This window comes from Lysinibacillus sp. UGB7 (genome assembly GCF_049058285.1).
Classification (GTDB): Bacteria; Bacillota; Bacilli; order Bacillales_A; family Planococcaceae; genus Lysinibacillus; species Lysinibacillus sphaericus_B.
Window position 1 is genome coordinate 1 of record NZ_JBMGUV010000041.1, and the last position, 44,047, is coordinate 44,047.

Genomic DNA, 44,047 nt, shown 5'->3' on the forward strand with positions numbered 1-44,047 from the left:
AAACCTGTTGCTTGATACATTGCATACAGAGCTTATCCAGTCTATGGCTCGTGGTGAAGCACCTAATCGAATGATCAGTTCAATTGCTAAAAAAATGAATACTTCACGTTCCAACGCTGCTCGTCTAGTTATGACTGAATCAGCGTTTTTTAGTGCTTCGGCACAGAAGGACGCTTATAAGGAGTTGGATGTTTTAAAATATGAAATTATCGCAACCTTAGATTTCAAAACAAGTTCTATATGCCAGTCGATGGATGGTAAGGTTTTTAACTATGATGATTTTATGCCAGGTGTGACAGCAAATCCGTTTCATCCAAGATGTCGTACAACTACAGCACCGTACTTTGAGGATGATTATAGCGAAAGAATTGCTCGTGATTTAGACGGTAAAACGTATACTGTTCCAAGCAATATGAAGTATGAAGAATGGTATCAGACACAGGTTGATAAACACGGAAAAGATAAAATAGCTAATCAAAAGAGAAAAGTTGCAAATAGAGACAAAGATAAAAAAGAATATGCGGAGTTTAAACATATATTAGGAACTAAAGGTCCAAATTCGTTGGATGCGTTTCAAGATATAAAGTATAATGATGACAATGAGTGGTATCACCTTAAAGGTTTTAAAATGGCAGTTGAAAAGGGTGACATACACGTACTGTCTGGATATGATATCTATAAGAATGCAGCTAATGAAGTTCGAACAAACTTGGTTGGTCTAACTACATCTGACGGGATAGCAATTACAAGTTATAAATCACATTTTGTAGATAGAATTATTGGGCAAATTGATGCAGGTACAGCTAGTAAAGGTAAACGGACAGGTGTGCGTATAGATGATGCTAAAGATGCCATTATAAACCCCGCTCAGATTAAAGATAGTAGAAACAATTCTCGCCAGTATATTAACGAAAAGTGTATTGTAACTATTAATGTGGTAACTGGAAACTTGATTCAAACTACACCGAAAAAAAAGGAGTGATATTGTGATTAATATGACGAAAGATGATGAAGAGTTTTTACGAAAATGGTTGCCTAATATAGACGAGTTACGTAAAGGGAAGATTAATGATTTACTGATGGAGATAAATGACATTACGCTTGAAGGTTTAGACGAAAATGATAATGCAACAGATTTATATTACAAAGCTCAAAAAGTATATGACTCCATATTTTTATTAAATTAGCACTTAACCAAACATAAATGGTTGAGTGCTTTTATTATGCAATTTTTTATCTTGCGTCTTTTTAAAGGCTAGACGTAATAAATAAGCGAAACCTTTGCGTGAGGTGTGACACGTCAAAAAACATTAAAAAGGATGATGGAAATGGACCTAAAAGAATTACTTGGAGAAGAACTTTATAAGCAAGTTAGTGAAAAGCTAGGCGAAAACAAGGTGGCTGTAGTGTCTGATGGTAATTGGTTCCCTAAGTCGAAATTCGACGAAGTAAACGGAGAGAAAAAATTGCTTGAAGAACAACTAGTTGATCGAGACACACAATTGAAAGAGCTTGGAAAAAACGCCGAGGCAACAGAAGGGTTACAAGCTGAGATTACTAAGCTACAAAACGAAAATAAACAGGCAACTGAAAAACATGCTGCTGATGTTGAACAACTAAAAATCAATAGCGCTGTAGATTTAGCTTTAAGTACAGCAAAGGCTCGTAATTTAACTGCCGCAAAAGCGCTTTTAGACCTCGATGGCGTTGTAATCGATAAAGATGGTAATGTCGTCGGTTTAGAAGATAAGGTAAAAGGCCTTGTTGAAAGTGAAACAACAAAGTTCATGTTTGAATCAACTGAAACAGTAATTACAGGCACGACACCAGGTGGTCAACCGGGTGGTGGAGGTAGTCCAGTAGATACCTCTAAAATGACATACACTCAAATGGTTGCTTACCAACAAGCGAATCCAGAAACAAAACTTTAATTAAAGGATGGTAAAAACACATGACAAAATTTGATGCTAAATCGTTTAATCCTCAAGCGTTTGGTCAATATGTAGATCGTATTCCAAACTTGAAACGCAATGAATTATTAAAATCAAAGGCATTGAAAGCTAGTTCTGAAATTCGCGGTTTGTTCAATTCGCAGACGACAACAGCTTACGGCCGTATTCCTATGTTCGGTAATTTAGATGGTGCCGCGCTTAACTACGATGGCCAAACAGACATCACAGCTACAAGCACTGAAACATTTGAACGTGGAGTAGTTGTTTATGGCCGTGCGAAAGCGTGGATTGAAAAAGACTTCTCAGAAGATATTACAGGTGGCGTTGACTTTATGGACAACGTTGCACAACAAGTAGCGCAATATTGGGAAGAAATCGACCAAGATGTGTTGCTATCAATTTTAAGTGGTATTTTCGCAATGACAGGGGTTAAAAACCTTGATTTTGTTACTAATCACACTTACGACATTACTTCTAAAACTGGCGACGATTCACAAGGGAATCCATTAAGCAAAGTAGGTCCAGCAACACTTAATAATGCTATGCAACAAGCGTGTGGTCAAAACAAATCGAAATTCGCAATTGTTATTATGCACTCAGCAGTAGCAACGAACTTGGAAAACTTACGACTATTCAAATACTTACAATACACAGATGGTGACGGTATTCAACGCGATTTAACAATCGGTACTTGGAACGGACGTATTGTATTAGTAGATGACTCAATGCCGATCGAAGAAGTACCAGAGGATGGTGGCAATCCAGCATATACAAAATATACAACGTACGTTCTTGGCGAAGGTGCTTTCGATTATGAAGATATTGGCGCTAAAGTACCTTATGAAATGGCTCGTGATGCAAAAACGAATGGTGGTCAAGATACACTGTATAGCCGTCAACGTAAAGTATTGGCACCATACGGTATTTCATACGAAAAGAAATCGCAAGCAACATTATCACCAACTAACTCAGAATTTGCAGACGGTCAAAACTGGTCTTTAGTACACAATGACGGTGCTGGTGCAGCACGAAAAGCAATCGATCACAAGGCTATTCCAATTGCTCGTGTTATTTCACAAGGCTAAAAGGGTGGTGTAGACCATGCTAGAAGATGTTAAAGTGCGATTAAAGTCGTTAGGGGTAACAGTATCTAACGAGCCAAGCAATCCAGACGAAATAATGCTGGAATTTTGCATTATTAAAGTGACCAATCACATTAACAACCAAACAAATTTATCTGAAATTCCTCAAGGACTCCACGAAATCGCAGTGGATATGGTCGTTGGGGAATTTTTAAATGCTAAAAAGTCAATGGGGTCACTTGATGTAGAAACGCTCAATTTAGAGGCAGTAGTTAAACAGATACAAGAAGGAGACACCAATACAGTCTTTGCTATTGAAGCCAACAGCACTCCTGAAGCTCAGTTTAATGCCTTTATTGCATATCTCCAACACAACGAAGTAGACTTTGCGCGTTATCGGGTGATGTTATGGTAAGTGCACGTAGAAAGGCTATTGAGTCGTTGTACAAGGGGATGTGTACTGTGAAGGTATGGCAAGAGGTTGAAGATTCAATCACACATGCAACTACACATAAAGAAGTGATGTTGTTCACTAATCAAAAGTGTAAGCTATCGTTTGAAAAGCAAACGTCAACTACTCCAACTGGTGGTCCAGCATTGATTGCTCAGACAACTAAATTATTTATTGCACCTGAGCTTGATATACCAGCAGGATCTAAAATAATTGTGACTCAACATAGTAAAACGACAGAATATGCTCGTAGTGGTGAGCCTGCAATTTACACGGACCATCAAGAGATACAACTTGAGTTATTTGAGAGGTATTCTTAATGGGTAGAGGTGGACGTGTTGATTTAAGACAGTTGAAAGCTTTCGAGAGGAAGTTAGCAAAGTTAGCCGAAGCAGATTACAAAAAGTTCTGTGAAGATGCAGCTAAAGAACTGGCTACTAGATTATTATCCAAGGTCATAAAAAGAACCATAGTAGCTGACCCTTCCGCGTGGAAAACTCCTGTTAAAGGATATGTGGGTGGTACACTACGCAGAGGTTGGACAGCTAAAACTCATGCTGAAGCTGAATCAGGTAGAGGTAATGGGAAAAATGTAAAGCAATTTGCTGAATCATTAACAGCTAAAAAGGTTGGTAATGTATACGAAATTGAGGTTATAAATCCAGTGGAGTATGCTTCTTACATTGAATTTGGCCATAGAACATCTAATCATCAAGGATGGGTAAACGGAAGGTTCATGATGACTATTAGTGCTGACGAGGTAGAACAACAAGCACCGGCCATTCTTGAGAGGAAGCTTTTAATAATGTTAAGGGGGGCTTTCGATGGAGATTAATGATATTCAAAATGCTATATCTGTTAAGCTCCATGAAGCTTTCGGAGTAAATTACAAAAAGTATATCGATGAAGTACCGCAGGGGTTTAAGACTCCTGCTTTTTTAATTCAATTTTTGAACTTAGAGCATATCAGGCAAATCGGTAAACGATGGAAGGTAACAACATTATTCAACGTTCAGTATTTCCCTCAAGGCGGTCTATCTGAGGCGTCTAATATGACATTGAAGGTACAACAAGCGTTAAAAGAAATAACGCTGTTAAACGGCTCGCTGATGCTTGGAACAGGTTCAAACAGCGAGGTAGTTGACGGTGTAGCACATAATTTCATTCATTTTAATTTCTTCTTGCAAGAAGTTGAAGAGAAGATTTTCATGGGCTCATTAGAACAATACATCAACAAGCAAAGGGTGATTCCTAATGGCAACAACTAAAGTACAGGGAAAAGTTGAACCTGTAAAAAGTGAAGAAGAAAAAGAGGTTGTAACAGATACTTTGCAAACTTTCACAAAAGATCAATTAGTTAAAAGTAAAAAATATGTTCATCGTCGTGATGCCTTGAGTGCGTTATTAGACGATGGAAAAAGTTATTCCATTGCAGAAATAGACAACATACTAAATCAGTTTGATAAAGGAGGGAAGCAATAATGGCATTAGGTGGAGGCCCATTTTTAACTCAAAACAAAGAGGTGCCCGGTACGTATCACAACTTTATTTCGGCAGCACGAGCATTTGTGAATTTAAGTGATCGTGGTTACGTTGGATTACCAATCGCATTAGATTGGGGCGTTGATGGTGATGTATTCGCAGTAACACAAGAGGATTTACAAAAAGATTCACGTAAAATCTTTGGTTATGATTACACGGATCCGAAACTAAAAGGCATTCGTGATGTATTCAAAAACGCGATTACAGTTTTCTTTTACAAGCTTGCTGTTGATGCTGTAGCAGCTACAAACGATTATGCTACAGCTAAATACAAAGGGGTAAGAGGCAATGATATTACCATCGTAATTCAAGCAAATGTAGACGAACCAACGAAGTTCGATGTACAAACATTACTCAAAAATGTTCTTGTAGACGAACAAACGGCTGTTGCTACTGCTGCTGATTTAGTGGACAACGATTTTGTAACATTTAAGAAGGATGCAACACTCACTCTAACTGCTGGCACACCATTAACAGGCGGTTCAAACGGTTCTACCATTACAGGTGGTGCCCATCAAGAGGCGTTGGATGCTTTAGAAGCATACGGATTTAACACACTAGGCTGTCTATCCTCAGATACCTTAATTAAATCGCTATATATCGAGTACACAAAGCGTATTCGTGACCAAGTAGGCGGCAAGTTCCAACTGGTAGGTCATAAATTAGGTTCGGCTGATCATGAGGGTGTTATTGATGTTCCTAATAGTGCTATTGGGGATAACGAAGAAGTGTTTGGTGGAGTTTATTGGACTACTGGAGCACAAGCAGGCGTGGCAGTTAATAAGTCGAATACCAACAAAAAATACGATGGTGAACATACACTTGATATGTCAGAAACAAAGACACAGGCTCAACTCATAGCGCTTTTAAAAGGTGGAAAATATGTATTCCATCGTGTGGGTGACGAGATTCGTGTGTTAGAGGACATCAACACATTTACATCGTTCACAGTGGATAAAAACGAGGATTTCAGTATGAACCAAGTTATCCGAGTACTTGATCAAATTGCAATCGATACAGCACAACTGTTTAACAATCGATACCTTGGCCAAGTGCCAAATGATCAAGACGGACGTATTTCATTATGGAATGACATTGGTGCACATCGAATGGAGATGCAACGTATTCGTGCAATCCAAAACTATATCAAAGATAACCTTATTGTAGAGCAAGGTAATTCAAAGAAAGCTGTCGTGGTGAATGAGGTTGTAGAACCAACTGTTGCAATGTCACAACTTTACATCACTACAACCGTAGCATAAGGAGGTAATTGAATTGAAACCAAATAAAACCTTAATTCCGTTGGATCTTCAGTATTTTGCTGAAGCTACTATGCGTTCTCGTGATGCCATTCATGGTGCCCAAGGGGTAGCGTGGGTGACAATAAAGGGAGAACGACTAAAATTTGCTCAATTAATTAATTTAGAAGCAAGAGCAGACAAGACGAAAACCCAAATTCCTATTATGGGACAAGTGGCAAAGGGTAATAAGGCAACAGGTATTGAATATTCAGGTAGTGCAACGTTTTACTTCAACACATCGATCTTTAGAAAAATGCTGAAACACTATCAAGATACTGGAGAAGATACTTATTTTGATATTCAAGTGACGAATGAAGATGGTTCCTCTCAAGCTGGACGGCAAACAACAATTTTGATTGATTGTAATGTAGATGGCGGTATTGTTGCATCATTGGATGCTGATGCGGAATATTTAGAGGATTCATTCGATTTCACTTTCGAACGATTCGAAATGCCGCAGGAATTTACTATGTTGCCAGAAATGCTATAAGACTGGAGCTCACTATGTGCGCTCTTTTTAATTACAAAAAAGGAGGCTGTTTTAATGCCGTTAAAGGTACAGGATATTACGACTACGGATACTTGGGGTCAAGATCCAAGAGCAGTTTACAAAAGCGTATTTAAAGACATCGGCAATTATTTTAAGTGTAATGCAGAAAGATTATCGGCAAGTATTGAGGATAATCATGTCGGAATGAAAATTGAAATTGATATACCAATCGACGGTATAGTTGTTATTACTAAGGTTGAGGAGTATGTAACGAAATGTGTTGAAGAAACTGTTGATGTAGATGAAATAATTGATAGATTTGGTGAAAAAATTGAGAAAACTTTGGAGGAATTAACTAATGACTAATTTAGCAGCATTTTTTGCACACAACAAAAAAGAAAATGAAAATATAAAGCGTGCAATTTCAAAACGATTCGTTGATGAAAATAGCAAACCGATTGAATGGGAGTTTGCACCTGTTTCACCAGAACGTGACGCAGATTTAAAGACTGAATCCACAAAGCGATCTATGATTACGCAAGGAAAACGTAAAGGGCAATTTAATACTGATTTTGACCACTTTAAATACCAACGTTTATTAACAGTAGAATCAATTGTACATCCTAACTTAAAAGACAAAGAGTTACAGGATTCATACGGCGTGATGGGAGCAGACGCACTACTTGGCAAGATGCTGACAATCGGTGAAATTGCAGATGCTTCAGCAGCAGCACAAGAAGTTAATGGTTACGAAGCCGAGCTTGAGGATTTGGTGGAAGAAGTAAAAAACTAATTGAGGACGGTGATGGCGACGCTAATGTAATGCATTGGTGGGTACAAAAACAGCGTCGCTTACCGTCAGAGTATATGACATTATCTAGTTTTGATAAAGCGTGTATCATCGCTTCTGTTCAAGTCAAGATTGATGAAGATAAGAAGACTGAACGTGAGGCGAAACGAGGAGCAAAAGGCAAGAGAAAAAGATAAGTGAATATGCCACAATGGTATAGTGAAATCTCTCCATATTATGTATATTAATGGTATGGAGGGTATTTATGATAATGAAAATAATATTTCGTCTCTTAGCATTGATTTTATGGTTCGTAGTGTTTATTATTGCTATCGCTGGAATTTCAATCGTAATTCAAAGTAAATTTAATATACCAACAATTGTAATTTTTTCAGTAATTATTAGCGTACTGATAGGTCTCTCTCTTCTTCTATGGAATAAATCAACAAAGTTTAATAAAAAACAAATTCAAACGGAAAACGGCAATGAAGATTTAAAATTAGACGATGTTGATGTTGACTTCTCAATCGGACCAATAACAGATGTAACTACAAGGGAAGTTCCAACAGAAATCTTAAGAGACATGAAAATGTACTACACCAGTTTGCAATTAGAGAATGACTTGAGAATTTTACAGGAATCTATTGAACTTATGAGAGCTACTAAAAATATCGAAACGTTCTTAAGTCGTTCAGATTTAGCTCAACAAACATCTCTAACAATAGAGCAAGCAATAATGGCAGGAATCCTTGTTAAAAATAGATTTGCTTCGTCGCGGGACATTTTAAACCTAAAAATCGAATTACTACCTATATTGCTTGAAAATTCGTATTTAAAGGTGAAACAGGATGCTTTAAAACTAAAAACGGATAAAGGCAAAATAGGAAGGTACCAAAAATATTTAGAATTACTAGAAGAACAAGAATATGATCTTGATATTAGTGGAAATTATGAAGACATTATTCATGATATTAGACAAGAAATAAATCAACTCTCCCACTCATACAAATAGTTCATAGTAAAAATATATGTATTTAGGTATATTTGTATATAAGGAGGGGTATGGATGTTAACGCTCATTATTATATTATTTGTTATTGCATTTGTTTTAATATTACCGTTTGCCTTTATAAAGGTTGCACTGTCCAAATCACAAGAATGTACAACATGCGGCAGGAAAATAAAAATGGTAACAAACATTGTAAAATGTCCATTTTGCAAAACCAAATATTTTAAACATGCCGATGGTACATATCGAATCAAAGAATAGCACTCATTATGGGTGCTTTTTATTATGTTTAAAAGAGGTGGAATCATGGCAACTATTCGTACAGCAATACAAATCCAAGATCGATTAAGTCAACCAATGAGAGCAATGCAAAATGCAGTATCAATGATGGTTAATCAAATGGAGGCAATGCATGTTGCTTCTGGAACTATGTTTGATACTTCTACAATTGCGTTGATGCGAAGAGAGTTAGCTACTGCAGCGAACTCTATGAATCAAATTGAACAAGAAATTCGTACTGCTGATAACGCACAAGATGGTTTAAACAACCGAATACGTGATGGCACAGCTGAAATGAATGGTTTACTTGGTAAAGTTGGTGCTTTAATTGGCGCTTATTTATCTTTGCAAGGTTTGGGTAAAGTAATTGAGATTTCTGACGAGTTAACCAATACTAAAGCTCGTGTACAACTACTGGTTGAAGATATGCCTGTAATCCCAGACCAATTGGCTAAAGTTGATTTTGGACTTGGTGATATGAGTGATATAGACCTCGCACAACAACTTATACATGATGCTGCTCAAAATTCGTATTCATCGTTTAAAGATACTGCTGATATGGTAGCGAGAATTGGTACTAATGCTCGTGATGCATTTGGGAATGTAGGTGAAGTGGTAGCATTTACTGAGCTTGTACAAAAGCAATTCGGTATAGCTGGAGCAAGCGCTGTAGAAGCAAGTAATGCAACCATTCAATTATCGCAAGCCTTAGCATCAGGTGTTTTACGTGGTGACGAGCTTAATTCGATTTTTGAACAAGCGCCAAACCTTATCTCAACTATCGCAGATTATATGGGCGAGCCATTAGGTAAGATTCGTGAATTAGCAGCAGATGGTCAGATTACAGCAAGTATTGTAAAAAACGCAATGTTTGCAGCAACGGATGAAATAAATAAAAAGTTCGATAGTATGCCGGTTACATGGTCTCAAATGTGGACTTATTTCCAAAATGAAGCCTTACGCGCATTCGGTCCAGTGTTGCAAAAAATAAATGACATTGCAAATAGTGAGAGATTTAAGGATTTTGTTGCTAGTGCAACACAGGCGTTGTATTTAATAGCTGGAGTTATAAGCATAGTAATGAATGCGATAGCTTCAACAGGTGCCTTTATTTATGATAATTGGTCTTTAATAGGACCAGTAATATTAGGAGTTGCAGGTGTTATTGGTGTCCTAATATCCTATCTAACTCTTGCTAGAGCAGCAATTATAGCTATAACTGTAGCTCAATGGCTATGGAACGCGGCGCAATTGGCAAACCCTATAGTATGGGTAGTAATGGGAATTATAGCTTTGATTGTGGTAATTTATCTGGCTGTCGCTGTAATCAATCATTTTGCAGGTACATCAATTAGTGCAACAGGAATTATTGCTGGTGCATTCATGGTTTTAGCTACTTTTATTTATAATCGGATTGCATTCCTGTGGAACATCTTTGCTTCGATTGCAGAGTTTTTCGTTAATGTGTGGAGTCATCCGATGTATTCAGTTAAAAAATTATTCTACAACCTTGCTAGCAATGTTTTAGACCAAGCAATTGCTATGACAAGTGGATGGGATAAATTTGCTACGAGCTTTGCAAATGCGATTATCGATGGTGTTAACCGTGCCATTGAAGCTTGGAATTGGTTCATTAGTATGTTACCAGATGGTCTCACAACAAAACTTGGTTGGGAACAAAAGGGTTCTTTTGACCACAGAGAATCATTCACAAGTGACTTACAAGGTATCAAATCTGGATTAAAAGATTGGGTAGGTGAAGCCCCTGCTGACTACTGGGAAGCCCCTAAAATGGAAATGAAGTCTTTGGGTGACGCTTGGGACACAGGTTACGATCGGGGTGCTCATTTGTTTAATCCAGAGGAAGGGATAGGCGGCAATACTGATCTCCTTATGAAGTCGATTAACGATGCCCTAGGTATTGGAGACAAAATTGATAAAGGCAACGAGGCAGGTAAGAAAACTGCTGATAATACAAAAAAAGCAGCAGATGGCATAAAAATGTTAAACGAAGACTTGAAATACCTTCGAGACATTGCTGAACGTGAAGCAATCAACCGATATACGACGGCAGAAATCAAAGTCAATATGAAAAACGAAAACCACATCAGCAACGAAATGGATATCGATGGTGTTATTGATAAATTCGGTGAAAAAGTAGAAGAAACAGCGGCTATGCTAGCGGAAGGAGGCCCAACAGACAATGTATAACTTTTTTGCAGATGGTGTACAGTTCCCTGTGGCCCCTTCTGAATTACGAACAAAAATCAACGGCCGCAATGAAACGATTGTGTTAATGAATGACGGTGAGGTAAATATTATAAAGAAAACAGGTCTAACGGATATTGAGTTTGAGGTATTGCTCCCAAACGTCAAATATCCGTTTTCTGTTTATCCCAATGGTTTTCAACCAGCTACATTTTACCTTGATAAACTTGAGAAATTAAAAGTGGCTGACAAGCCATTTCAGTTCATCGTCAATCGTATGATGCCTAATGGAAACTTGCTCTTTGATACGAACATGACAGTATCTCTAGAGGATTACGAGATAAATGAATCAGCTGAGAACGGTTTTGATGTAATGGTGAATATCCGTTTGAAACAATACCGAGCATACGGCAATAAACGAATCATTATACAGCCTGCTACAACATCCGGTAACGCAACAAGCGCACCAACTAAACAAAAGGCTGTCGTTGAACAAAAACGTCCTACAACGGGCAAAGAGACACCCAAAACACATACTGTCGTCAAGGGTGATACGTTGTGGGCTATTTGTAAAAAGTATCTTGGTGACGGTTCCAAGTCTGATGAAATTGCAAAACTCAATAACATCAGTAATCCAAATGTTATTAAAGAAGGACAGGTGATTAAACTTGGCTAAATCACAACTTTTCATCATGTCTCGTGGTCGTTTTTTTGAATGTGCCGTAGAGGAAGGTATTGAGTGGGAAACACACCGCAAGGGTTCACCGGGCAAGTTAACGTTTAACATCATCAAAGATGAAGTGCTAGGCTTTCATGAAGGTGACGCTGTACGTTTCGACTATGATGGCCATAAGATATTTTTTGGATTTGTGTTTACAAAAAAGCGTAACAACAATCGTATTATCAGTGTTACTTGTTATGATCAACTTCGTTATTTTAAAAACAAAGATACCTATGTGTATGCCAATAAAACGGCTGCTCAAGTCCTACAAATGATTTCTGAGGACTTTAAGTTGCAGACAGGTATTGTCGCTAATACGAAACATAAAATTCCATCAAGAGTAGAGGATAACCAAGAACTGTTTACAATCATGGACAATGCGATATCAGAAACCACGCTAAATACTGGTGATTTATATGTGCTATACGATGACTATGGGAAATTAAATCTACGCGACATCAAGATGCTTAAATCAGACTTATTAATTGATGAAGAGTCCGGCGAATCGTTTGAATATACGACATCTATCGATGAAAACACGTACAACAAAATCAAATTAGTGCGTGAAAATAAAAAGACTGGAAAACGCGAAATCTTTATCGCTCAAGACAGTTCGAAAATGAACGAGTGGGGCGTACTGCAGATGGTAGATAAACTCGATGAAAAAGGAAATGGTAAAGCGAAAGCCGATGCCATGCTTAAACTTTACAATCAAAAATCGAGAAAACTACACATTAGTAAAGTGTTTGGTGATCCAACGGTACGAGGTGGCACGACATTAGGTGTGCAAATGTACCTTGGTGATTTAACTGTAGCTAATTTTATGATGGTTGAGACAGTTAAGCACATCTTTAAAGAATCCGACCATCGTATGGACTTAAAACTGATTGGCGGTGAATTTATTGCGTAGTATGGAGGATATTTTAATTGAGTTTCAAAAAATTGTTCAGGGTGTATTGAATGCTCAAAAACTTTGTACTATCGTATACGGCACCGTCATTAGTGTAGAGCCTTTAGAGGTATTTGTGGACCAAAAACTTACTTTGAAAAAAGAACAATTAAAATTGACTCGTGCTGTTATGGATTACGAGGTGGATATGACAATGGACCACGTTACAGAAGATCGTTCTGGTGGTGCTGGCGAAGCATCATTTGAATCTCATAATCACGAATATAAAGGACAAAAGAAATTCTTAATTCATAATGGTCTTATTGATGGCGACAAAGTAACTATGATACGAGCGCATGGCGGACAACAATATTTAATAATCGATAAAGAGGTGGTTTGATGCTTCCGCAGGTTGTAAATGATGGACTGACACTCGATTTTGAGGAAGTCATTGAACCATCGAAGAATTACAAATTAATACATGATAAGAATCGCTGTGTTGGCTTTATTGATGAATTAGAAGCCATGAAACAAGCGATTTTTTTAATGCTTTCAGTGGAACGGTACGATCACATTATCTACACATGGAATGCAGGTTTTGAATCAAAAGATTTATTCGGCAAACCAACATCATATGTAGCCAGCGAAGTACCTCGTCGCATTAAGGAATGCTTACTACAAGATGACCGGATAAATGAAGTAGATTCATTTGTAGTAACAACTAAGAAGAATAAGGTACACGTAGCATACACAGCGCATACAATTTTCGGGGAAGTCACAGCGGTGAAAGAGGTGGAATACTGATGGCTGAACCATTTAATTTAGATACGACTTTTGAAGAACTGATGGCCCGGAAACTCGCAGGTGTAGACGATTCCCTTGATAAACGTGAGGTTACCTCATTAGTCTATAACGCAACAGCAGCCAATAGTGCTGAAACGGTTCAAATGCTTTTCACATTGAAGAATCTTATCGACATGGTATTTGCTGATACTTCACCACGTGAGTATTTGATTCGACGTGCTGCTGAACGTGGTCTAAAACCACATGAAGCTACTTACGCCAAACGAAAAGGTGTATTTAACATTGATGTACCTATTGGTAGTCGTTTTAGTTTAGATGACTTGAATTATGAAGTTATTGAGCGAATCTCACAGGGGCAGTTTATTTTACAATGCGAAACAGCAGGTAATATAGGCAACTTATTCTCAGGGCAACTAATACCAATCAACTACATTAACAATTTACAGACGGCTGTTTTAACAGATGTATTGGTACCAGGAGATGACGAAGAAGAAACAGAAGCCTTCCGCACTCGCTATTTTAACAGTTTTGAATCAACAGCCTTCGGAGGTAACAGAGCAGACTACAAGGAGAAGGTAGGGGCTTTGGCTGGTGTGGGTGGTGTCAGAGTTTACCGCGCCTGGAACGGTGGTGGCACAGTTAAGTTAGTCATTATCAACTCACAGTATGAAAAACCATCACAAACACTAATCAATGAGGTACAAATGACTGTTGATCCATTGGACCATCAAGGGGAAGGCTTCGGAACAGCACCTATTGACCATATAGTGACCGTATTTGGTGTGGGTGAATCAGTCATTAATGTTACGTTGAATATCACTTATCAAGCAGGCTGGATATGGGCTGATATAGAAGCTCAAGTGCAAAAGGTCATTGATGATTATTTTAAGGAGCTTGCCGAGGAATGGGCCAAAGCAAATAGTTTTGAAGAAGATAACGCTGGTGTAGTGGTTCGTGTTTCGCAAATTGAATACCGTTTGTTAGGAGTAACGGGTGTTCTAGATATTGCTAATACGCAATTGAATGGTGCTCAATCAAATATTGCACTTGATGTTGAATCGATACCAAAGCGAGGTGTCGTAAGTGGCTAGAGAGGTTGATATTATTGGTTATTTGCCAACTACACTTCACGAAATTAAAGAAATTATTGCAACCGCAACCGTCGAAAAGCCTGTTCTTGAAGCTTTATGGCAAGAAATCGAAAACACGTTAAACAATCAATTTGTTATTACTATTAACGAAACAGGTGCTAGTCGATACGAGAAAATGTTGAAATTGAACGTGCCAGCAACAGACAGTATTGAAACACGTAAATTTAGAATTTTAACTCGTTACCAAGAACAAGCTCCATATACTTATCGAGTGCTCAAGCAACTGCTGGACAGCTTGCTAGGTGAGGGCCAATATGAGCTAAAACGAGATGTAGCAGCCAAGACACTAAGCGTAAAAATCGAATTGACTGTTAAAGGTATGTTTGATGCAGTTGTTGTCATGCTTGAACGTATAACGCCACAGAACATGGCTTTAACAGTTCAATTACGTTACAACCAACATAGCACACTAAAACGTTATACACACGCTCAGCTAGCCGCATTTACACATCAACAATTACGAGAGGAAGTGATGCAATAATGCCAACTAACACAACTAATTTCAATTTGGAAAAACCCAATGTAGATGAATTTTACGATGTCGGTGTACAGAATGCCAATATGGATAAAATTGATACAGTTTTGAAGACAATATCTGATGAAGTTGTAAAAATTATGGAAAACGAGAGCTTGAAAACATCTGTCTTAGAACGTGGGGCAAATACAGTAAACACATCTATCAAAACGCTAACAAAGGTGACGGCGCTACAGGGTCGAACAATCGTGAATCATGTTCCTTTGTTTGATAGTGGCGTATGGACCTTTCCTACGGGGGAAGCTGTAAATTGGGCTGTAGACAACCCTAAACGTATCGTAAATAACGTAACAGATGGTCCGAAATCGTCCCGTGCTTCTGTACGTATCGCAGTTAAACCAAATACGACGTATACCGTGAGCTGCAAGCATAACCAGGCTATAGGAATCTATCGCGATAAAGGTATGACCGCTATAAAATCCTGGACAGACCAGCAGACGTTTACTTTTGACAGTGGTGTCGGGGATTACGTCGAGTTATGGCTAGGCAATCACACAAGCGCTACAGGTGTATATATCTTTGAGAACGCGAGCATTAACGAAGGTACCGAAGTGCTGCCATTCGTTGCGAACATTAAGGGCATCACAAACCCAACACTGGAGAATGTGCGCCATAACTTGATACCTGCGTTTAACTACAACGCTAGTGAAACGTATATTCCTGGTTGGCTGAATCTAGACGCCATCGACTATGCGAACGTCAATGCGACGTCAATCAGCGGAAAACAAGCACGGTTACTGCTTCCAGTGGTACCAGGCACGAAATATACATTTTCTTGTACACGTAACGCACAGGTCAAAATATCGACCAACAACGGCAGCCAATGGGAAGCCGACCAGCTGATCACATTGTTTGAAGAAAGCGCCGTACAAAACGGGACAATGAACTGCACGTTTACGGTTCCAGAAGGTGCTTACTTTATACGTATCTTGTTTACCAATCCAGGTACGGGCTTTGTCGCATACCCGATGATGGTAAAAGGCACAGTGGCAGCGCCGTATAAAGAGCAAGTACGCGAAGCCTTAACGCTAAAAACGTCCTTGCACGCTGGGGACAGCTTACGCCTTAACGCACAAGGGCAGCTGGTGAAGTCTGCTAAAGTGCAAGTACAGCCGCTAACAGGCGACCTTCCATACTTTCATGTGACAAATAAAACAGGACTTAAACAAATAGGCATAAACGCTATACGTAATAGTACGGTTACGGGGTACGACCCTACCGTTAAAGTTGTTAAGTACAACGGGTTAATGTTAGAGACGTCTAGTCTGGAAGCTTTGGGTTTGCGTGGTGACGTAGCCTACATTAATGGTAATGATTTTAGGGTATCTATTGCGAACACTGACAGTGGGTGGGGTCCTAACTACGCACCCACAGCAGCCGAAATAAAGGCGTATTTCATGGGTTGGACGATGTTTAATAACAGCGAGCCAGTGGTGAACGATACACCTAACCCGTACAATGGCACAGGGGAAAAAGGCTGGCTCGACACATCCCATAAAAACAAGTTTAATTTACGGCTAGACGCTTCCCTAGTAGTGCCCACAAGATTAGCTAAAAACGATAGCTGGTGGCAACCCTTCAAACTCATATACGACCTGCAGACACCTGTAACAGAGGTCGTAGAAACCGCGGGCAGCGTTACGCTTGACGAGGGCGAAAACCTGCTAGTCGTGAGCGAGGGGCGCATCGTACGCGAAGTAGCAAATCCTGTATACGAAGCTGTGGATATAGCAATTGACCCTAAGGGTAATCGTTACAATATCAACAACTTTCATATGCCAGGTTCGGAACTGCGTAATAAAGCAGTACACGGTGTCGTACGAAAGAACGGTAAAGTTGATACCAATTGGGTAACTTATGGACCTGGTACGTCATCAAGTACATTTGGTGATGTGTACCAATTGCCCGCGCATTTATACGACCCTACAGCCGTATATACGGTCGACTATATCCCGTTAGAGCCGTACCAGCTGACAGCGCCGACAAACCCGATTGCTGTAGACTACGCGGAAAACCTGGGAAGCGCGTTGCAACTAGTGACGACTGCTGTAGCAAGGATGGGGTCGCGGTTATCGACAGTCGAAAGCCGTCAAAATTTCCGTTTCGGTGTTGACGAGGGCGGACCTTATGTAATTATTAAGGGGGATTCAGTATGACAGAGGATTTAAAACTCTATATGGGTAAAGGAAAAATATTAAAAACTCAACGTTTTCAAAATAGTGGTACATTCGTCGTGCCCGCAGGTGTAACCGAGGTGTACATTACAGGTTGTGGAGGTGGTGGTGGTGGTAGCGTCTCTTCTAGTACTGGTTGGGCGAATGGTCATGCGGGGGGCCTTACTTCGTTTGGCGGTATAACAAACCTAAATGGCGGCGGTGGTGGTGGTGCTACCGACAGTAGTCTAGGTCTACCCGGCGCAGTTCCCGGTATAGCGGGTGGCTACGGTGGGCAATCTGGCGAGGGTCCTATCTATTCGGCAACATCTGGCGTACCCGCACGCCCCGGACGCGGAGGTAATAGCGGACCGTTTCATGGAGGTTTGCCAAGCTACTCAAACGGTATAACCATAAATGGGGGATATGGTTCGGGTGGCGCCGGCTATACTGCGTCTACTGGCGGATTCTCTGCGGGTGGTGGTGGCGCACACTATGTTGAGAAGTTCCCTGTAACCGTGACGCCGCTAAAAAGCTACGCTGTAACAATTGGCGCGGGTGGTAAGGGCGGTAATATCAACTCATATAACGGTGGCTACGGTGGTAACGGATTACTAATAGTACAGTGGTGGGAATAGGAGGAACAGACAATGAGATTTGCACAAATTTTGTATAATAAAGCACATTGGATATTTGACGCAGAGGAAAAACCAGATTACGGATCCGACATTTTAATTGTCGATATTACGGATAAACCCGAAGTACAAGAGGGCTGGAGCTATGACCCAAAAACAGAAAAGTTTACAGCACCTATCATTCCTGAGCCAACGCCAATAGAACCACAACCAACGCTAGAAGAAATGCAGGCACAAACGTTATTGAATACAGAATATCTAGTATCACGAAACGAACTAGGACTAGGAGGAATTTAGAATGACAGTATATGACTTATGTATGTTTCTAATTAATCGTAAACGTTATACGTATGAGGCTATGAAAAATAAAGTAAACGTATTTTATGCTAACAATCAGTTAGCAGATGAAGAGTTTACGGATTTACTTTCAACAATGGATGAACAAACAGAGGAAACGCAAGCAGAAGCTTAGCGTTATTTTTTATGCATTTTTTTGGCACTGTGAGAGCAATCGAGATGGGCAACAGTCCATGGTACTGTTTCTCGAAGTGTCTCATTACGCTTATTTTTAAATCATATAGGGCAGAGGTGAGGACATGTGATATTAACAGCAATCGTAGGGGCAAAACTGGCAGAACAAATGTCAAATAGCCCGAATCCGTGGATATATTTAGCAGGACTTTTATTAATCGGATTAGGAATTATTGCACGAAAGATTTTTATCTACATGGTGGATACGCAAAAAGAATTAAAGGCATTAGATGAAGAACATCGTAATGACTCAAAAGGGCGTGAAAAAACACTGTTAGAACAAGTGGATAAATCAAATAATGCTTTTCGTAGTCTTGCAGAAAGTCAAAAAGAAATGGCAGACGCGCAAAAAGAAATTGTTACCGCAGTACAAAGTTTGAACGGTGGAATGCAATCGTTAGAAACACGCATGGATACAATGGAAAAATATACATTTAAAAAGGAGAGTGCTTAAAATGGATTTAACAAACATTTTTATCATTGCAATGACAATCGTTGCTATCGTTACAGCAGTATCAGAGGTGCTTAAAAAGACATTTAATATCAACGCTCGTTACATGCCGATCACATCCGTTGTGGTCGGTATTTTAGTTAGTATGACATTTACACAACTAACAGAATACAACCTATACATTATGGCGGTAGCTGGCGCAGTTGCTGGCTTAACTGCATCAGGAACATTTGATTTATTAAAGGCTGCTAAAAAAGAAGGTGAGCTGTAATGGCATACACAATCAAGCGAAATTTATTACCGTCCAGCAAGTATGGAATTAAAGCGCCATACGCCATGACACCTCAATACATCACAGTACACAACACGGCAAACGATGCTTCAGCAGCCAATGAAATGAAATACATGTTAAGTAATAACAACGAGGTATCCTATCACATTGCTGTGGATGACAAAGAGGTTATTCAAGGCATCCCGTTCGATCGCAACGCATGGCATTGTGGAGACGGTAGAGGGTCAGGAAATATGAAGTCAATCGGTGTTGAAATTTGCTACAGCAAAAGTGGTGGAGCTCGTTATGCTGCTGCAGAGGAAAATGCAGTGCAGTATATTGCGAAATTACTTAAAGAACGCGGTTGGGGCATTGAGAGAGTTAAAAAGCATCAAGATTGGAACGGAAAATACTGTCCGCATCGAATTTTAAATGAAAACTGTTGGAAAAGTTTCTTAAAACGAATCGAACAGGCTATGAAGCCAACGACACCAACACCAACACCAACAAAGGAGGAACCAAAAGTGAATACACTTACATCAACAGCTAAAGATGATTTAAAAGCATTGTTAAAAGAGGCTAAATCAAAAGGTATCTTGAAGGTAGACCATAGCGAAAAGGTAGGCTCAATGACAGATGGTGAAGCATTAGGTTTGCTGATTTCGGTGGTTAAAAGAACTTTATAAGAAACACAAACAAGAAGACCAAGATAGCTTAATTGCCGTCTTGGTCTTTTTGCATTTCATTTAACAATTGTTTTCGCTCTAATATTAACTGCATAAACTCTTCTAAATCTTCCTCTAAAGCTGAATTTTTAATAAAACTACGTGCCCTAGATCGGGCACTAGTGTATTTCGCACGTTCTTTATTCTTTTCTTGCCACCGTTTATTTGCTTCTGTTTGAGGATTTTTTGACACTTTCATCACGTTCCTTCAATAATCTTTTTTGCTCACGTTTTAAATAATAGCCTTGAATGTACAACGCAAGCAATGCAACAAGAGAGACAATGAGTATTATACTTAAAATTTTCATGGGCTCATGGTATACTTTAGGAAACAAGGAGGGGTTAACCCCCTCTTCTTGTTCTTCTGTTTTGTAGCCTTAGTTGTTCATTCTCTAACTTCTTTTTTTGGTTGTCGAGCCATTTTGATTGAAGTTGTAATGCGATGAACACTAGGGCTATTATTGTTCCTAAGTATTCCACTTGTTCACCTCCTTTCTATACTCTTATTATACTAGTACTAGTATGTAAAGTCAATGCTTTTAAGCATTTATTTTCCTGTAATTCCAAATTTCATTTCTGTTGCAAAACAAGAACGTTTGTTCTATAATGTAAACAAAGGGAACGAACGTTCTTATCTAAAGGAGTGTTGATAATGACTTATAAAGCTGTTCCAAAGCCAACAAAAGGCACAAAATCAAAGAAGTTAGATAAGCCGCAGAGAACTACACCCTCACCACCAAAAGAGAAAAAACACTTAGACCGTGACGAATTTGAGCTTGAGGAAATTGCCAATACATTGTTGGAAGCAAAAGAAGAAAATAAATACAAGGTATTTTCGATATACAAAAGAGAAGAACCACTTACAGGTATGGTCACAAATATGGATGCAAACACTAAATTAATTCACATTAAAGATAAGTATATGGATATTCATAAGGTCCATTTCCTAGATATATTAAAAATTTCAGATGTTGAATAATAGTGGAGAGTGATGACAATGTTTAATGACCGCGGAACAATGAAATGGACTGCCATGATGCTACCAGAGCATTTAGTCAAAATCAAAAAGTGGAAACAAGAGCAATTTCACGAAAAGAAACGTGATTTAGTCGAATGGGAGCTAGAGGAGTTACAACAAACAATCCATCGTGTAACTGTAATGAAAAAGCTTGTAACCCTTACTTTGTGGGATAATAACCAGCTACATGATGAGACAGGTTTAATTACTGCAACAGATACAAACAAAAAAGAATTGCTGTTGGAAACTGAAACGGCCATTAAAAGAATAACATTTGATAAAATCCAAAATGCAGAAATAGTCGACGCTGATGATTATTAGTTATTTAAGGAGAGATTGTATATGACAGTAAAATATCAATTTTCAAATCAACAAGCATTTCGGGATGTTACAAAAAGAAGACCTGATGTAATCAAAGTTGTAACTGCTGATATATCTGATGATGTAATTACAAAAATTTATGAATGTAAAGAAACAGCAATTATACACAGTAAAAATAGTAGCTCAAATCATGCAAGTATTTCTAACGCTAAAGGTTATGATTTTATTCAAGAATGGGAAATCAAATATGCAATCAATCGTATCTTAAAAGAAGAATATGAAAACGTAACTATGCTCGTTAGTGGGAATGGGGTCATTCATCTATATGCTAAGGAAGCTAGTGCTCTTTTAAACTAAAAAAAGTCACTCATTTGAATGTTAATGAGTGACTTTCTTCTATATTATATATCTTTTATGTTGGATGAACAAAGTGAGTATTGGCTAGTGAATGGGATATATTTATAGGTCAACGATTAAAATTTGTGAAACGCACAAATAATAAAGTATGGACATCGAGACATTACACCTTATAGCTGTCTACTACTTTGAACGGATTCGATCTAATTGTGAGTTTTTAAATATTTATTCTTATGCAGAAGAAGATGATGGGAATTATGCATTTTATGGTTTGTTTAAATGTAAACGCAGAGTAATGGTAAAAAAAGTTATTCTTGCGCCTGATGGTGAACTTGTCGCCATTGTTTCGCTCTAGTCATGGAGAATAATGTCGAATATTGTAATAACCTTGCATTTATTTTCAAATTGGGCTTGAAACCCATTTAAAAATAATGCTTCCAATGCTACCATTAAAGTAATAAATATAAAGAACTCTTGTTCTTAATTAATATGTAAAGGTGGTGCTACTAAATAATCAGTATTAATAAAGATGAAAATAAAAAACCACATCTCAAGTTGGCGCTTGAAATGCGGTACTAAATTCGAGTGACATCCACTCCCATTAAACTAAGGGTAATTGTAACACAATGTTGTTACAATTTGAACTGGATGTTGCTCCCAACAGGAGGAGCCTATGAATGACACACAACCAAAGCCGCGTTTACTAACATCATTTCTGCCAATGTTTAAAGAAATCAGAAACAACTATGGTATTGATATTTTAGAATATGATTCACTAGATGAATTCATAATAGCGTTTTTATCTTTAAATAATGAACAACAATTTAATGCAACATACATACCTAGTGAATGGGTATATGTTAATGAAGTAGTTGAGAAAATGAGAATTGCGCAAACCACCATACATAACGACATGTAGAAGATATAATAAGATACATTGTGCCAGAAAAAACAGCAAGACATTATGATGCCAAAATGATGCCGAAACTTATGGAAAAGAACATAACTTGATAGAAAACAGGTTTATTACATCACGTTTTCAAATGATGTAATCTAAGATGGATAGACTGATAGAATCTAATAAAAACAAGCATTACATGGGCGGCATGATGTAATCGAACCTAAGGTTTGAATTGCTGTTATATTTTTTAAAATATATTTAATAAAACCTCTCAAGAATATTCTTGGGAGGTTTTTTGTGGTGATGATTCCATAAGGTGAGTGTAATAGAATAGTAGTTTTAAGACCGAATCATCGTTAAACCTTTATTTTATACATTATCAAAATTAGGAGAAGCCTATCATTAATTTTTAGGATTAATGATATGTTCTTCTTTTTTTTCGCATGTTTTCTGTCGCTATTGCAAAAATAGAGAAAATACTTAAATGTCATATTTCAATAGCAAACTACTAGTTCACAATTGGGTAAATCAATTTTTGATAAAATTTCTTGTTGTTTTTCAATTAATTATAATTTACAATACAAAAGTAATTGAAAATGATAATCGTTATCATTTGAAATCAGTATTGTAGATAGAGGTGAAATTTTGAATAAACAAGAAATAAACAGAATAGGGATGGGCAACATTTATTATGTGATTATTGTTCTTTTAATAGCCTTAATACTGTTATCCGCTGTTTTTTCTGTATCGATAGGACAAGTGAATATACCGTTCAAACAATCCATGGATATATTATTGCATACTATTACCAATGGACGGCTTGGCTCACTAGATAATGTCCAAAGTGAATCTTACTTGAATATTATTTTACAGGTGAGGATGCCTCGCGTTATTTTGGCATTGCTGATAGGTATTGGGCTGTCACTGTGTGGAGCTGTCATGCAAGCAGTCGTGCAAAATCCGCTCGCTGACCCTTATATACTTGGTATTTCATCAGGCGCCTCATTAGGTGCAACATTTGCCATTTTAGTTGGATTTGGAAGTAGTGCGCTTTTGGCTCAATTTGGTGTAGCATTCGGCGCTTTTGTTGGTGCAATGGTTACGTCAATGGCAGTCCTTATTTTATCTAGTATAGGCGGCAAAGCAACATCGGTGAAACTCGTTTTATCAGGGGTGGTTATTGGTGCATTGTGCAGTTCTTTCTCAAGTCTAATTATCTTTTTTGCTAATGATGCTGAAGGAATTAAAACAGTTACTTTTTGGTCAATGGGAAGCTTGGCCTCTGCAAGTTGGGAGAAAACACCTATCATGGCAATAGTAATTTTACTTGGTTGTGGTATGTTCCTGTTCCAACATCGCGTTTTAAATACGATGCTATTAGGTGATGAATCAGCTATTACGCTTGGTATTAATTTAAGTGTCTATCGTAAATTTTATATGATTGTTACTGCACTTATTACAGGAACAATGGTTGCGTACGCAGGAATGATTGGTTTTGTAGGTCTGATTATCCCACATATCACTAGAGGAATTTTTGGGGCTGATCATAAACGATTAATGCTTGGAACGTTACTTTTAGGAGGCCTTTTCATGATCTGGGCAGACATCTTGTCAAGAACATTAATACATAATGTGGAATTGCCTATTGGAATTATTACCTCTGTTATTGGTTCACCATTATTTATCTATATGATTGTAAAAAAAGGCTACAACTTCGGAGGGTAGAAAATGGAATTAACAGCAAACGAAATGGAAATAAGGATTGGGAAGAAAGAGATTGTAAAAAATGTTTCAATCCACGTCAAAAAACAACAATTTGTTGGCCTTATTGGACCAAATGGATGTGGGAAATCAACGCTATTAAAAAGTATTTATAAAAGCTTGGTTCCACAAAAGGGGATGGTTTTTTTAGATGATTTGGATGTATTAAAAACTTCAGAGAAAAAAATTTCTCAGCGATTGGGTGTAGTAGGGCAATTTAATGAAATGCATTTTGACTTATCGGTACAGCAAATGGTGATGTTGGGCAGGACGCCACATAAAAAAATGCTAGAGTCAGATAAACAAGAAGATTTTGAGATTGTGGAGGAAGCTTTAACGAGAACAAATTTACTAGAGTACAAAAATCGTGGTTTTTTATCGTTGTCTGGTGGAGAAAAGCAAAGGGTCATTTTAGCAAGAACCATTGCACAACAGCCAAAATTCATGATTTTAGATGAACCTACGAATCACTTAGATATTCGTTATCAGATTGAAATTTTGTCATGTGTTAAAAGTTTGAACATTGGTGTTCTTGCAGCACTTCATGATTTAGAGATGGCAGCGCATTATTGCGATTATCTATATGCGATAAAAGATGGCGAGGTCTATGCTCACGGTACACCCGAAGAGGTTCTAACATCAAATACAATTCAAGCATTATATCAAATAAAATGCCAAACATATACGAATCCTGTTACAAATGGATTAAGTTTTGCATATGGAATATAGGAGGATTACAGTGAAAAAGAAATTATTACTTGGAATTGGTTTAGCGGCCATGTTAACATTAACAGCTTGTGGGGGGACAACTACAAGTACCTCAAAGGAAACAGAAACGAAAGAACATTACCCATTGACGATAGAAAACTTTACGAAAGCTGAAGGCGGATCAACATGGGATAAGAAAGATCAAGTTTTTGATAAAGCACCTGAAAGAATAATGGCTAATACTCGTCCAGCGGCAGAACTATTATTGCATTTAGGCTTAGGCGATAAAATTGTAGGAGTAGGGGCGAACTTTGGAGAACCCGACAAATCAGTAGAGGAAGAATATTCGAAATTAAATATTCTAAGTGATGAGTATGTGGGTAAAGAAGTAACTTTAGGAACTAACCCAGACTTAGTCTTTGGACGAGGTGGTTTATTTGATAATGCAGATTGGGGTGTAGGTACAGTAGATACACTCAATGATATGAATGTTAAAACGTATGTACTAGAGTCATCTGTTACAGGCGGAACGTATGCTTCAATTTATAAAGATATTGAAAACATCGGTAAAATTTTTAGTGTTCAAGACAAAGCAGATAGCTTTATAAAAGAGCTAAAAGACAGACAAACGGCGATCACGTCAAAATTAGAAAGCATTAAAGAGCACAAAACTTTTGCTTATTTGCATACAAACGATCCAAAAGAGCTTTTTGTCTATCCAGCACATGGTGAAACATTCTTCAATGATGCTTTTAATATGATTAAGTTAGATAATGTATTTAAGGATGAAGCAGGAGATGTAAGTGTTGAAACACTTATTGAGGCTGATCCAGATGTCTTAATCATACCGAACTGGGATGGCTCGGATCTTGGAAAAGTGCGTGAAGCGATCTATGCTAATCCAAAATTATCGAGCATGAAGGCAATCAAAAATAAACAGATGTATATAGTAGATTACAATTATTTATTTGGTTATGGCTATAACACAATAGATGGGATGGAACTTTTAGCAAAAGAAATGTATCCAGACTTGTTTAAATAGATTGAACGAGGCTATCTTGAAAATGATATTTGCTGTCATCCAATCAATCGAGATGGCATAAAAACATTGAGTTACACATACCTGAACCATATGAAAAACAAGAAGCCCCTTTGCAGTTAAATCGCTGTAATAGGGGCTTCTTGTTATGTCAAAATTCGTTTAGCGGTGGCTGTAATAAATATACTGACTTATGTTACTCATGGGGAAGATTAAATAAAAAAGCATCAGATTCCCATTGTTATAATTGTGGGCCGACAGGAGGGATGCATAAGTGTATACCACTTTTCATCCGTCCTAATCTCGACATCATTTGACTCCAACAGGTATCGGCTTCGGAAAATAGCCCACTTGGACGCCATAATTAATCATTGTTCGGATAAAGGTTGGACTTGGCTCAGCACAAGTGACATCCGTATTCATAAGAAATACTTGTGTCTTATTCGTATTAAATATAAATGGGGAGTTGCTTGCTCCATCACCATCGAGTTGAGCAATGGCCAATGATAAATATTCGTGTAAAGCGTGTGGATGCTCCGCGTTCAATAACCAGTGTTCATACGCTTCTGCCGTTATAATTTCTAACTCATAGCCAAGATCCTTCAGACCTTCCATAAAATCGAGATATGGTAAGGGGACAGGGTTGCACAGGTGAAATGTATGTCCGTTCGATTTAGGCTGGCGAGCTAATGCAACAAGTGCTTGGCTTGCATAATTTATCGGTGTAAAATCAACAAGCCAGTTCGCTTCCGGCGTTTTCCCTAAACAAAGCACGGATTTAATCATGCGATAAAAAGCATTATCATCCATATTACGTTGAAATTTACCTGTTTCAGAGTGACAAGTTAAATTTCCTACGCGGTAAATAGAAACTGGCATCCCATCTTGCACAGCATTTCTAACAAGCTTCTCTGCCTCTAATTTACTTTGGTTATAAACATTTTCAAGTGAAACATCGTAGTCAACATCTCCATGACCTTCATTAGGTACCGATTGTCTTGCAGCGAGCTCCTCTGAAATACCAATGGTTGAAACATGATGGAAATGCACGCCGGCTTTGCGTTTCGCAAGGTCAAGCAAGTACCTCGTGCCCTCAATATTGACATCGTGAAATTGTGCAGCTGCTCCAAAATGTCTTACATCGGCACCACAATGAATAATCGCATCGATTTCTTCAGCAAGTGTACGTTCGTCCTCGGTTGATAAATTGAGTGCACGTTTTCCTAAATCACCCTGAATGACGGAAACGCGCTTTTCCAGCATGGCAACGCTTGCATCTTCAAAATAAAATTGTATAGTATCTTTTAATTTTTCATCCGGTGTTGCATGTGAACCTTCTCTAATCAGACAGTATATATGGACGTTCGTTTTATCCAATAGCTCGTATAAAACATGACTACCTAAGTAGCCGGTTGCCCCAGTTAGTAAAACAGTATTCATTGGCAATGGTTTTGTGCTTTGAGCGATTGGCAGAGCACTTGGTTCCATCAAATCCTTCAGTACAAAGTCAGCTGATTGAGTTTGAGCAGTTGCATCATTATTCTCAAACTGGTAGCTACTTATATAGTTCTCTAATTCTGCAATGGTTTGATAGTGGAAGAAATCTTGGATTTTTAGAATTGGTGCATGTTTTTTTACTTGAACAAGAATTTCAAGTATTTTGAGTGAATGTCCACCAATATGAAAGAAATTATCATGAATTCCTACACGCTCAATACCAAGTACATGCTCCCAAGCTTGCGCTAACATTTGCTGTATAGCATTTTCAGGTGCATCATAGCGACTTGTTACGGGTGTTGCAACATCCATCTTAGCTAATTGTTTACGATCGATTTTACCGGTAGGGGATAAGGGCATTTCTTGCACTTCAATTAAGCGCTCAGGTAGCATATATTCAGGTAGATTACGTGCCAAATACGCGCGGATTTCCTCTTGTTCTACATGTTCACCGCCGGATACAGTGTAGTACGCGTATAAGCTATTATTGCCATCATCCATTTTCTTTGCGAGAATAACTGCTTCTTGAATGCTAGGTTGATTGGTCAACACAGCTTCGATTTCTCCTATCTCAATTCGAAATCCTCTTACTTTGATTTGTGAATCTTTGCGACCTACAAATTCAATGACGCCACTTGGTGATAAGCGCACTAAATCGCCTGTTCGATACATCAATTTCTCAGGCTCATGTGAAAATAAATGTGGGACAAATGCTTCAGCAGTTTTTTCAGGCTGATTTAAATAGCCAGCAGCTAAACCAGTACCTGCGATATATAATTCCCCGGGTTCATTGATAGGACAAAGTTGTCCTTCCTTATTGACAATATACATTTCATAATTTGCAATCGGTTTGCCGATAGGTATACTTGATTGACTGTCCTTTACATGATCTTTCACCCTGTAATAGGAAGACAAAACTGTGCATTCTGTTGGGCCATAGACATTAATAATTTCTGTATTTATGCCGAATTTTTCTTGCCACTTTTGTATAACAGCAGACATAAGTGCTTCTCCACCAACTGACAAATATTTAAGAGATGACAATGAATCTTTGTGCTCTATAGGCAAATAGGTAGCAAGTTGAGTAAAGAAAGCATTCGGTACAGTAGCCGCTGTCACTTGTTCACGCTTAATCATATCAGCAAATGCCTCAATCGATACCCGTTCTAAGCTTGTTAACATATGCAATCTAGCACCGGAGAAGAAAGCTGTAAATGTTTCCGTTATAGATGGATCAAAACTATAGGAGATAAATTGAGAAAAGACATCTTGCTCGGAAGATTGATAAATTCTTTGATTATCCGTTATTAAATTGATAACAGAATAATGTCTGAGCATCGTCCCTTTTGGTTTGCCTGTAGATCCCGATGTATATATGATATAGGCTAAATCAGCAGGAGCTAAATCGATGTTGATATTGTCTTTTGAAAAAGCTTGTTCCGTTTGATTCAGTGTAAATATGGTACGAGAGTGAAAATCGCTATGTAATAAATCATTAAGTAATTGAGTATGTTCAACTTTGGTTAATATAAATGGAGCACCTGTATCGTTCAATAGGTAATGACAACGTTCTCTCGGGTAGCCTGGATCAATGGGCACATATACGCCACCAGCCTTTAAAATGCCGAGCAGGCTGACCACAGTTTCCGGGCAACGTTCCATGACAATCGCTACATAATTGCCTTTTTGTAGCCCATTCGCTACCAGCATATGTGCAACCTGATTGGAGTGTTCATTTAGCTGACGATAAGTCATTGTGCCACCATCAAAAGAAAGTGCAATTCGATCAGCAAACAGCAACGCTGATTGATAAAAAATTTCCGGTATAGTTTTATCTTTTTCATAACAGGCTTTTGTTTGATTTAACGCAAGATATAGGTTTTTTTCTTCATTCGTTATCAGTTGCGTACGATTGGCAAGTAGCATTTGTTGGTCATAAATATTTGTTTTATGATTTGGTGTAACTAAATCCAGTCCTTGTTTTAAATTCAATCATGACAACTCCTATCTTGTAAAAAAAGTATTCAATGGAAAAGTCATTCCCACTGAATACCTTTTCATTATGATTTCACTATAAATGTATGAACAACAGTCAATAATTCAGTGGACAGCTCAGTTAACACTTGCGCCTCGTCTGAAACTTTGTTGACAGTATTTAGCTGAGTAACTGACGCTTCAGCCACACCTCGAGTATTATCTCTAGAATGTACCGAAAATTCCTCCATATCCTGAACGGATGAAGTTACTTCCTCCATACCTGCTGCCATTTCTTCGATTGTTGCCGATAGTTCTTGAATTCGACCTGAAACTTGATGAATCGATGTTAGAATTTGGCCGAAAGACTTCTCGGAATCGTTAATCATTAGTAAGCCATTGTCTACTTCCTCCACAGCACGTATCATCACATTGACAGATTCATTTGTATCATGTTGGATATGAGATATTAGTGTAGAAATTTCTCTCGCGGATGCCTCTGATTGCTCAGCAAGTTTGCGTACCTCATCTGCGACCACAGCAAAACCACTTCCTGCCTCTCCTGCACGAGCAGCCTCAATTGCAGCGTTTAATGCGAGTAAATTTGTTTGAGATGCAATCCCTGTAATAATACCAACGATTTCCTCGATTTTACCTGAATGTGCACCTAACATTTTAACGGATGCAGCTGATTGATTTACCGCGTCACTGATTGCATTCATCTGCGCCACAGATTTGTTGGTAGAATCGTTTCCTTTTTCAGCTTCCTCTGATGCAAGAATAGAGGATTCCGATATTTGATTTGACGTCATAGCGATACGTTGGATCCCGATACTCATTTCTTCAATCGTTATTGTACTTTCTTGTGCTTTTTGCACTTGTAAATCCGCACCTCCAGCAATTTCTTGCATGGATGAAGCTACATTGTTATATGAATCTGTTGCCCCCTGCATATGTGTAGATAAGACATGTGCCGAATTTGAGACACGTGATGAAACATTGGTTGCACTTTGAATGACTGTTCTCAGATTTTCAATCATGAGATTAAAGTTATTTGTCAACAAACCGATTTCATCGTTTGATTTAACGGGCAAGACTTCCAGCTCCAAATTACCCTCAGCTACTTTTCGCGATTGTTGTGAAAGCTGTTGAATAGGTGTTAGCTTCCTTTTCAATAGCGAATAAACTACGATTGAAGAACCAATTAAAAATAGGACTGTCACTAATAGTGTCCATAATACTTCTGACATCGCTTTAGCGGTTACCATGGATACATCATAGTCAATTGCATAAGCGGCTAGGATAGAGCCATCCTCAGCTAATATAGGTGTTAATCCAGTTTTATAGCTGCCAAAGTCATCGCTGTAAATATCGGTTGCAGTTGCTTTCTGTGTTTCAAATACCTCTTTAATTCTTGCTAGAAAATCAGAGGATAGCCCCATTTCAATCATGTCTTGATTATATTTTGCACCCAAATCCAGAACGCTGGACGATAGAACGGGAGCATTTATATTTTCACCATTTACTGTAATAAGAAATAGGTTTGTGATAATGTCTGAAGCATCGTTGATTTTATCCATTTCCTTTGTCAAAAGACGCGCATCTGGATTATCAGCGCTTGGTTGTTCCAATATAGAATTTAATGTATTAATATCAATTGTCTGAGATAAAATCATCCCTTTATCATAAAGAGATTGATCCATATCTTTTAAATTGCTATTTTTTACAATATAATAGGAGAGTCCCATAGTGACTAATCCGAATAACAATAAAATACTTACCATTATCACTGTCAATTTTTTGCTGATTGACAAGTGCTTTTTCTTACTTTTTTTCATACTCTCTCTTCCTCCTAAAATTACATATAAGACATATTTCTAGTGAAAATGGACATCCGATGATGTAATGGCAAAATGTAAATGAAATAGACATAATGTTGCAAGTAGCTAGTTTTATGTAATTACATATGGTATTCTTTTTACTTTTTTGTCAGTATTTACTTGATAAAATAGTAAAGTAATCCATTCATTTCCTAATCTAAATCCACTATACTGCCTATAAATACGATTCACAACCCAAAAAACTAACTATTTAAACAGTAAAACTTTGATGCTACTATGAAATATTTAGTATTTTTTTACCATTTAACTTAGGTATCAATGCATATAGTTGTCCAAAAAAAATACTATAATAGTATGAATGTGAAATTGATAGTGGATGTCCTATCTTAACGTCTGTGTACTCAAATAAATGAATAATGCTGTCTTGTTCTTGACATAGTACCTCGAACTACATAATTCAACTTAAAGAAGAATAAGGAAATAACATGAATGGCTTCCCATAGTTCATACTGAACATTAAAGGAAGCCTTCTGTTTGTACACTTCTAAATTTTCTTTTCTAAGTTATGTCTTTTAATGTATTTGTTATAGGTTAAAGGCTAAGTATAAGTCAGAACAAAGATACTAAATGTGAATTTGTTATAAAATATAACAAAATTAATTATAATAGAAGAAAATACTTTTAAGGATGTTTAAACATAATGGCGATAATAAAAATCAAGAAAATAAAGGTGCAAAATTTAAGAAATGTACGCAAGGGTGAGATGACATTTGCGGTGGATTTTGAGTCCTTTTTTAAAGCAAATGTTGTTGGTCTATATGGACAAAATGGTTCAGGGAAAACGACAATTGTTGATGCATTTGGTTTACTGAAGACGCTCATTTCTGGTTGGCTTGCTGACGTTAAACTGCCTACTCGAGAAAAACGAATGATTATGGCAGGGGCGGACAAAGCAAGTATCGATATAGAATTTCTTGTGGAAAATCAATTTGGTACTTTTTATGTCCATTATTTCGTGGAGTTACAAGAAGATGGAAAAAGACTGTACACAACGGCCGAACGAGTGACTTACAGAGAAAACAAAAAAGGCAAACGCACAAAGGTTCTTGTGTATGTGACAGAAGAGGATGTGCAAATACGTAATGTATCCCTCGCAGATATGAATGAAAAACAGCGTGTTAAAATGCTTGTCATCCATCAATTAGCAAGAAAGCAATATACGTCTTTTATCTTTCACAAAGATCTAAAGCTATTGTTACGAGAGAAGTTGACAGAACTAGAAATGGAACTGTTGCATAATTTGGCAATCGACTTTAATCAAGACTTGCATGTCGTAAACAATCAAAACATCGCCCCTTTATTTGAAGAGCGGTTTATGCCATTTAGCGTCCATTTAGAAAGAACGCGTGGCTCAATTTCTTATGATTTGAATGGACCAGCGTTATTACCAGAAGATGCTTTTTATGTATTATGCGAAGTGATTGAACAAAGTAATCGCGTATTGGCCACGATTATTCCAGGGCTTACCATTAAGATCAATGTTATTACAGAACAGACATTGGATAATGGTGAAAAGGGGATACGTTTTGAGTTTTTATCGCAGCGAGGTGACCGAGAATTACCTCTTCGTACTGAATCAGAGGGGATTTTAAAAATTATTTCAGTTCTTAGTGTACTAATCGCTGTCTATAATAATCCGAATGCTTGTGTGGTAATCGATGAATTAGATTCAGGTATATTTGAATATTTATTAGGTGAGTTGTTAACAGTGATGGATGAGGGCGGGAAAGGACAGCTTATTTTTACGTCTCATAATTTACGTGTGTTAGAGGTGCTTGCCATTAAAAATTTATGGTTTACGACGACAAATGAAAATTGCCGCTATATACAACTCAAAGGCATTAAAGAAGTAAATAATGCGAGAGATGTCTATTTACGTGCCATTCAGCTAGGCGGACAGGACGAAGAGGTTTATAGGGAAACAAAAACATTTAAAATTAAACGTGCTTTTAGAAAAGCAGGTGTGCAATATGACTAAAAAAGTATTATTAATTATTGTAGAAGGACAAACTGAACAAATTGTTTTAGAAGATTATTTAGATGAGCATTTTGTTAATTCGACGATTCGCTTTGATGTGCAACGAGAGGATATCTTAACAAAATGGGATGCTAAAAAGAATATACCCAATATTAAAAACAGTGTAGCACGAGTTATTCATAACTATTTAGAAAAGTATAAATTTCTAGCCAAGGATCTAACCGCTGTTGTTCATATTACAGATGCAGATGGTTGTTTTATCGCACCAGAATTTGTACAGGTAAAGTCTGATATTGAACAAAATTTATATTATACAGAGGATGCAATATTCGTAAAAACAGAGAAGCGTAAAGAGCAGATTGAACAACGTAATGAGATGAAGGCTAATAACGCCAAAATTCTAATAGCCAATGATTATTTTAGTATTAATCGCTTAAAAGTACCTTATCAGCTATTTTATTTTTCCACTAATTTAGAGCATGTTTTGTGGAATGAGCGCAATGAAGTTGCTACTGAAAAGATTTTAAAAGCGGATACCTTTATTGAGAACTTATCAGGCTCGATTGAAGAATATCTTGGCGCGTTTCTTCCTGTGAATCCAGCACTTTCTTATCGGGAAAAAATGAAAGAAAGCTGGGCTTTTTTAATGGATGGCTGTAATTCTCTTCAACGTGGAACGAATGTGCCGTTATTGTTTGAAATGATTAAGTCCACTGTGCAAAAATAAAATATGACAAGCCTCCCATGACAAGAAGTAAATGGGGGGTTTTTTCATGTTTAAAAATAAAATAAGCGGTGGACCTTTTTTATATGGCTCTTATTTTTGTAGATTTAAATGTACGAACTTAAAAAATTACTACCTAACTATGTGTGTTTTACAATGACATGTTTTCCTTAACCATTTCATAAGCTTTATAGGTATGATTTCATCACGTTAAGGAGGAGGCAAGCACATTCAAATACATGTTGTGCGGGCAGGTGAGTCCATATGGAGTATTGCGCAAGCTTATGGGACATCAGTTCAGAGCATTGTAGACGCCAATCAAATTCCCGAACCTAATAAATTAGTCATTGGGCAAGCACTTGTAATTCCAATTGTGGGGAGTTTTTATTATGTGCAGCCTGGAGATAGTCTATGGTCAATTGGACAACGCTTTGGTATCAATTATTTAACGCTAGCACAGGTAAATGGCATGAATCCAAATCAGCCTTTATCAATTGGTATGCGACTTTATATTCCGCCAGCTCCGAAAACAAGGGCTGAAACATTGGCATATTTAGAGCCGAGGGGTACATCTGTAAGTGAAGCACTATTGAGTCAAGCAAGAGAAGCGGGACCTTATTTAACGTACCTTGCCTTATTTAGCTATGAAGTAAGGAGAGATGGGACACTAAAGGTGCCACCAAGCCAAGGTGTGCCCGAAATTGCTAATGATACCAGGGCAGCACTGGCGATGGTGATCTCCAATTTGGAAGATTTCCGGTTTAGTGGCGAGTTAGCAAGGGATATTTTCCAAAGTACGGCCGTACAAGATTTACTATTTGATAACATTATTAAAGAAGCAAAGCGAGTAGGTAGCATTAAGGATATACATTTTGATTTCGAAAATTTACCAAGTGATCAAAGAGAGGCATACAACAATTTTTTAAGAAGAGCAGTGGAGCGGTTCCATGCAGAGGGTTATACGGTTTCTACAGCACTTGCTCCGAAAACGAGTGCCGATCACCAGGGTCCGTGGGGTGTTGCGCATGACTACAAAGCACATGGTGAAATTGTGGACTTTGTATTGCTAATGACTTATGAATGGGGCTATTCAGCGGGTCCACCTATGGCTGTTTCACCACTTCCTGAAGTAGAGGCAGTTGTAAAATATGCGGTAAGTGAAATACCTGCCAATAAAATATTGCTCGGACAGAACCTATATGGTTATGACTGGACACTGCCATTTGTGCAAGGAGGTCCCATTGCTGAGGCAGTTAGTCCACAAAGAGCTATTGAGATAGCTAAGAAATACAATGCAGCCATTCAATTTGATTGGAGAGCGCAAGCACCTTTCTTTGAATATTACGATGAACAAGGAAGAGCACATATTGTTTGGTTTGAAGACGCAAGATCTATACAAGCCAAGTTCAATTTAATCAAACTGTACAAGCTTCGAGGGGTTGGTTATTGGAAGCTAGGTCTACCATTCCCACAAAACTGGTTATTAATAGGCTCGAATTTTGATGTGGTGAAGAAATGAGGAATTATAGATATTACCTTTACTCAATACCCAATCTATTTTCTTCAAAGTGGAAATAATCTGTAAATAACATTCCCAATTTTGGTAATGTAGTATATAATTATGGTAAATAGTATTTTAGGAGGGATATTTTGGGTAAATTTAAAAAGTTAGGAATTATTTTGACGTCTACTGCATTTTCTGTTGGTGTGCTTTCACCCATTGCACATGCTTCTGCAAATGGAAAGGAATCACCAGAGAGAATTGAGATTCAAGTAGCTTCAACGGAGACGAATGTTACAAAAAGCACGCTTATTAAGCAATTGCGTACACTATTCCCCGATAAGTTTAATTTCGTAACAGATAATGATTTCCATACGGGACGTGGGCATTTCTTTAGAGATGATACGGCAATCCGTTACGAACTAAGCTTCCATAAAACAATCAATGGTAAAGATGTTTATGGTAGTTTTACCTTTAAGGGAGACGATTTAGAATTAGAAAATTTCCATTATCAACCTGCTAACATAGCAGATGCTGTCTACCCTGCAAAGTATTCAGAGGTTGAGGCTCAAAAAATTGCACAGGATTTTCTGAAAAAATTTCCGAATACGGCAAACTATAAACTGAGAGAAGATGGCTTCGGTTTTGGTTATGATATTAATATAAATAGACCGCTATCACAGCCAATTTCTTACTCATTTGTTTACTCACCAACACATAATGGTGTGCCGATTAGCGATCAGCAAATCTCTATTGATGTTCTAGGTAATGGAGAAATTACTGGTATGTATCGTAATACAGAGTCTAATAGTAAGGCCACATTCGATGGTTTAGAACAGAAAAAGAATGAGGCAGATATACTGGCACAAGTTCGTGATAACTTGGCAGTAGAACTACGTTATTTTATTGATTATAACTATCACACAGGCGACCGTAATGTAAAACTTGTCTATATGCCAGCTGCAGGTTTCAACGGCGTACATGCTTTAACAGGACAGTGGCAAACAGCGAATGGCTTCACTTCAAATGTGCCAAAGACGAAAAGCGTAGAAAAGCTTTCATCACAACCACTTTCACCGAGAAAGAGTGGCATGACGATAGCAGAGGTTGAAGAATTTGCAAAATCTTTCTTGAAAGTTGATTCTGACAAAGCAAAGCTACAGATTGAAATGGTTGATGAAAGAGAAAATGAAAATGGCGAGACAATTTACTCAGTAGGTTATATGTACATGTATGCTAACGGTGGCTCAGGCTCATCATTTGAAATTAATAAAGCGACAGGTGAAATTTTACAGTACCATGACTTACGTAGAGAATTCACCCAAACAAGTGATAAAGAAACTACTATTTCTAAGGATGCAGCATTGACGAAGGCTATCGAATACTTAAAGGAATGGGCTCCATCCTATGTGCATGAATATTCGAAACCAATTGATGATGTTGAATTTAATCAATATAGCAAACAATATCACTTCTCCTTCCCGCGTGTTGTAAATAATATTGCAGTTGTTGGCGATGAATTGTATGTAACTATTGGTGCTGATGGTTCACTAGGTTCTTTATCGATTAATAAGCAAAAGATTGATAATTGGCCAAATGCAAGCAAGGCTATTTCGGCTGATAAAGCAAAAGCATCCTATAGTGAGGCACTTGAGTTACAGCTCCAGTATGCTAAGCAAGATAGTGAGGATAAACAGCACTTTGATTTAGTGTATTCTCCAATTTTTGGTGGTAATTTATACAATCAAATTGATGCCATCACTGGTGAATGGCTAAATAGTATAGAAGGATCAAAAGAAAAACCATTAATTTCTCATCCAACGGCTGCTGATGAGTTGAATTACTTATTGAACCAAAATGTGTTAGAAGTTAAAGACCCAGCAAGCTTTAATGCAAATACAGCTGTGACAAAGGGAGAGGCATTGAAAATAATGCTGAAATCTATGACATATGGCTACTTTGGTCCTCAGGGTGAAGAGGGTGGTAAGCAATCCTTCAGTAATATAGATAGTAAGCATCCATTGTATGCTATCGTTGAACAAGCTGTAACGATGGGCATTTTACAACCAGCTGATCAATTTGCAGTAGATGCAACATTGACTCGTCAAGAGCTTGCGGAATGGTATGTCCGTGTACTACGTTTAGAAAATGCTGCAAAGCATAGCGACATTTACAAGTTAAACTTCGCTGATGCTGGCACTATTGATCCAAAGTACGCAGGATACGTTGCTTTAGCAAGTGCGATGGGATTAATCGATGCGCAGCAAAATAATTTTAACGCTACTGAAAAAGTGACATATGCTGATCTAGCCGTTTCGACAATTCGTTTAGCACGTGCCATTAACGAGCACAATAGTAGTCGTAATTACTACTAATAATTTAACTTTATGCACTAGATGAATACGATTTAGCGGAAAGGGCGTCTCCTCATTTGAGGAGATGCTCTTTTTAGGTTTGTTTGCTCTCTATTTGGGAATAATAATGATAGAAAGGAGTGTGTGAAATGGGAAGTTTTAAGTTTTTATTAGTAGCGCTTTTACTAGCAGGAGTGCTGTATGGTTGTAATAAGGATGAGGTAAAAAATGTACCCGCTAATGCTCCTACTGAGCAAAATGCTACGCAACAAGTGAACGAAGATACTGCCGAGCTAACGGAGTTTAACTTTTTAGAGTTTTCATTGGATGTTGATTATTCTGCAACAGAGTCCTATGAGGTAGAATTTGAAAATAAAAAATCAGGCATCGAAGCAAAGTTAAAAGATGATCGTAACAATGAAAAGCTCCAAGGTGATGAGGCTTATACAAAGTTAGAGCCATTATTTAAACAATTGACATTTGATTCGACAACACCCAATGATAAAGTGATTGAACAGGTAATTTCAGTATTTCATATTGCAGACGACTTCCAATCTATTGAAGTTGAAGTGGAGTTTTCTGATGGCACCGAAAAAGAATTTAAACAAATAAAGTAAATAAAGTTCCCTATGCATTTATTTGTATAGGGAATTTCACACTGTAGACAAACTGGAAAAAAGATTTTAGGGTTTGCCTAGTCCGTATGAAGAGAGGTGAAAATAATTGCTGTTTGATAGACCCTGTGTTATTATTGTCTCGAATTAAAGATATTTAATTTCAAGGTAACTGAAATGAGGGAGTCGTATGAAGGAAGGCAATCGTAATTTAAAAGCTTTTACGGTCATGTTCCGAGCTTATCAAGCAATTCAAGATGCGACAAAGAAGGATTTACTTCAATATGATTTAAATCAAACAGAATTTGGGGTACTTGAATTTTTGTACCATTTTGGCGAACAGCCGATTCAAGTCATTGGTAAGAAAATATTAATTGCTAGCAGTAGTATTACGTATGTTATTGATAAGCTTGAGCACAAAGGTCTTGTTTATCGTCGTGCTTGTCCTAGAGATCGGCGTGTTACCTATGTATTATTAACACGCGAGGGACAGGTAATGATGGAAAGAATTTTCCCACAGCATGAGCAGGTTATAAATGAGATTTTTGAAGTATTAGATCCACATGAAGTGGAAACAATGACCCTGTTACTAAAAAAGGTTGGCCTTAATGCCGCTAAAAAATAAAAATTTTTTACACATATATCTCGAAACTGAGATAAATAGAAGGAGTTAATAATATGAATCACTTAAAGGGAATCCACCACGTTACAGCTATTACAAGTAGCGCTGAAGAAAATTATAAATTTTTTACGTATGTGTTAGGCATGCGTTTAGTGAAAAAAACGGTCAATCAGGATGACATTCAAACGTATCACTTATTCTTTGCAGATGACAAAGGTAGTGCAGGCACAGATATGACATTCTTTGACTTCCCAAATATTTCAAAGGGTGTTCATGGTACAGATGAGATTTCAAAAACATCTTTCCGCGTGCCAACTGATGGCGCTTTAAATTATTGGGTAAAACGATTAAATCGTCTAAAAGTTAAACATACAGGCATAAAAGAACAATTCGGTAAGCAAACACTATCTTTCGTTGATTTTGATGACCAACAATATCAACTTATTTCAGACGAAAACAACACAGGTGTTGCTTCAGGCACACCATGGCAAGATGGTCCAATCCCTCTCGAGTATGCAATTACAGGATTAGGACCCGTATTTGTGCGAGTTGCTGATTTTAAATATTTTAAAGAAATGCTGGAAAAAGTAATGCTCTTCACAGAAATTGCAGAAGAAGGTGATTACCACTTATTTGAGGTTGGCGAGGGCGGTAACGGTGCACAAATAGTGGTAGAATATAACACAGTACTACCAGTAGCTCGTCAAGGTTTTGGTACTGTGCATCATGCTGCTTTCCGTGTAGAAGATCGTGCTGTTTTAAATGAGTGGACAGAACGTCTAGAAGGTTTTGGTTTTCATACATCTGGTTACGTAAACCGTCACTTCTTTGAATCACTCTATGCGCGTGTAGCACCGCAAATCTTATTTGAATGGGCAACAGATGGTCCAGGTTTTATGGGTGATGAGCCTTACGAAACGCTTGGTGAAAAATTATCATTGCCACCTTTCTTAGAACCTAAGCGTGCACAAATCGAAGGGTTAGTACGACCAATTAATACTGTAAGAAGTACGCATTCTTTCGATAAAGAATATGAGTAAAGTTTTAATATTTGGGGGTCGTATAAGTGGAATTTACAAAGCTAATTGATAAACGCCGTTCCGCAAACAATTTTATCCAAGAGGTCCAAATGACCGAGGAAGATATCCGTCCAATTTTAGAGGATGTGAAGCTTGCGCCATCTGCATTTAATTTACAACATGCAGAGTACATCATAGTCTTAGATGAACAAATGAAAGAAAGTGTACGCGAAGCGGCATATGGTCAATACAAGGTGTACACTGCTTCAGGCGTAATTTTAGTATTAGGAGATAAAGACGCCTATAAGCAAACGGCCCATATTAGCCAGGGGATGGTTGATTTGGGAATTATAACGGACTATGAGCTTCAGAATCTTATTGATGAAAATACGAATTTTTACGAAGAACGTGGCGAGGAATTTATGAAGGAAGATGCAATTCGTAATGCATCCCTTTCAGCTATGTTATTCATGTTGGCAGCGAAAAATCGTGGCTGGGACACATGTCCAATGATTGGTTTCGATCAAGAAAAAATGAGAGCTCTTTTCAATGTGCCAGACACGCATGAAATTGCACTGATGATTACAATCGGCAAGGAAAAAGAAAGTAGTCGTCGTTTACGTGGATATCGTAAACCGGTTGAAGAGTTTGCAACCTATTATTAAAGCGGAATACAATTAAATTGCAAAACAAATAATAATGGCAATGTACAATTAGGAGGAACATCATGAAAGTAGTAGCAATCGTAGGTAGTATCCGTAAAGAATCTTATAATATGCAACTAGCAAAATTCATTCAAAAACGTTATGCGGAAAAAGTGGAGCTTGAAGTATTAAGCTTACGTGATTTACCAATGTATGACCAAGATATTGAAAATGAAGCACCACAAACTGTGTTAGATTTTAAAGCAAAAGTAAAAGAAGCGGGTGCAGTACTTTGGGTAACACCAGAATATAATGGTACAGTGCCAGGTGTTATGGTGAATGCAATTGACTGGTTATCTCGTGTAGATAAAGTAATGGTTGGCAAACCATCTTTTGTAATGGGTGCATCAATGGGGAACTTAGGTACTGTCAAAGCACAATTACATTTACGTGATATTCTATTCTCACCAGGCATTAACTCTCCATTACTTGGAGGCAACGATGTGTATATTGGAGCAGTACACACAAAATTTGATGCTGAAGGTAATTTAACGGATGAGGGTACTGTTAAGTTCCTAGATCAAGTTATCGAGAATTTCTTAAACTGGGTGCCAAAATACGCTTAAAAAATAGAAGGATGATTTCTCTTTTGAATGGAGAAACATCCTTTTTGTTTTCAAATAAAGACTGTGAAATTGCTTCTGCATGAAATCTTCAAACTTTAACGTTATAATTTTATGAAAACCAAAATATGGCGGTAAGAAGATGAGTAAACTTTCATTAAAGCTTGGGATTATCTTTTTTGTTATATTATTTTGCATTGAGACGTTCATGATGTTCTTTTTACATGTTTCATTAGCCAATTCAAGGGTTGAGGAAGAACTGGACAGTTTACAAGCAAGGGGAAACTCGCATAGAACAATACTCGAACAAAATTTCAATTTGGAAACACTTTCTCATGTTGCATTAATGGAATCTGAAGCAAGGACAGATGTAGTGATAACAGATAAGGATGGAATAATATTAGCCCATTCACAATCACACCCTGAAACTCAAGATTACTTGAAGAACTTAAAGAAACCTGTCCCCTATATGGGCAGCATTTTAGCGGATAATTGGAAAAAAGAACAATTTATAGCCACGGTTAGCCCAATTCAAAAAGACCAAACAACGATTGGTTATGTGTTCATGTTTCAAAATACAGCGTCCATACATGCTTTAATGGAGCGATTAAATAAGCATTTCCTAATAGTTGGGATTGTCTCGGGATTGGTAACTATCGTAATCATCATTATATTATCTAGAAAGCTTGCTCAACCATTAATTCAAATGAAAGAAGCAACCCTAAAATTGACTAAAGGTGATTTTACAGTAGCTCTTACGACAAACGGTCAAGACGAGCTTAGTGATTTATCCAATGCGATACAGAAATTATCAGAGGAATTAAACCATTTGAGACAGGAAAGAAAAGAATTTTTATCGAGTATAGCACATGAATTAAGGACGCCTTTAACATTCATTAAAGGCTATAGCGACATTCTCATTAAGCGTGATTTAAGTGAGGAAGCTCGATATAAGTATTTAGTAATCATCAAAGAAGAAACCAATCGGCTTGCTCGTTTAATAAGAGATTTATTTGATTTAGCAAAGATGGATGAAAACTCCTTTGTCGTAGCTAAAGAACGTCTTAATATGACCGATTTTTTTGCAAATATTGAGGCGAGATTTAGTCCAGCTTTTCAGGAAAAACAAATTCATTTCACAGTGCAATGTGAAGATAAATTATCTTTAATGGCTGATCTATCAAGGTTTGAACAAATTATTATGAATCTACTTCATAATGCATTAGCATATTGCGCTGTTGGAGATACAACTATGGTACAAGTCAAACAACTCAACGAAACATTGCTAATAACGATTGAAGATACGGGAAAAGGTATTCCTAAAAAGGATCTTCCTTTTATTTTTGATCGTTTTTACAGGGTAGAAAAATCACGTACCCGTGCGCTAGGAGGTTCAGGAATAGGCCTTGCTATTGTTAAAGAGCTTGTACATGCACACGGTGGGGAAGTCACAGTACGTAGTGAAGAAACCAAAGGAACTACTTTTGAATTAATGTTTAAGGGAGTAGGAACGAATGAAAACAATCTTAGTAATTGATGATGAACCGAGAATGTTAGACTTATTAGCTCTCTATCTAGAGCCTAGTTTTCATTGCATTACAATGTCAGCTGTTCAAAATGCATTAAGCTATATAGAAGAACAACATGTGGATTTAGTATTGTTGGATGTCATGATGCCCGAAATGAATGGCTGGCAAGTATGTCAGGAAATTAGGAAGTATTGGGATGTACCCATTATTATGCTAACAGCTAAAGGGGAACAAGCTGATATTGTAAAAGGTTTAAATCTTGGGGCAGACGACTACATTGTAAAACCTTTCGACGAAGAAGAATTGCTTGCACGAATACATGCAGTGTTAAGAAGAACTAAACTTGTGGGACATGAAATAATGTTTGAAGGATTACGGTTAAATACAGAGTCCTTTGAATTGCATTTTCAGCTGGAAGAGATTCCTCTAACACCAAAAGAGTTTTCGATGATCGCATTATTTCTTGAATATCAAAATAAAGTTTTTTCAAGAGAGCATCTAATAAATACTGTGTGGGGATTTAATGTTTCGATTGAAGACCGGACAATTGATTCACATGTGCGTAATTTACGAGAAAAATTGAGGAAAAGTGGGTTTCCAGCTGATAATTATTTGCAAACCGTTTGGGGAATCGGCTACAAATGGCATAAATCCATTGATACAGACTGTTGATGACAAAATGAGCTGCTAAGGGTGTAAATACTCTAAATAAAAGTATGCTTGCATTAATGACTATAGAAAAAATCTTAGAATAGTACCTAAAACCAAAACAGATTGAGGGTCTGTCCCCAAAGTACAAACAACATGCTTAGAGGTATCCTATTATGCTGTTTTTTTGATGCAAAGGTAAACATCCGCGAAGACTCCTGTGAATCATATTTGCGACGAAAGCGTGAGTGAAACGTAGCGACAGGAGCAGTCATATATGCGACGAAAGCGTGAGTGAAACGTAGCGACAGGAGCAGTCATATTTGTGACGAAAGCGTGAGTGA

At 37.7% G+C, this 44,047-nt stretch carries 51 protein-coding genes; 47 read left to right on the plus strand and 4 right to left on the minus strand.

Annotation, left to right across the window (positions count from 1 at the left end; all coding sequences use genetic code 11):
- From ACOMCU_RS24305 to ACOMCU_RS24445, 29 genes are all read left to right on the plus strand, one after another.
- Nucleotides 1-982, plus strand: a 982-nt coding sequence (locus ACOMCU_RS24305) for a minor capsid protein (RefSeq protein ID WP_421051683.1), incomplete at its 5' end; no start/stop codon positions are given.
- 4 nt (nt 983-986) lie between these two features.
- Entirely contained in the window at nt 987-1,187 is a 201-nt protein-coding gene (locus tag ACOMCU_RS24310; protein WP_421051684.1) for a hypothetical protein, read from the plus strand.
- A 141-nt stretch (nt 1,188-1,328) separates the two neighbouring features.
- Complete coding sequence (locus tag ACOMCU_RS24315; RefSeq protein ID WP_421051685.1) at nt 1,329-1,931, plus strand: phage scaffolding protein; 603 nt, start codon at nt 1,329-1,331, stop codon at nt 1,929-1,931.
- 20 nt (nt 1,932-1,951) lie between these two features.
- Nucleotides 1,952-3,037: a phage coat protein gene (locus ACOMCU_RS24320; RefSeq protein WP_421051686.1), complete on the plus strand. Its 1,086-nt coding sequence runs from the start codon at nt 1,952-1,954 to the stop codon at nt 3,035-3,037.
- Nucleotides 3,038-3,053: 16 nt separating this feature from the next.
- Nucleotides 3,054-3,449, plus strand: a complete 396-nt coding sequence (locus tag ACOMCU_RS24325) for a hypothetical protein (RefSeq protein ID WP_421051687.1) — start codon at nt 3,054-3,056, stop codon at nt 3,447-3,449.
- Between the two features lie 47 nt (nt 3,450-3,496).
- Nucleotides 3,497-3,805, plus strand: coding sequence for a hypothetical protein (locus tag ACOMCU_RS24330; RefSeq protein ID WP_421051688.1), 309 nt, complete (start codon nt 3,497-3,499; stop codon nt 3,803-3,805).
- The gene (locus tag ACOMCU_RS24335; RefSeq protein ID WP_421051690.1) at nt 3,805-4,320 is read left to right on the plus strand and encodes an HK97 gp10 family phage protein; all 516 of its coding nucleotides are present in this window, start codon (nt 3,805-3,807) and stop codon (nt 4,318-4,320) included. Before ACOMCU_RS24330 ends, ACOMCU_RS24335 begins: the two co-directional genes overlap by 1 nt.
- The gene (locus ACOMCU_RS24340) at nt 4,310-4,753 is read left to right on the plus strand and encodes a phage tail terminator family protein (protein WP_421051691.1); all 444 of its coding nucleotides are present in this window, start codon (nt 4,310-4,312) and stop codon (nt 4,751-4,753) included. The genes ACOMCU_RS24335 and ACOMCU_RS24340 overlap by 11 nt, the downstream gene beginning before the upstream one ends.
- Entirely contained in the window at nt 4,740-4,967 is a 228-nt protein-coding gene (locus tag ACOMCU_RS24345) for a hypothetical protein (RefSeq protein WP_421051692.1), read from the plus strand. Before ACOMCU_RS24340 ends, ACOMCU_RS24345 begins: the two co-directional genes overlap by 14 nt.
- A complete protein-coding gene (locus ACOMCU_RS24350; protein WP_421051693.1) occupies nt 4,967-6,289 on the plus strand; it encodes a phage tail sheath subtilisin-like domain-containing protein in 1,323 nt (440 codons plus the stop codon). The genes ACOMCU_RS24345 and ACOMCU_RS24350 overlap by 1 nt, the downstream gene beginning before the upstream one ends.
- A 13-nt stretch (nt 6,290-6,302) precedes the next feature.
- Complete coding sequence (locus ACOMCU_RS24355) at nt 6,303-6,818, plus strand: phage tail tube protein (RefSeq protein WP_421051694.1); 516 nt, start codon at nt 6,303-6,305, stop codon at nt 6,816-6,818.
- A 54-nt stretch (nt 6,819-6,872) separates the two neighbouring features.
- The gene (locus tag ACOMCU_RS24360) at nt 6,873-7,184 is read left to right on the plus strand and encodes a hypothetical protein (protein WP_421051695.1); all 312 of its coding nucleotides are present in this window, start codon (nt 6,873-6,875) and stop codon (nt 7,182-7,184) included.
- Nucleotides 7,177-7,611 (plus strand): phage tail assembly chaperone, encoded by a 435-nt coding sequence (locus tag ACOMCU_RS24365; protein ID WP_421051696.1) that lies wholly within the window; start codon nt 7,177-7,179, stop codon nt 7,609-7,611. Before ACOMCU_RS24360 ends, ACOMCU_RS24365 begins: the two co-directional genes overlap by 8 nt.
- 29 nt (nt 7,612-7,640) lie before the next feature.
- The gene (locus tag ACOMCU_RS24370) at nt 7,641-7,805 is read left to right on the plus strand and encodes a hypothetical protein (RefSeq protein WP_421051697.1); all 165 of its coding nucleotides are present in this window, start codon (nt 7,641-7,643) and stop codon (nt 7,803-7,805) included.
- Between the two features lie 68 nt (nt 7,806-7,873).
- Nucleotides 7,874-8,620: a hypothetical protein gene (locus ACOMCU_RS24375; protein ID WP_421051698.1), complete on the plus strand. Its 747-nt coding sequence runs from the start codon at nt 7,874-7,876 to the stop codon at nt 8,618-8,620.
- A gap of 303 nt (nt 8,621-8,923) precedes the next feature.
- Nucleotides 8,924-11,107, plus strand: coding sequence for a tape measure protein (locus ACOMCU_RS24380; RefSeq protein ID WP_421051699.1), 2,184 nt, complete (start codon nt 8,924-8,926; stop codon nt 11,105-11,107).
- Nucleotides 11,100-11,780 carry a LysM peptidoglycan-binding domain-containing protein gene (locus ACOMCU_RS24385; RefSeq protein WP_421051700.1) on the plus strand — a complete coding sequence of 227 codons (681 nt, stop codon included), beginning with the start codon at nt 11,100-11,102 and terminating at the stop codon, nt 11,778-11,780. The genes ACOMCU_RS24380 and ACOMCU_RS24385 overlap by 8 nt, the downstream gene beginning before the upstream one ends.
- On the plus strand, nt 11,773-12,735 hold the full coding sequence (locus ACOMCU_RS24390) for an XkdQ/YqbQ family protein (RefSeq protein ID WP_421051701.1): 963 nt from the start codon (nt 11,773-11,775) through the stop codon (nt 12,733-12,735). The genes ACOMCU_RS24385 and ACOMCU_RS24390 overlap by 8 nt, the downstream gene beginning before the upstream one ends.
- A 1-nt stretch (nt 12,736) precedes the next feature.
- A complete protein-coding gene (locus ACOMCU_RS24395; protein ID WP_421051722.1) occupies nt 12,737-13,114 on the plus strand; it encodes a DUF2577 domain-containing protein in 378 nt (125 codons plus the stop codon).
- The gene (locus ACOMCU_RS24400) at nt 13,114-13,518 is read left to right on the plus strand and encodes a DUF2634 domain-containing protein (protein WP_421051702.1); all 405 of its coding nucleotides are present in this window, start codon (nt 13,114-13,116) and stop codon (nt 13,516-13,518) included. The genes ACOMCU_RS24395 and ACOMCU_RS24400 overlap by 1 nt, the downstream gene beginning before the upstream one ends.
- A complete protein-coding gene (locus tag ACOMCU_RS24405; protein ID WP_421051703.1) occupies nt 13,518-14,609 on the plus strand; it encodes a baseplate J/gp47 family protein in 1,092 nt (363 codons plus the stop codon). The genes ACOMCU_RS24400 and ACOMCU_RS24405 overlap by 1 nt, the downstream gene beginning before the upstream one ends.
- Nucleotides 14,602-15,150, plus strand: coding sequence for a putative phage tail protein (locus tag ACOMCU_RS24410; RefSeq protein ID WP_421051704.1), 549 nt, complete (start codon nt 14,602-14,604; stop codon nt 15,148-15,150). The genes ACOMCU_RS24405 and ACOMCU_RS24410 overlap by 8 nt, the downstream gene beginning before the upstream one ends.
- Nucleotides 15,150-17,360 (plus strand): hypothetical protein, encoded by a 2,211-nt coding sequence (locus ACOMCU_RS24415; RefSeq protein ID WP_421051705.1) that lies wholly within the window; start codon nt 15,150-15,152, stop codon nt 17,358-17,360. Before ACOMCU_RS24410 ends, ACOMCU_RS24415 begins: the two co-directional genes overlap by 1 nt.
- The gene (locus ACOMCU_RS24420; protein ID WP_421051706.1) at nt 17,357-17,995 is read left to right on the plus strand and encodes a hypothetical protein; all 639 of its coding nucleotides are present in this window, start codon (nt 17,357-17,359) and stop codon (nt 17,993-17,995) included. The genes ACOMCU_RS24415 and ACOMCU_RS24420 overlap by 4 nt, the downstream gene beginning before the upstream one ends.
- A gap of 12 nt (nt 17,996-18,007) precedes the next feature.
- Nucleotides 18,008-18,289: a hypothetical protein gene (locus ACOMCU_RS24425; RefSeq protein WP_421051707.1), complete on the plus strand. Its 282-nt coding sequence runs from the start codon at nt 18,008-18,010 to the stop codon at nt 18,287-18,289.
- A gap of 1 nt (nt 18,290) precedes the next feature.
- Complete coding sequence (locus tag ACOMCU_RS24430; protein ID WP_421051708.1) at nt 18,291-18,464, plus strand: hypothetical protein; 174 nt, start codon at nt 18,291-18,293, stop codon at nt 18,462-18,464.
- 126 nt (nt 18,465-18,590) lie between these two features.
- A complete protein-coding gene (locus ACOMCU_RS24435; RefSeq protein ID WP_421051709.1) occupies nt 18,591-18,977 on the plus strand; it encodes a hypothetical protein in 387 nt (128 codons plus the stop codon).
- A gap of 1 nt (nt 18,978) precedes the next feature.
- Nucleotides 18,979-19,245, plus strand: a complete 267-nt coding sequence (locus ACOMCU_RS24440; RefSeq protein WP_421051710.1) for a holin — start codon at nt 18,979-18,981, stop codon at nt 19,243-19,245.
- On the plus strand, nt 19,245-19,931 hold the full coding sequence (locus ACOMCU_RS24445; protein ID WP_421051711.1) for an N-acetylmuramoyl-L-alanine amidase family protein: 687 nt from the start codon (nt 19,245-19,247) through the stop codon (nt 19,929-19,931). Before ACOMCU_RS24440 ends, ACOMCU_RS24445 begins: the two co-directional genes overlap by 1 nt.
- A gap of 28 nt (nt 19,932-19,959) precedes the next feature.
- Here ACOMCU_RS24445 and ACOMCU_RS24450 read toward each other — a convergent pair whose 3' ends face one another.
- Together ACOMCU_RS24450 and ACOMCU_RS24455 are read right to left on the minus strand one after the other, a co-directional pair.
- Nucleotides 19,960-20,169, minus strand: coding sequence for a hypothetical protein (locus tag ACOMCU_RS24450; protein WP_421051712.1), 210 nt, complete (start codon nt 20,167-20,169; stop codon nt 19,960-19,962).
- A gap of 143 nt (nt 20,170-20,312) precedes the next feature.
- Nucleotides 20,313-20,450: a hypothetical protein gene (locus ACOMCU_RS24455; RefSeq protein ID WP_337981313.1), complete on the minus strand. Its 138-nt coding sequence runs from the start codon at nt 20,448-20,450 to the stop codon at nt 20,313-20,315.
- A 172-nt stretch (nt 20,451-20,622) separates the two neighbouring features.
- Between ACOMCU_RS24455 and ACOMCU_RS24460 the strand changes: the two genes are divergently transcribed.
- The 7 genes from ACOMCU_RS24460 to ACOMCU_RS24490 all read left to right on the plus strand — a co-directional run bounded on the left by ACOMCU_RS24460 (nt 20,623) and on the right by ACOMCU_RS24490 (nt 26,078).
- On the plus strand, nt 20,623-20,949 hold the full coding sequence (locus ACOMCU_RS24460; RefSeq protein ID WP_421051713.1) for a YolD-like family protein: 327 nt from the start codon (nt 20,623-20,625) through the stop codon (nt 20,947-20,949).
- Between the two features lie 18 nt (nt 20,950-20,967).
- The gene (locus ACOMCU_RS24465; protein WP_421051714.1) at nt 20,968-21,309 is read left to right on the plus strand and encodes a YolD-like family protein; all 342 of its coding nucleotides are present in this window, start codon (nt 20,968-20,970) and stop codon (nt 21,307-21,309) included.
- A 21-nt stretch (nt 21,310-21,330) separates the two neighbouring features.
- A complete protein-coding gene (locus tag ACOMCU_RS24470; protein ID WP_421051715.1) occupies nt 21,331-21,666 on the plus strand; it encodes a hypothetical protein in 336 nt (111 codons plus the stop codon).
- A gap of 673 nt (nt 21,667-22,339) precedes the next feature.
- Nucleotides 22,340-22,585, plus strand: a complete 246-nt coding sequence (locus ACOMCU_RS24475; protein WP_421051716.1) for a hypothetical protein — start codon at nt 22,340-22,342, stop codon at nt 22,583-22,585.
- 657 nt (nt 22,586-23,242) lie between these two features.
- Nucleotides 23,243-24,292 (plus strand): FecCD family ABC transporter permease, encoded by a 1,050-nt coding sequence (locus tag ACOMCU_RS24480; protein WP_419185154.1) that lies wholly within the window; start codon nt 23,243-23,245, stop codon nt 24,290-24,292.
- Nucleotides 24,293-24,295: 3 nt separating this feature from the next.
- Nucleotides 24,296-25,057 (plus strand): ABC transporter ATP-binding protein, encoded by a 762-nt coding sequence (locus ACOMCU_RS24485; RefSeq protein WP_010857071.1) that lies wholly within the window; start codon nt 24,296-24,298, stop codon nt 25,055-25,057.
- A 10-nt stretch (nt 25,058-25,067) separates the two neighbouring features.
- A complete protein-coding gene (locus ACOMCU_RS24490; protein WP_010857072.1) occupies nt 25,068-26,078 on the plus strand; it encodes an ABC transporter substrate-binding protein in 1,011 nt (336 codons plus the stop codon).
- Between the two features lie 306 nt (nt 26,079-26,384).
- Here ACOMCU_RS24490 and ACOMCU_RS24495 read toward each other — a convergent pair whose 3' ends face one another.
- Together ACOMCU_RS24495 and ACOMCU_RS24500 are read right to left on the minus strand one after the other, a co-directional pair.
- Nucleotides 26,385-29,564, minus strand: coding sequence for an amino acid adenylation domain-containing protein (locus tag ACOMCU_RS24495; protein WP_421051717.1), 3,180 nt, complete (start codon nt 29,562-29,564; stop codon nt 26,385-26,387).
- Nucleotides 29,565-29,632: 68 nt separating this feature from the next.
- A complete protein-coding gene (locus ACOMCU_RS24500) occupies nt 29,633-31,384 on the minus strand; it encodes a methyl-accepting chemotaxis protein (RefSeq protein WP_421051718.1) in 1,752 nt (583 codons plus the stop codon).
- Between the two features lie 703 nt (nt 31,385-32,087).
- Between ACOMCU_RS24500 and ACOMCU_RS24505 the strand changes: the two genes are divergently transcribed.
- The 11 genes from ACOMCU_RS24505 to ACOMCU_RS24555 all read left to right on the plus strand — a co-directional run bounded on the left by ACOMCU_RS24505 (nt 32,088) and on the right by ACOMCU_RS24555 (nt 43,727).
- On the plus strand, nt 32,088-33,425 hold the full coding sequence (locus tag ACOMCU_RS24505; protein WP_010857075.1) for an AAA family ATPase: 1,338 nt from the start codon (nt 32,088-32,090) through the stop codon (nt 33,423-33,425).
- Nucleotides 33,418-34,152 carry a hypothetical protein gene (locus ACOMCU_RS24510; RefSeq protein ID WP_010857076.1) on the plus strand — a complete coding sequence of 245 codons (735 nt, stop codon included), beginning with the start codon at nt 33,418-33,420 and terminating at the stop codon, nt 34,150-34,152. Before ACOMCU_RS24505 ends, ACOMCU_RS24510 begins: the two co-directional genes overlap by 8 nt.
- Nucleotides 34,153-34,378: 226 nt before the next feature.
- Nucleotides 34,379-35,668, plus strand: coding sequence for a glycoside hydrolase family 18 protein (locus ACOMCU_RS24515; RefSeq protein ID WP_421051723.1), 1,290 nt, complete (start codon nt 34,379-34,381; stop codon nt 35,666-35,668).
- 131 nt (nt 35,669-35,799) lie between these two features.
- Entirely contained in the window at nt 35,800-38,025 is a 2,226-nt protein-coding gene (locus tag ACOMCU_RS24520) for a YcdB/YcdC domain-containing protein (protein WP_421051719.1), read from the plus strand.
- Between the two features lie 128 nt (nt 38,026-38,153).
- On the plus strand, nt 38,154-38,621 hold the full coding sequence (locus tag ACOMCU_RS24525; protein WP_010857079.1) for a YusW family protein: 468 nt from the start codon (nt 38,154-38,156) through the stop codon (nt 38,619-38,621).
- Between the two features lie 187 nt (nt 38,622-38,808).
- A complete protein-coding gene (locus ACOMCU_RS24530; RefSeq protein ID WP_010857080.1) occupies nt 38,809-39,243 on the plus strand; it encodes a MarR family winged helix-turn-helix transcriptional regulator in 435 nt (144 codons plus the stop codon).
- Nucleotides 39,244-39,296: 53 nt separating this feature from the next.
- Nucleotides 39,297-40,280, plus strand: a complete 984-nt coding sequence (locus ACOMCU_RS24535) for a ring-cleaving dioxygenase (RefSeq protein ID WP_010857081.1) — start codon at nt 39,297-39,299, stop codon at nt 40,278-40,280.
- Between the two features lie 26 nt (nt 40,281-40,306).
- Nucleotides 40,307-40,924, plus strand: coding sequence for a nitroreductase family protein (locus tag ACOMCU_RS24540; RefSeq protein ID WP_421051721.1), 618 nt, complete (start codon nt 40,307-40,309; stop codon nt 40,922-40,924).
- A 62-nt stretch (nt 40,925-40,986) separates the two neighbouring features.
- Nucleotides 40,987-41,529 carry an NADPH-dependent FMN reductase gene (locus ACOMCU_RS24545; protein WP_010857083.1) on the plus strand — a complete coding sequence of 181 codons (543 nt, stop codon included), beginning with the start codon at nt 40,987-40,989 and terminating at the stop codon, nt 41,527-41,529.
- A 139-nt stretch (nt 41,530-41,668) separates the two neighbouring features.
- A complete protein-coding gene (locus ACOMCU_RS24550) occupies nt 41,669-43,063 on the plus strand; it encodes a sensor histidine kinase (protein ID WP_010857084.1) in 1,395 nt (464 codons plus the stop codon).
- Nucleotides 43,041-43,727 (plus strand): response regulator transcription factor, encoded by a 687-nt coding sequence (locus ACOMCU_RS24555; RefSeq protein WP_010857085.1) that lies wholly within the window; start codon nt 43,041-43,043, stop codon nt 43,725-43,727. The genes ACOMCU_RS24550 and ACOMCU_RS24555 overlap by 23 nt, the downstream gene beginning before the upstream one ends.
- Nucleotides 43,728-44,047: the final 320 nt, after the last annotated feature.

Bases quoted from the DNA above. Each gene is read 5' to 3' on its own strand.
- ACOMCU_RS24500 (WP_421051718.1), bottom strand. From the start codon at position 31,384: ATGAAAAAAAGTAAGAAAAAGCACTTGTCAATCAGCAAAAAATTGACA.
- ACOMCU_RS24315 (WP_421051685.1), top strand. From the start codon at position 1,329: ATGGACCTAAAAGAATTACTTGGAGAAGAACTTTATAAGCAAGTTAGT.
- ACOMCU_RS24395 (WP_421051722.1), top strand. From the start codon at position 12,737: ATGGAGGATATTTTAATTGAGTTTCAAAAAATTGTTCAGGGTGTATTG.
- ACOMCU_RS24345 (WP_421051692.1), top strand. From the start codon at position 4,740: ATGGCAACAACTAAAGTACAGGGAAAAGTTGAACCTGTAAAAAGTGAA.
- ACOMCU_RS24470 (WP_421051715.1), top strand. From the start codon at position 21,331: ATGACAGTAAAATATCAATTTTCAAATCAACAAGCATTTCGGGATGTT.
- ACOMCU_RS24555 (WP_010857085.1), top strand. From the start codon at position 43,041: ATGAAAACAATCTTAGTAATTGATGATGAACCGAGAATGTTAGACTTA.
- ACOMCU_RS24440 (WP_421051710.1), top strand. From the start codon at position 18,979: ATGGATTTAACAAACATTTTTATCATTGCAATGACAATCGTTGCTATC.
- ACOMCU_RS24430 (WP_421051708.1), top strand. From the start codon at position 18,291: ATGACAGTATATGACTTATGTATGTTTCTAATTAATCGTAAACGTTAT.
- ACOMCU_RS24460 (WP_421051713.1), top strand. From the start codon at position 20,623: ATGACTTATAAAGCTGTTCCAAAGCCAACAAAAGGCACAAAATCAAAG.
- ACOMCU_RS24320 (WP_421051686.1), top strand. From the start codon at position 1,952: ATGACAAAATTTGATGCTAAATCGTTTAATCCTCAAGCGTTTGGTCAA.
- ACOMCU_RS24530 (WP_010857080.1), top strand. From the start codon at position 38,809: ATGAAGGAAGGCAATCGTAATTTAAAAGCTTTTACGGTCATGTTCCGA.
- ACOMCU_RS24370 (WP_421051697.1), top strand. From the start codon at position 7,641: ATGCATTGGTGGGTACAAAAACAGCGTCGCTTACCGTCAGAGTATATG.
- ACOMCU_RS24340 (WP_421051691.1), top strand. From the start codon at position 4,310: ATGGAGATTAATGATATTCAAAATGCTATATCTGTTAAGCTCCATGAA.
- ACOMCU_RS24550 (WP_010857084.1), top strand. From the start codon at position 41,669: ATGAGTAAACTTTCATTAAAGCTTGGGATTATCTTTTTTGTTATATTA.
- ACOMCU_RS24385 (WP_421051700.1), top strand. From the start codon at position 11,100: ATGTATAACTTTTTTGCAGATGGTGTACAGTTCCCTGTGGCCCCTTCT.
- ACOMCU_RS24405 (WP_421051703.1), top strand. From the start codon at position 13,518: ATGGCTGAACCATTTAATTTAGATACGACTTTTGAAGAACTGATGGCC.
- ACOMCU_RS24465 (WP_421051714.1), top strand. From the start codon at position 20,968: ATGTTTAATGACCGCGGAACAATGAAATGGACTGCCATGATGCTACCA.
- ACOMCU_RS24360 (WP_421051695.1), top strand. From the start codon at position 6,873: ATGCCGTTAAAGGTACAGGATATTACGACTACGGATACTTGGGGTCAA.
- ACOMCU_RS24445 (WP_421051711.1), top strand. From the start codon at position 19,245: ATGGCATACACAATCAAGCGAAATTTATTACCGTCCAGCAAGTATGGA.
- ACOMCU_RS24335 (WP_421051690.1), top strand. From the start codon at position 3,805: ATGGGTAGAGGTGGACGTGTTGATTTAAGACAGTTGAAAGCTTTCGAG.
- ACOMCU_RS24480 (WP_419185154.1), top strand. From the start codon at position 23,243: ATGGGCAACATTTATTATGTGATTATTGTTCTTTTAATAGCCTTAATA.
- ACOMCU_RS24505 (WP_010857075.1), top strand. From the start codon at position 32,088: ATGGCGATAATAAAAATCAAGAAAATAAAGGTGCAAAATTTAAGAAAT.
- ACOMCU_RS24535 (WP_010857081.1), top strand. From the start codon at position 39,297: ATGAATCACTTAAAGGGAATCCACCACGTTACAGCTATTACAAGTAGC.
- ACOMCU_RS24485 (WP_010857071.1), top strand. From the start codon at position 24,296: ATGGAATTAACAGCAAACGAAATGGAAATAAGGATTGGGAAGAAAGAG.
- ACOMCU_RS24420 (WP_421051706.1), top strand. From the start codon at position 17,357: ATGACAGAGGATTTAAAACTCTATATGGGTAAAGGAAAAATATTAAAA.
- ACOMCU_RS24450 (WP_421051712.1), bottom strand. From the start codon at position 20,169: ATGAAAGTGTCAAAAAATCCTCAAACAGAAGCAAATAAACGGTGGCAA.
- ACOMCU_RS24510 (WP_010857076.1), top strand. From the start codon at position 33,418: ATGACTAAAAAAGTATTATTAATTATTGTAGAAGGACAAACTGAACAA.
- ACOMCU_RS24350 (WP_421051693.1), top strand. From the start codon at position 4,967: ATGGCATTAGGTGGAGGCCCATTTTTAACTCAAAACAAAGAGGTGCCC.
- ACOMCU_RS24545 (WP_010857083.1), top strand. From the start codon at position 40,987: ATGAAAGTAGTAGCAATCGTAGGTAGTATCCGTAAAGAATCTTATAAT.
- ACOMCU_RS24325 (WP_421051687.1), top strand. From the start codon at position 3,054: ATGCTAGAAGATGTTAAAGTGCGATTAAAGTCGTTAGGGGTAACAGTA.
- ACOMCU_RS24375 (WP_421051698.1), top strand. From the start codon at position 7,874: ATGATAATGAAAATAATATTTCGTCTCTTAGCATTGATTTTATGGTTC.
- ACOMCU_RS24525 (WP_010857079.1), top strand. From the start codon at position 38,154: ATGGGAAGTTTTAAGTTTTTATTAGTAGCGCTTTTACTAGCAGGAGTG.
- ACOMCU_RS24365 (WP_421051696.1), top strand. From the start codon at position 7,177: ATGACTAATTTAGCAGCATTTTTTGCACACAACAAAAAAGAAAATGAA.
- ACOMCU_RS24425 (WP_421051707.1), top strand. From the start codon at position 18,008: ATGAGATTTGCACAAATTTTGTATAATAAAGCACATTGGATATTTGAC.
- ACOMCU_RS24415 (WP_421051705.1), top strand. From the start codon at position 15,150: ATGCCAACTAACACAACTAATTTCAATTTGGAAAAACCCAATGTAGAT.
- ACOMCU_RS24380 (WP_421051699.1), top strand. From the start codon at position 8,924: ATGGCAACTATTCGTACAGCAATACAAATCCAAGATCGATTAAGTCAA.
- ACOMCU_RS24400 (WP_421051702.1), top strand. From the start codon at position 13,114: ATGCTTCCGCAGGTTGTAAATGATGGACTGACACTCGATTTTGAGGAA.
- ACOMCU_RS24475 (WP_421051716.1), top strand. From the start codon at position 22,340: ATGAATGACACACAACCAAAGCCGCGTTTACTAACATCATTTCTGCCA.